General features: G+C 60.6%; 46 protein-coding genes and 1 tRNA gene (2 of these 47 only partly in view). 24 read left to right on the plus strand and 23 right to left on the minus strand.

Annotated elements, in window-relative coordinates:
- The 5 genes from D2V07_RS08940 to D2V07_RS08960 all read left to right on the plus strand — a co-directional run.
- On the plus strand, positions 1-1658 hold the final stretch of the coding sequence (locus D2V07_RS08940) for an amidohydrolase family protein (RefSeq protein ID WP_119586617.1). The gene continues 1696 nt to the left of window position 1, outside the view; only the last 1658 of its 3354 coding nucleotides appear in the window; its start codon lies beyond the left edge, outside the window; the stop codon is at positions 1656-1658.
- Between the two features lie 86 nt (positions 1659-1744).
- On the plus strand, positions 1745-2875 hold the full coding sequence (locus D2V07_RS08945; protein ID WP_119586618.1) for a L,D-transpeptidase family protein: 1131 nt from the start codon (positions 1745-1747) through the stop codon (positions 2873-2875).
- A gap of 143 nt (positions 2876-3018) precedes the next feature.
- Positions 3019-4176 carry a PepSY-associated TM helix domain-containing protein gene (locus tag D2V07_RS08950; RefSeq protein ID WP_119586619.1) on the plus strand — a complete coding sequence of 386 codons (1158 nt, stop codon included), beginning with the start codon at positions 3019-3021 and terminating at the stop codon, positions 4174-4176.
- Positions 4173-4388: a hypothetical protein gene (locus D2V07_RS08955; protein WP_119586620.1), complete on the plus strand. Its 216-nt coding sequence runs from the start codon at positions 4173-4175 to the stop codon at positions 4386-4388. The genes D2V07_RS08950 and D2V07_RS08955 overlap by 4 nt, the downstream gene beginning before the upstream one ends.
- Before the next feature lie 30 nt (positions 4389-4418).
- Complete coding sequence (locus tag D2V07_RS08960) at positions 4419-6527, plus strand: TonB-dependent receptor (protein WP_119586621.1); 2109 nt, start codon at positions 4419-4421, stop codon at positions 6525-6527.
- 80 nt (positions 6528-6607) lie between these two features.
- On the opposite strand, the gene D2V07_RS08965 is transcribed toward D2V07_RS08960, so the two are convergent.
- From D2V07_RS08965 to D2V07_RS08975, 3 genes are all read right to left on the minus strand, one after another.
- A complete protein-coding gene (locus tag D2V07_RS08965) occupies positions 6608-7360 on the minus strand; it encodes a sulfite exporter TauE/SafE family protein (protein ID WP_119586622.1) in 753 nt (250 codons plus the stop codon).
- 95 nt (positions 7361-7455) lie between these two features.
- Positions 7456-8532: an NADH:flavin oxidoreductase gene (locus D2V07_RS08970; protein ID WP_119586623.1), complete on the minus strand. Its 1077-nt coding sequence runs from the start codon at positions 8530-8532 to the stop codon at positions 7456-7458.
- Between the two features lie 39 nt (positions 8533-8571).
- Positions 8572-9546: a cyclase family protein gene (locus D2V07_RS08975; protein WP_119586624.1), complete on the minus strand. Its 975-nt coding sequence runs from the start codon at positions 9544-9546 to the stop codon at positions 8572-8574.
- Positions 9547-9672: 126 nt separating this feature from the next.
- On the opposite strand from D2V07_RS08975, the gene D2V07_RS08980 reads away from it, so the two are divergent.
- Both D2V07_RS08980 and D2V07_RS08985 read left to right on the plus strand, forming a co-directional pair.
- On the plus strand, positions 9673-10836 hold the full coding sequence (locus D2V07_RS08980) for a thiolase domain-containing protein (RefSeq protein ID WP_119586625.1): 1164 nt from the start codon (positions 9673-9675) through the stop codon (positions 10834-10836).
- Between the two features lie 6 nt (positions 10837-10842).
- Complete coding sequence (locus D2V07_RS08985) at positions 10843-11241, plus strand: Zn-ribbon domain-containing OB-fold protein (RefSeq protein WP_119586626.1); 399 nt, start codon at positions 10843-10845, stop codon at positions 11239-11241.
- Here D2V07_RS08985 and D2V07_RS08990 read toward each other — a convergent pair.
- Positions 11238-12086, minus strand: a complete 849-nt coding sequence (locus D2V07_RS08990; RefSeq protein WP_119586627.1) for a MaoC/PaaZ C-terminal domain-containing protein — start codon at positions 12084-12086, stop codon at positions 11238-11240. The two genes, D2V07_RS08985 and D2V07_RS08990, sit on opposite strands and share 4 nt — an antisense overlap.
- On the minus strand, positions 12077-13888 hold the full coding sequence (locus D2V07_RS08995) for an acyl-CoA dehydrogenase (RefSeq protein ID WP_158586789.1): 1812 nt from the start codon (positions 13886-13888) through the stop codon (positions 12077-12079). The genes D2V07_RS08990 and D2V07_RS08995 overlap by 10 nt, the downstream gene beginning before the upstream one ends.
- 96 nt (positions 13889-13984) lie before the next feature.
- Here D2V07_RS08995 and D2V07_RS09000 point away from each other — a divergent pair, with 96 nt between their 5' ends.
- Genes D2V07_RS09000 through D2V07_RS09010 form a run of 3 tightly spaced genes read left to right on the plus strand, consistent with a single transcriptional unit; the run spans position 13985 to position 18884 of the window.
- Entirely contained in the window at positions 13985-14887 is a 903-nt protein-coding gene (locus D2V07_RS09000; protein WP_199698758.1) for an SDR family NAD(P)-dependent oxidoreductase, read from the plus strand.
- 50 nt (positions 14888-14937) lie between these two features.
- On the plus strand, positions 14938-16512 hold the full coding sequence (locus tag D2V07_RS09005; protein ID WP_119586629.1) for a class I adenylate-forming enzyme family protein: 1575 nt from the start codon (positions 14938-14940) through the stop codon (positions 16510-16512).
- Positions 16512-18884, plus strand: a complete 2373-nt coding sequence (locus D2V07_RS09010; protein ID WP_119586630.1) for a membrane-bound PQQ-dependent dehydrogenase, glucose/quinate/shikimate family — start codon at positions 16512-16514, stop codon at positions 18882-18884. Before D2V07_RS09005 ends, D2V07_RS09010 begins: the two co-directional genes overlap by 1 nt.
- Here the strand turns inward: D2V07_RS09010 and D2V07_RS09015 are convergent.
- The gene (locus D2V07_RS09015) at positions 18848-19183 is read right to left on the minus strand and encodes an NIPSNAP family protein (protein WP_119586756.1); all 336 of its coding nucleotides are present in this window, start codon (positions 19181-19183) and stop codon (positions 18848-18850) included. The genes D2V07_RS09010 and D2V07_RS09015 overlap by 37 nt on opposite strands.
- Positions 19184-19251: 68 nt before the next feature.
- Between D2V07_RS09015 and D2V07_RS09020 the strand changes: the two genes are divergently transcribed.
- The 8 genes from D2V07_RS09020 to D2V07_RS09055 all read left to right on the plus strand — a co-directional run bounded on the left by D2V07_RS09020 (position 19252) and on the right by D2V07_RS09055 (position 28216).
- Positions 19252-20115: a DUF1805 domain-containing protein gene (locus D2V07_RS09020; RefSeq protein WP_119586631.1), complete on the plus strand. Its 864-nt coding sequence runs from the start codon at positions 19252-19254 to the stop codon at positions 20113-20115.
- Positions 20116-20133: 18 nt separating this feature from the next.
- Positions 20134-20520, plus strand: coding sequence for a cupin domain-containing protein (locus tag D2V07_RS09025; RefSeq protein ID WP_119586632.1), 387 nt, complete (start codon positions 20134-20136; stop codon positions 20518-20520).
- On the plus strand, positions 20517-22217 hold the full coding sequence (locus tag D2V07_RS09030; protein WP_119586633.1) for an FAD-dependent oxidoreductase: 1701 nt from the start codon (positions 20517-20519) through the stop codon (positions 22215-22217). The genes D2V07_RS09025 and D2V07_RS09030 overlap by 4 nt, the downstream gene beginning before the upstream one ends.
- A gap of 51 nt (positions 22218-22268) precedes the next feature.
- Positions 22269-22910, plus strand: coding sequence for a TetR/AcrR family transcriptional regulator (locus D2V07_RS09035; RefSeq protein WP_119586634.1), 642 nt, complete (start codon positions 22269-22271; stop codon positions 22908-22910).
- A 193-nt stretch (positions 22911-23103) separates the two neighbouring features.
- Positions 23104-25413: a TonB-dependent receptor gene (locus D2V07_RS09040; protein WP_158586790.1), complete on the plus strand. Its 2310-nt coding sequence runs from the start codon at positions 23104-23106 to the stop codon at positions 25411-25413.
- A 45-nt stretch (positions 25414-25458) separates the two neighbouring features.
- The gene (locus D2V07_RS09045; RefSeq protein WP_325049008.1) at positions 25459-26148 is read left to right on the plus strand and encodes a fumarylacetoacetate hydrolase family protein; all 690 of its coding nucleotides are present in this window, start codon (positions 25459-25461) and stop codon (positions 26146-26148) included.
- A 7-nt stretch (positions 26149-26155) separates the two neighbouring features.
- Complete coding sequence (locus D2V07_RS09050; protein WP_119586637.1) at positions 26156-27241, plus strand: NAD-dependent epimerase/dehydratase family protein; 1086 nt, start codon at positions 26156-26158, stop codon at positions 27239-27241.
- 111 nt (positions 27242-27352) lie between these two features.
- Positions 27353-28216 carry an alpha/beta fold hydrolase gene (locus tag D2V07_RS09055; protein ID WP_119586638.1) on the plus strand — a complete coding sequence of 288 codons (864 nt, stop codon included), beginning with the start codon at positions 27353-27355 and terminating at the stop codon, positions 28214-28216.
- A gap of 27 nt (positions 28217-28243) precedes the next feature.
- On the opposite strand, the gene D2V07_RS09060 is transcribed toward D2V07_RS09055, so the two are convergent.
- The 4 genes from D2V07_RS09060 to D2V07_RS09075 form a co-directional block, all read right to left on the minus strand.
- Positions 28244-29617, minus strand: coding sequence for an aminomethyl transferase family protein (locus D2V07_RS09060; protein ID WP_233548318.1), 1374 nt, complete (start codon positions 29615-29617; stop codon positions 28244-28246).
- A 68-nt stretch (positions 29618-29685) separates the two neighbouring features.
- A complete protein-coding gene (ligD, locus tag D2V07_RS09065; RefSeq protein ID WP_119586640.1) occupies positions 29686-32211 on the minus strand; it encodes a DNA ligase D in 2526 nt (841 codons plus the stop codon).
- A gap of 1 nt (position 32212) precedes the next feature.
- Positions 32213-33040, minus strand: coding sequence for a non-homologous end joining protein Ku (ku, locus tag D2V07_RS09070; RefSeq protein ID WP_119586641.1), 828 nt, complete (start codon positions 33038-33040; stop codon positions 32213-32215).
- 86 nt (positions 33041-33126) lie between these two features.
- Positions 33127-34134 carry a zinc-dependent alcohol dehydrogenase family protein gene (locus D2V07_RS09075; RefSeq protein WP_119586642.1) on the minus strand — a complete coding sequence of 336 codons (1008 nt, stop codon included), beginning with the start codon at positions 34132-34134 and terminating at the stop codon, positions 33127-33129.
- A gap of 205 nt (positions 34135-34339) precedes the next feature.
- On the opposite strand from D2V07_RS09075, the gene D2V07_RS09080 reads away from it, so the two are divergent.
- A complete protein-coding gene (locus D2V07_RS09080) occupies positions 34340-35206 on the plus strand; it encodes a dienelactone hydrolase family protein (RefSeq protein WP_119586643.1) in 867 nt (288 codons plus the stop codon).
- Between the two features lie 44 nt (positions 35207-35250).
- On the opposite strand, the gene D2V07_RS09085 is transcribed toward D2V07_RS09080, so the two are convergent.
- The gene (locus D2V07_RS09085; RefSeq protein ID WP_325049009.1) at positions 35251-36093 is read right to left on the minus strand and encodes an NAD(P)-dependent oxidoreductase; all 843 of its coding nucleotides are present in this window, start codon (positions 36091-36093) and stop codon (positions 35251-35253) included.
- 370 nt (positions 36094-36463) lie between these two features.
- Here D2V07_RS09085 and D2V07_RS09090 point away from each other — a divergent pair, with 370 nt between their 5' ends.
- A complete protein-coding gene (locus tag D2V07_RS09090) occupies positions 36464-38068 on the plus strand; it encodes an AMP-binding protein (RefSeq protein ID WP_119586757.1) in 1605 nt (534 codons plus the stop codon).
- 154 nt (positions 38069-38222) lie between these two features.
- On the opposite strand, the gene fsa is transcribed toward D2V07_RS09090, so the two are convergent.
- Both fsa and D2V07_RS09100 read right to left on the minus strand, forming a co-directional pair.
- Positions 38223-38876, minus strand: coding sequence for a fructose-6-phosphate aldolase (gene fsa, locus D2V07_RS09095; protein ID WP_119586645.1), 654 nt, complete (start codon positions 38874-38876; stop codon positions 38223-38225).
- 115 nt (positions 38877-38991) lie between these two features.
- Positions 38992-39939 carry a complex I NDUFA9 subunit family protein gene (locus D2V07_RS09100; RefSeq protein ID WP_119586646.1) on the minus strand — a complete coding sequence of 316 codons (948 nt, stop codon included), beginning with the start codon at positions 39937-39939 and terminating at the stop codon, positions 38992-38994.
- A 229-nt stretch (positions 39940-40168) separates the two neighbouring features.
- Between D2V07_RS09100 and D2V07_RS09105 the strand changes: the two genes are divergently transcribed.
- Positions 40169-40255: transfer RNA gene (locus D2V07_RS09105), tRNA-Leu, on the plus strand.
- A gap of 177 nt (positions 40256-40432) precedes the next feature.
- Positions 40433-41650 (plus strand): tyrosine-type recombinase/integrase, encoded by a 1218-nt coding sequence (locus tag D2V07_RS09110; protein ID WP_119586647.1) that lies wholly within the window; start codon positions 40433-40435, stop codon positions 41648-41650.
- On the opposite strand, the gene D2V07_RS09115 is transcribed toward D2V07_RS09110, so the two are convergent.
- The 3 genes from D2V07_RS09115 to D2V07_RS09125 form a co-directional block, all read right to left on the minus strand.
- Positions 41629-44778 (minus strand): sacsin N-terminal ATP-binding-like domain-containing protein, encoded by a 3150-nt coding sequence (locus D2V07_RS09115; protein ID WP_147366926.1) that lies wholly within the window; start codon positions 44776-44778, stop codon positions 41629-41631. The genes D2V07_RS09110 and D2V07_RS09115 overlap by 22 nt on opposite strands.
- Positions 44775-48380: a DEAD/DEAH box helicase gene (locus D2V07_RS09120; protein WP_199698759.1), complete on the minus strand. Its 3606-nt coding sequence runs from the start codon at positions 48378-48380 to the stop codon at positions 44775-44777. The genes D2V07_RS09115 and D2V07_RS09120 overlap by 4 nt, the downstream gene beginning before the upstream one ends.
- Positions 48381-48491: 111 nt before the next feature.
- A complete protein-coding gene (locus tag D2V07_RS09125) occupies positions 48492-48716 on the minus strand; it encodes a hypothetical protein (protein ID WP_119586759.1) in 225 nt (74 codons plus the stop codon).
- Positions 48717-48955: 239 nt separating this feature from the next.
- Between D2V07_RS09125 and D2V07_RS09130 the strand changes: the two genes are divergently transcribed.
- Positions 48956-49771 (plus strand): HNH endonuclease, encoded by an 816-nt coding sequence (locus D2V07_RS09130; RefSeq protein WP_119586649.1) that lies wholly within the window; start codon positions 48956-48958, stop codon positions 49769-49771.
- Positions 49772-49801: 30 nt separating this feature from the next.
- On the opposite strand, the gene D2V07_RS09135 is transcribed toward D2V07_RS09130, so the two are convergent.
- The 3 genes from D2V07_RS09135 to D2V07_RS09145 form a co-directional block, all read right to left on the minus strand.
- On the minus strand, positions 49802-50185 hold the full coding sequence (locus D2V07_RS09135; protein ID WP_119586650.1) for a DUF3768 domain-containing protein: 384 nt from the start codon (positions 50183-50185) through the stop codon (positions 49802-49804).
- Complete coding sequence (locus tag D2V07_RS09140) at positions 50182-50370, minus strand: hypothetical protein (RefSeq protein WP_119586651.1); 189 nt, start codon at positions 50368-50370, stop codon at positions 50182-50184. Before D2V07_RS09140 ends, D2V07_RS09135 begins: the two co-directional genes overlap by 4 nt.
- A 506-nt stretch (positions 50371-50876) precedes the next feature.
- Positions 50877-51134, minus strand: coding sequence for a hypothetical protein (locus D2V07_RS09145; RefSeq protein WP_147366927.1), 258 nt, complete (start codon positions 51132-51134; stop codon positions 50877-50879).
- Positions 51135-51301: 167 nt separating this feature from the next.
- Here D2V07_RS09145 and D2V07_RS09150 point away from each other — a divergent pair, with 167 nt between their 5' ends.
- Positions 51302-52540, plus strand: a complete 1239-nt coding sequence (locus D2V07_RS09150; RefSeq protein ID WP_119586653.1) for a reverse transcriptase domain-containing protein — start codon at positions 51302-51304, stop codon at positions 52538-52540.
- Between the two features lie 27 nt (positions 52541-52567).
- Here the strand turns inward: D2V07_RS09150 and D2V07_RS09155 are convergent, their stop codons facing one another.
- The 4 genes from D2V07_RS09155 to D2V07_RS09170 all read right to left on the minus strand — a co-directional run.
- Positions 52568-55030: a DEAD/DEAH box helicase family protein gene (locus D2V07_RS09155; RefSeq protein WP_233548319.1), complete on the minus strand. Its 2463-nt coding sequence runs from the start codon at positions 55028-55030 to the stop codon at positions 52568-52570.
- Between the two features lie 104 nt (positions 55031-55134).
- The gene (locus tag D2V07_RS09160) at positions 55135-56709 is read right to left on the minus strand and encodes an Eco57I restriction-modification methylase domain-containing protein (protein ID WP_119586655.1); all 1575 of its coding nucleotides are present in this window, start codon (positions 56707-56709) and stop codon (positions 55135-55137) included.
- Positions 56706-57356, minus strand: a complete 651-nt coding sequence (locus D2V07_RS09165; protein ID WP_119586656.1) for an N-6 DNA methylase — start codon at positions 57354-57356, stop codon at positions 56706-56708. The genes D2V07_RS09160 and D2V07_RS09165 overlap by 4 nt, the downstream gene beginning before the upstream one ends.
- 90 nt (positions 57357-57446) lie before the next feature.
- Positions 57447-57671 carry the 3' end of an ArdC family protein gene (locus D2V07_RS09170; protein WP_119586657.1) on the minus strand. 654 nt of this gene lie beyond the right edge of the window, so only the last 225 of its 879 coding nucleotides appear in the window; its start codon lies off the right edge, out of view — the gene reads right to left on this strand; it ends in the stop codon at positions 57447-57449.

Here is a 57671-nt window from a genome sequence, read left to right on the forward strand (position 1 = left end):
CCGAAGGCGGATCGCAGATGCTCGTATCCACCAACCTGGATGGCCTCGATGCGCGTACCCATGCCAAGGGCGAACTGGTGACGGGTTACGTGGTTGCGCCTTCCGGCAATTTCTTCGCCTTCACCGAGAATTACGATGCCTTTGTGATGCCGCTGATGCCGGGCGGCCAGGCGGTGACGATCTCTGCCAGTGCGAACAACCTGCCGGTTGTCGAGGTTTCGGATTCGGGCGCCGATTATGTGCACTGGTCGAATGACGGGGATCGGCTGCACTGGTCTCTCGGGCCGACGCTTTACACCGTTGAAACACCCACCCTGTTTCCTTCGACACCGCCAATGGAGGGTGAGGAGCGCGCCACTTTCACGCCGCCGCAAAGTGGAGTTTCCATGCTGCGAACGGTGCAGGCTGCCCGCCACGAAGGGCGCATGGCGATCACCGGGGCGCGCATCGTCACCATGGCTGGTTCAGACGGCGGCATCATCGAAAACGGCACAATCGTCGTCGACGGCGATGTGATTGCCGCTATCGGTCCGGCCGGTTCGACGCCAATCCCGGCGGGTACCCCGACTATCGATGCTGCAGGCCGCACGGTCATTCCCGGCTTCGTGGATGCCCATGCCCACGGTTCCTATTCCGCAGACGAACTGGTGCCGCAGGCGAACTGGAACATGATCCAGGCTCTCGCGCTCGGCACGACGACGCTCCACGATCCCTCGAGCGATACGCCCGTATTCGTCGCGGAGGACATGCAGCGAACAGGCATGATCCTTGCCCCACGCATCTTCTCGACCGGGCGGATCGTCTATGGTGCGCGCAATCCCTATGCCTACGCCCAGATCGATTCGCTTGAGGACGCACTCGATCACGTCAGGCGCCTGCGTGCGGAAGGCGCGCCGAGCATCAAGAATTACAACCAGCCCCGCCGCGACCAGCGACAGATGGTGGTGGAAGCAGCGCGCCGCGAGAACATGCTGGTGGTGGCCGAGGGAGGATCGCTTTTCGGCATGGACCTCAACTTGATCGCGGACGGCAACTCCACGCTGGAGCACAATATTCCGGTGATGCGAATGTACGAGGACGTGCTGCAGTTCTTCGCCCAATCGGATACCAGTTACACCCCCACCCTGGTGGTCGGTTACGGCGGCCTGGCGGGCGATCCGTACTGGCGGCAGGCGACAAACGTATTCGAGCAGCCATTGCTCATGGCGCATACGCCGCCGGCCCTGTTGCGCGCACAGACCGCACGCCGGATCACCGCACCGGAAAGCGACTTCATCGACGATGACGTTGCGCGCGAAGCCGCACGGCTGGCGGAGCGTGGGGTGTTGGTATCGATCGGCGCGCACGGCCAGCAGGCCGGCATCGCACCGCATTGGGAAATCTGGTCGTTCGTGCGCGGCGGCATGACGCCGTTGCAAGCGCTTCAAGCCGCGACGATTGTTCCCGCGCGCTCGCTTGGCATGGATCGCGAGATCGGTAGCCTGGAGCCGGGTAAGCTCGCCGACTTCGTCGTTCTTTCCGGTAACCCGCTCGAGAACATCCGCAATACGGAGCAGGTTGAGACCGTGGTGCTGGGCGGACGCGCTTACGACGCGGCCACGATGAACGAGATCGTTACCGGTGACGAACGGCGACCTCCTTACTGGTGGGATCAGTAAAGAGCGCATGCAGCCTGGCAAGGTCGGCTTGCGGCCCGTGACCCAACCATGTCGGAACGCCGTGAAGCGCCCGCCGTTCTTCGGGTATGAAAAACATTCTGCTCGCATCGATCGCTGCATCCGCCCTCTCGCTCGCGTCCTGCGGCAACTCTTCAACACCGGAAGGCGAGGGCGAAGTCGAGGCATCAGCCCAGAGCCATTCCGCGAGCGACCGTTCTGCCACCGACAGTTCGGATAGCGAGGACGAGTTCGCCGCCAATTTCACCGATCGGGAAGGCTATGACGACGAGGAATCCGCCAGCCAGGCGGAAGCCAGCCAGCAGGACGGTCAGTTCACCCTGACCCTGCCGGAAGCTGTCACTTCGTCGATGCTCGGTGATCGTTCGAAAAGGATGATCGCGGTTCAGGTGATGCTCGACAAGAGCCACCATTCGCCTGGCGTGATCGATGGAAGGGGCGGTGCCAACACCGAGCGAGCAATTGAATATTATCGCGAGGCGAACGGTCTGGCTGCCGGTACCGGGGTAGACAGCGAGTTGGTTGCTTCGTTGATCGACAACTACGGGGGTGACGTTTTCCGTACCTACACGATCACTGAAAAGGATGCCTCCCGCCAGTTCTACGACATCCCGGAAGGATTTCCCGAGATGGCTGAAATGGAGAAGCTGGGATACCGCGATGCCACGGAAATGCTGGCCGAGAAGTTCCACATGGATCAGGATTTCCTGACCGCACTCAATCCAGATGCCGATTTTTCAAAGGCCGGGACCAAGCTGGTCATCGTCAGCCACGGCGACAACACGCTCGATGCGGACATTGCCCGGATCGAGGTTCGTACGGGCGAGAACACTGTGGTCGGGCTTGATGAGTCGGGCAATGTCGTGGTCAGTTATCCCGCGACTATTGGCAGTTCGGATTTCCCCAGCCCCAGCGGACGAATGGAAGTCGCGGCGATCGCGCCGGCTCCGAATTATACCTTCGATCCGGACGACCAGCGTTGGGGGCCCGACAAGACTTTCATCCTCCCTCCCGGTCCCAACAATCCCGTTGGCGGCACTTGGATAGACTTGGGCAAGGACGGTTACGGTATCCACGGATCGCCCGATCCGCAGATGGTGGCCAAGCGGGCCAGTCACGGTTGCGTGCGTCTTACCAACTGGGATGCGGCGGCATTGGCCGAAGCCTTGACCACCGGAACGCCAGTCGAGTTTGTCTGACTGGAACCGGGCAGCCCGCCAAGCTCCTTTTTGCATTCAACGCTAATGCGAATGATTATCATTGACGATAAAGGTCGCTAACTCTAGGCGACGGCAACCGAGGGCGACTCGCGACTGCGATCGCCCTGCTGTCTGGAGTTCTCGTGAAGCGATCGACCATCAAGTCCTGGTTTCTAGTGCACAAGTGGAGCAGCCTCGTCTCGACGGCTTTCCTGCTCATGCTTTGTGTCACGGGCCTGCCGCTCATCTTCCATGACGAGATCGACGCGCTGGTAGGGGAAGATTACGAGGCGGCGCTGGCAGGGGCCCCCTCTGCCGACAGCGGGACGGCCCTCGACAACATGCTCGATGCCGCTCTTGCAGAGCGCCCCGGCGAGGTGCCGCTGTTTATGGCCTTCAGCCAGGATAGTCCCCTGCTGACGGTAACGACGGGCCCTGTGCCTGATGCGGACGGGGCTGACATGACGCTCCTCTTCCTCGACCGGGCGACGGGTGAAGTGATCGGTCCCGCTCCTTCGGGAGGGGTCATGGAATTCATTCTCCAGCTCCATACCGACCTGTTTCTCGGCTTGCCGGGCATGCTTTTCCTCGGGGTGATGGGCGGCCTGTTCGTGCTCGCTCTCGTCTCCGGGGTCGTCCTTTACGCCCCTTTCATGCGCCGCCTGCCTTTCGGCACACTGCGCACCAGACGCAGCCGCCGCGTAAAGACCCTCGACCAGCACAACCTTCTAGGGATTGTCGCCCTTGGCTGGATGCTGGTCGTCGGGGTGACCGGGGTTATCAATGCCTTTGCCGATCCCCTGGTGGACAACTGGCGCAATGGCGAACTGGCCGAAATGACCGCCCAGTATGCGGGCGATCCAGCAATCGATGCCGATGACTACGGCTCGCTGGACGCCGCCATGGCTTCCGCACAGGTAGCGCTTCCCGGACGGTCGCCGCAGTTCATCGGCTTTCCGGGCGGCGACTGGAGCACAGGTCAGCACTACGCGATCTTCTTCCAGGGCGACCGGCCGCTGACCCGGCATCTGCTGACCCCGGCGCTGGTCGACGCACGCAGCGGGGAATTGATCGACGCGCGTGCCATGCCCCCGCTCAATCAGGCACTGATGATGTCCAAACCCCTGCACTTCGGCGATTATGGCGGCCTGCCTCTCAAGCTGATCTGGGCGGTCCTTACCCTGGCGACGATCTGGGTGCTCTGGAGCGGACTGGTCCTCTGGCTTCGTCGCTCCCCTGCAAGGATCGAGAGGCGTATCGACGAAATCGCCTCGGGTGCCGCGAGGGGTATGCCGGCATGAGCACTGGCCGTTCCCGTACCGACAAGCCCGTAACCCGGCGCCAGCGCCAGAGCCTCTGGTATGTGTTCGCAATCCCAGCCTCGTTGCTTGCAGCCAGCATCGCCGGGCTCGTTCTCGGGCTCACCGGTGACGGGCTGCGCGACGCCTTTGCCTGGGGCCTGCTGTCCCTTCCCATCATCCTCGCTGCCAACGCCTTCGTGCGTCGCAGCTGATCACTCTTTCTTACATCTCAAGGATCGAACATGCGCCATACCCCGACATTCCTTCCGGCCTTTGTCATTGCTGCCGTATTGGCCAGTCCCGCGCTCGCCCAGGAAGACGATGACAATGCGATAATCGTCACAGCGCAGCGCAATAACGCCACGGAAGTGATAAACGGCGGCAATGCAGGCGTCCTTGGTGACAAGCCCGCCGAGGACCTGCCCTTTTCGATCCGCAGTTTCGACGAGAGCTTGATCTATAACCAGCAGCCGCTGACCATCGGCGATGTGCTGGACAACGATCCGACCGTTCGCACCACCTATGGCTTTGGCAATGCCGCCGAGCAGTTCGTCATCCGCGGCTTCGCGCTGTTCGGCGACGACGTCGGTGTGAACGGGCTCTATGGCATCGCCCCGCGCCAGCTGATCGCCCCCGAACTGTTCGAGGAAGTGCAGGTGCTGAACGGTGCATCGGCATTCCTTAACGGTGCGGCACCTGGCGGTTCGGGCCTTGGTGGTAGCGTGAATTTGCAACTGAAGCGCGCTGGCAATGACGACATGGCCCGCGCCACCGCGAATTTCGTGGGCGATGCGCATATCGGCGGCAGCTTCGATGTCTCGCGCCGCTTTGGGGCAGGCAACGAATTTGGCGTGCGCGTCAACGGCGCCTATCGCGATGGCGAGGTCTCGGTCGACCGCGAGGATCGCCGCACGCAGGTGCTGGGCGCAGCCTTCGATTATGACAGCGGCCCTCTGCGCGCCGCGCTGGACCTTGCCTATCAGGAGGTGCGCGTGGATTCGCTGCGGCCCAAGGTGACGCTTGCAGGTTTCATCCCCGTTGTGCCCGATAGCGATGCAAATTACGCGCAGGATTACACCTACACCGAACTGCGCGACATCTTCGGCACCCTGTCGCTGGAATACGACCTTGCATCCAATGTCATGCTTTACGCCAAGGCAGGCGCGCGCGATGGCGACGAAGAGGGGATTTACGGCGGCATCACCGTGACGGACGCCCTGACTGGCGATGGCACCAGCGGGTTCCATTCCTTCATTCCCTACGAGCAATCGAATGAAGAAGTAGAGGCCGGTATTCGGGCGGGGTTCGATCTGGGCTCCACGACACACGAGATCAACATCGGCGGCAACGCGATCTGGCAGGAAGACCGCACCGCCTATGATTTCTTCAATGCATTCGCCACCAATCTGTACGACCCTGTGCAGGTGTCCCCGCAGCCCACAGCTTTCGTGGGCGGCGATCTCGACGATCCGTTCCCCATCACGAAGCGCGAGCTGACCAGCCTCTTCCTGTCCGACACCATCGGGTTCGCCAACGACAGCATCCTGCTGACTGGCGGCGTGCGCTACCAGGAAATACAGGTCGACAGCTTCAGCTATTTCGGCGGCGCTCTTGCGACCAGCTACAACGAAGATCGCTGGACCCCTGCGGTGGGCCTTGTCGTGCAACCAACCGAGCGCTTGTCCTTCTACGCCAACTATATCGAGGCGCTGCAGCAGGGGCCGACCGCGCCCGTCGATGTCTCGCTGGGCAACTCCGGGGCAGTCCTCGCTCCCCGCGTATCCGAGCAATACGAAATCGGCGGCAAGCTGGCGCTTGGCCCTGTGTTCGCCTCTATCGCGGCCTACCGCATCGAGCGACCGGGTGAGGGCGTGACGACCGAGGGCGGCCAGCAGATCTTCGGCTATGTCGGCGAGGAACGCCACGAAGGCATTGAGCTGACTCTCAACGGCGAGGTGGCACCGGGCCTTCGCCTCATCACCGGGCTGTCTCTCAACGATGCGGACTTCGACACCGGCCTGGAAGTGATCGGGGTTCCCGACGTCACTTTCAACGCCAACGCGGAATGGGACCTGCCCTTCCTGCCCGGCGCGACATTCACGGGCCGTGTCACGCACACAGGAGAGCAGGCAGCGGATAGCGCCGGGGCGCTGATGCTGGATAGCTGGACCGTCGTGGACCTGGGCGCGCGCTACGTTTTCGCTGCGGGTGACAATCCCGTAACGCTGCGCCTTACGGTCGATAACATCTTCGACGAAGCCTACTGGGCATCGGCTTTCGATGTGTTCAACCCGGCTCTTCTCCAGGGCGCACCGCGAACGGTGAAAGCATCGGCATCGATTTCATTCTGAGGGAAATGGGGATCGGGAGATGGGGGGCTGAGGTGTGGTTAGCGGTGTTTCCGCACAGCGCCACACAGCGACGTTGCCGATCAAAATGCATCCCAGATCAGCTTCACTCCGACGAGGATCATGAGAATGTAGATCGTGACATAAAAGCGCTCTGCCGATACCCGGCGCACCAGTGCGACGCCGGCGAATGTCGAGAGGATCGCGACCGGCATCAGGACCAGCGTAGTCAGAAGGTTGGTCGCGGTAAACTGCCCCAAGGCGAGATAGGCGGGCATCTTGACCCAGTTCGTGATGGCGAAAAAGATCGCTGTCGTTCCCACGAATGTGTCTCGCGGCAGGCGGCGGGGCATCACCCACATCTGGTAAGGTGGCCCGCCCGCATGGGCGATCTGGCTGGTAAAGCCCGAGGCGAGGCCGAACAGGCTGCCAACCCATTCGGGCAGGTCCCTCGTGGTTGCCAGCCTTCCGCCTGTATCCAGCCAGAGGCGGTAGGCTCCGAATACAACGGACAATACGCCCACACAGCCCAGTACGACCTGTGTAGAGACAGTCGCAGCGAGCAAGTAGCCGAGAAATATCCCTACGACCGAACCGGGCAGCAGTACGCGCAGGAGATGATCGTCCCGATCGCGGCGGAACGCCCATACGCTGACCAGATCCTGCACGATCAGGATTGGTAACAGGATCGCCGCCGCTGCGATCGGCGGAGCGACAAGGGCCATCAGGGGAAGAGAGATCGCTCCCACACCAACGAAGCCACCTTTCGACAAGCCGAGCAATACGACCGCAAGGATTGTCACAACAAAGAAGCTGACAGACCAGTCAAGCGCCATAGGGCAAGTCTTCCCGGCAAGGTACGGGCCACCCCGTCGGCGGCAATTTGCAGGTTCGACGTAAGCCGGGATCGGCGAACAGGAACGCCGACCCCCTAGTCACGCACAAATTTAGGCCATCTGCGAAGGTAGTCGCGGAATACCTCGCTTACGCCCTCGTCCTTGAGATGGGCGGCGCTGACCGGAAGATCAGGTGAGCGGAATTCGGGGTCTTCGGCCACCCGCCGGGCAAAATCGTGGTTCAGGATGGCGGCACGACCGACAAATACGAAGTCAGCACCCCTGGCCATCGCCGTTTCGACTTCCTTCCGGTTGCGTATTTTCCCTGCGACACCCAGCGCCACCCGGTCGCGGGGGAGGCCGGCGAAGAGTTCCAGCAATCCCGTATCGCCGAAGCGTTCATCGTCGGGCTTCTTGAAAACATCCCACAGCGACATGTCGAGGTAATCGATTGTTTCTTCCGCCAACACCTTGGCCGCGAGATCACGGATTTCCCCAAGGTCCTGGCCGAAACGCTCGGGCGACAGGCGAAGGCCGATCTGGAAATCAGGGCGGCAAGCGGCACGGATGCCGTCGATCACTTCCAGCAAGAGCCGCGCCCGGTTTTCGGGTGTTCCACCATAACGGTCTGTTCGCTGGTTCATCGTGCGCGAGAGGAACTGGCTCAAGAGATATCCGTGAGCCCCGTGAACCTCCACACCATCAAACCCGGCCCGTTCGGCGCGGACCGCCGCCGCGATGAAACTGTCCCGGGCCGCTTCCACTTCTGCAAGTGTTAAAGCGCGGCTGCGTATCTCCGGGTCTTCGCTCGGCCCCAGCGGAATATCGACCAGGTCATCGGGTGAACGCAGGCCGGCATGATGCAACTGGACGGACGATACCGCGCCCTGTGCCTTTATGGCGTCAGCCAGCCGCGACAATCCGGCCATGTGCAGATCGTCGTCGAAAATGCCCAATTGGCCAGGGAAACCCTGTCCCTGACGCTCGACATGGGCGGCGGCTGTCATGACCAGCCCGAAACCCCCCTGGGCACGCATTGTCAGCCACCTGAATTCTTCTTCCGACAAACTGCCGTCAGGGTGGCTTTGGGTGTTTGTCATCGGGGCGAGGGCGATCCGGTTCGGCCACGCAGGACCGCGCATCAACCCAAGTCGATCTGAAATCCCAGTCATCCGCCGAATAGACCCTCGCTCATCGATTATGTGCAACCCTTACTTGATGACAACCGGATTGACCGGGGCCCCGGTTCCGCCGACCACCTTCAGCGGGGCGGCGGTATAAAGGAAATTCCACTGCCCGTCCTCGGCACAGTCGTCCGCCAAGGGATCGAGTTGGGCAATCTCGGTGAACGTCACCCCCAGGCCGCGCATCAGCGAGTGGTGCAGGGCAAAAGAGACGCCTGAGGAAGGATGGATCGCCAGTTCGTTGGCGATCGTGTCGGTTACGAGGTTGGGAATTTCCATCTCGTGGAACCATTCCACGAGCTCACGGCTGAAGTCGAGCCCGGGCTCTGCGTATTCGCCATAAAACTCTTCCTGGTCGCGCTTGTAGAAAGAGCCGATCCAGCCGGTGCGGATGATCAGGATGTCGCGCTTTTCGATGGTAACGCCCTGGGCCTCGGCGGCGGCCAGGATGTCTTCCAGCCCGAACGGCTCCGCCCGGTCGAGCCAGTCCTTCCCGCGCAGTCTTGCGATGTCCACCAGGACCGCGCGTCCGACTACGCCGCGCTCGGCAATCGGGAATACGCTGGCCTTCGCCATGCTGCCGATGGTGCTGCGTGCGTCGAAGCCGTTGTACAGCTTGTCATCGTGCCACACGTGGCCCAGCGCGTCGTACTGCGTCGATCCCTGCAAGTAGAGGATCATCATGTCATCGGAGTATTCGGTGCCGCCAGGTATCTCGGGCATCTTGCCGGAAAGAAAGTCGCCCTTGTCGAGCACGTTGTAACGCTGGGCCATTTTGCGTCCCGGCCAGATCGGATCGCCTTTCTCGTGCCCCATCGGGATCTGAAGCGTGAAGACCTTTCCAGACCTGACCGAGCCTACGCCGCGCATGACCTGGGACGGGTCAAGATAATTGAGAGAGCCTACTTCGTCGTCCGGCCCCCATTTGCCCCAGTTCATCGGCAGCCCGTCCAGCAAAGCCTTCGCGCTTGGATGGTCGGTACTATGGTCGTGTTCGCACATGCTCTTTCTCTCCGTCTTCCCAACGTTTCTTCGTAACCAAAGCGCGCGCCTTCAACAAACTTGACGCCCACTCATGACATTGCTTATACAAACGTACGTTCGAATAAGCAATCGTGGAGAACTGGGTTGAGTATCAGGGGCAAGGCGTATGTCGCGGGGATTGCGGAACATCCGGTGCGCAAGGCGACCGATCTTTCGATAATGCAGATCGTATCCGACCTCGTGACCTGGGCTCTCGACGATGCGGGTCTGGAACCGGAAATGGTGGACGGGTTCTTCTGCGATTCGGAAATGCCGGGCCTCGGCGTCCTTTCGGCGGCGGAGTATCTGGGCCTCAACAATCTTGTGCACATGGACAATACCGACCCGGGTGGATCGGCCTACCCGATGCACGTGTCCCACGCGGCGCAGGCCATTGCGACGGGCAAGTGCAAGGTGGCGGTAGCGGTGCTTGCCGGGCGCCCGCGCGCAGCCGGGAAGGGGGCCGATCCCGTACCCGACTTCGGCATCCCCGAACTGGCCTTCGAACACCCATATTCTTCCATGGTGCTCAACCAGTACGCGATGGTGGCCATGCGCCACATGCACGAATTCGGCCTCACCAGCGAACAACTGGCCTGGGTCAAGGTGGCCGCGTCCCATCATGCCCAGCATAACGAACATGCCATGCTGAGGGATCTGGTGACCGTGGAGGATGTAGTGAATTCGCCGATGATATCGGACCCGCTGCATCGGCTCGATTGCTGCGTCGTCAGCGATGGCGGCGGCGCTGTCGTAGTAGTCGCCCCTGAAATTGCGAAGACGCTGAAGCGCCCGCCAGTGGTCGTGCGCGGCGCGGGCGAAGCTGTGAAGCATCTCGACGGAGGTCGCGTCGATCTCACCTACAGCGCGGCCCGCAAATCCGGGCAGGTCGCGTTCGAGGAAGCGGGCGTGACCCCGGCGGACATCAAGTACGCATCGATCTACGACAGCTTCACCATCACCGTGGTGCAGCAGCTGGAGGATCTCGGCTTTTGCGAACCGGGGAAGGGCGGGGCCTTCGTGGCCGACGGCAACCTTATCGCCGGTGTCGGCAAGCTGCCGGTAAACACCGATGGGGGCGGGCTGTGCAGCAACCACCCGAACAACCGCGGTGGCATGACCAAGGTGCTGGAAGCCGTGCGGCAGTTGCGCGGCGAAGCCCATCCCAAGGTTCAGGTGCCGAACTGCGATCTTGCCGTGGCGCAGGCCATGGGTGGCTGGCTGGGAAGCCGGCACGCCAGCGGCACTCTTATACTCGAGCGGGAGTAAACCAGCATGACTACCGAACTACCCACGCTTCCCAATCCTGAAATCACGCCCAGCGTCGCCCATTTCTGGGAAGCCGCGGGGGAAGGAAAGCTGGATATCCGGCATTGCCGGTCCTGCAACGAACTGCATCACTATCCGCGCAGCTTTTGCCCGTTCTGCTACAGCGATGACCTCGACTGGCAGACTGTGTCAGGAAAAGGCACGGTCTACTCGTTCAGCGTGATGCGCCGTGCGCCCGTTCCGTTCGCAATCGCATACGTGACACTTGAGGAGGGGCCCACGATCCTGTCACACATCGTCAGGATCGATCTGGACGATATCGCGATCGGGCAAAAGGTGCAGGTCGCTTTCGCCGATACGCAGGATGACGGTCCCAAAGTGCCGGTATTCGAAGCTGCGTCCTAGCGCAGCTCCAGGCGTCCGTAGTCCAGCACGACGTCGCCTCTCTCGGCGATGGCGGTGCGGAAGGCGATCTGATCTTCGGCCAGTTTCCAGATGCTGGTTTCCAGCGTGTCGCCCATGAAAACAGGGGCGGTAAACCGTGCGGCTATGCTTGCCACCCGGCCTGGCTCATCGCCGCAAGCCTCGCCGATCACCTGCCGCAGCGCCATGCCATAGGTGCAAAGCCCGTGAAGAATTGGCCTGTCGAAGCCTGCGCGCGCGGCGAATTCGGGATCGACATGGAGCGGATTTTCATCGCCCGAAAGCCGGTAGATGTGGGCCTGGTTCAGCGGCACCATTACCCGTGCCACGCAATCCGGTTCGGTTTCCGGCAGCGCCGGTAGGGATAGTCCACCTTTAGACGGGCCCCCGAAGCCGCCGTCACCCCGGGCAAAAACGGTCGAGATAAGCGTGGCCAGCGGCAGGTCATGACCGTCCTCGAACAAGGTGGTCTCGACATAGAGGATCGCGCCTTTGTCCGGTCCCTTGTCCAGCGCCTCGATGATCCGGACTTCGGAACGGCCAGAAGCGCGAGGGGGGATCGGCCGGTGAAGGGTGATCCGTTGCTCCCCATGGACAATGCGTGTCACGTCGAGGCCTAGCTCGTCTATCCAACGGTCGTCCCAGGCGATGACTGTGGCCTGTGACGGCAGGACCTCGGGCTGGTCTCCCAGCAGGTAGGCAAGGTCCCTCTCGGAGCCATCTGCAGCGAGGGCGACTCCCAGGGCATAGAGCCGGGTGGCGGACAGGTCGTAGGAAAAGCGGCGGCCCGGAAGGTCGCCTGTCAGGGCTTTGGCGGTCAGAGGCATGCGGTATCCACCTCTTCCAGCAGGCGGTCTTCATCGCGTACGATATGCAGCCAATGGTCGACGCGACCCAGTTCGTAGCGGAAGAAATAGCGCATTGCCGCAAGTTTACCCCTGTAGAACTCCGCCGGATTGGAAGCGTCCGCGCCATCCAGCGCGCGTAGCGAAGCTCGGCCCTGGCGCAGCCACATCCAACCAACGCATATGTGCCCGAGCGCGTCCTGAAAGAAAGAGGCGTTTGCCGTTTGCTGCGACGGATCGCCGGAAAGGCCCTGGAGGACAGTCACGGTTTCATCGGCCATATCCAGCGACTGCGTCAGCGAAGCCGCGTGCGGTGCCAGTTGCTCGATCGCCGAACATTCCTCGATCTCTGCTACGATCTGAGCCTTCAGGGCCTGCCAGTAGGCACCCCCACGAGAGATCAGCTTGCGCGAAACGAGGTCGATAGCCTGGATGCCGTTGGTTCCTTCGTGGATCAGGTTCAAACGGTTGTCGCGATAGTATTGCTCGACCGGATAATCGATGGTGTAGCCGTAGCCGCCCAGAACCTGGATCGCCATCTTGTTCGCTTCCAGGCAGAATTCCGAAGGCCAGCTTTTCACGATGGGGGTCAGGATGGCGAGCAGGGCATTTGCCGTGTCGCGGTCTTCCTGACTCTTCGCCGTCTTCTCCTCGTCCACCAAGTAGGCAGCGTAGAGACACAGGGCCAGCGCGCCTTCGGTATAGGCCTTCTGCACGAGCAGCATCCTGCGCACGTCCGCATGCTCGCTGATGGGGATGGGCGAAGCTTCGGGATCCTTTCCGTCGACGGGGCGACCCTGCTTGCGCTCCTTGGCGTAGGCCAGGCTGTATAGGTATCCGGCATGGCCCAGCATGGTTGCCCCCGCGCCGACTGAAATGCGCGCCTCGTTCATCATCAGGAACATGGGGGCGAGGCCGCGATGTTCTTCCCCGACGAGATAGCCGATGCAATCGCCGTCCTCACCAAAGTTCAGGACGGTGTTGGTTGCGGCGCGATAGCCCATCTTGTGGTTCAGACCCACGCGGGCGATGTTGTTGCTCTCGCCCACGGATGCGTCCTCGTTCACGCGGAACTTCGGCACGACGAACAGCGAGATGCCCTTGGTGCCGGGCAGCGCGCCCTCGATGCGGGCAAGGACGAGGTGGATGATGTTTTCGCTGAGATCATGGTCTCCGCCTGAGATCCACATCTTGGTGCCGACAATACGATAGGTACCGTCATCGTTGGGGATCGCCTTGGTGCGAAGATCCGTCAGGCTGGATCCAGCCTCGGGCTCCGAAAGGCACATGGTGGCGAGGAAACGCCCTGCCAGCAGCGGCGCCATGAACAGCCGCTTCTGCTCTTCCGTTCCGTGTTCGCGCAGCACGTTGGCGGCCGAGACCGTCAGGAAATAGTAAATAGTTGCCCCGATGTTGCTGGCCTGGAACATCGAATAGCAACTTTGCAGCAGGCTCCACGGCATCTGCATGCCGCCTTCGTCCAGCGGCAGGTGGGCGGACATGAAACCGGCTTCCACGAAAGCATCGATGGCCTGGCCGATCTCCGGTATCAGCTTGACTTTGTCATCTTCCACCACTGGTTCATTGAGGTCCGACTTGCGGTACCCGGGAAGAAAGCTGTCGAGGGCCAGGGTTTCGGCCAGTTCAAGCGTGGCGCGCACGGTATCGCGGTCATACTCGGCAAATTGCTCCCGCTCGGCCAGTTCGAGGATATTCAAGACATCGAACAGCTGGAATTCCATTTCGGGTCGGCTGATCGGTGAGACCGAAGAATCGGCGGCCATTTCCACTCCTTCACAAAAGCAAATCGCGCAGTTGACAAGCGCGCCGAAAAACGTGTTATACAAACATACGTTCGTATGCAAGTAGAGGAGTGCCGAGTGGCCATATCGTTTGAAAATCGCGTTGCGCTGGTAACCGGTGCGGGAACCGGGCTCGGACGTTCCCATGCCCTGATGCTGGCGGGGCGAGGGGCGCAGGTCGTAGTCAACGATCCGGCTACAGACGCCGATGGCAATTCCGCCGCGCAAGCGGTGGTGGACGAGATCGTGTCTGCCGGCGGGCGTGCGATTGCCAACACGGGCAGCGTTGCAAGCAAGGAAGCGGCGCAGGAAATGGTGGACCTTGCCGTTTCCGAATTCGGCAAGATCGATATCCTGATCAACAACGCCGGCATCCTTCGCGATCGCAGCTTTGCGAAAAGCGACATGGATGATTTCGACCTGGTGATTGCCGTGCACCTGCTCGGCTCCGCCTATTGCAGCCGCGCTGCATTCCCGGTGATGAAAGAGAACAATTTCGGCCGCATCGTGATGACAACGTCCAACAGCGGACTTTACGGGAATTTTGGCCAGGCGAACTATTCGGCAGCGAAGGCCGGCCTGATCGGGCTGATGAACACGCTGGCGATCGAGGGCGCGAAGAACAACATCCTCGTCAATTCACTCGCGCCGATGGCCGCTACTGCGATGACGGAAGGGGGGATGCCGCAGGAACTGCTCGACCGGTTCCATCCCGAATACGCTTCGGCAGGCGCGCTTATGCTGGCGAGCGAGGAGTTCACCGAGACCGGGGTGATCCTGTCTGCTGCGGCGGGCCATTATGCGCGCGTCAGGGTAACGTCATCGCCCGGCTTCCAGTTCGCGGCGGATAGCGTCAGCCCGGACGAGGTGCTGGCAAAATGGGCGGACATTTCGGATGCATCGGGAACGATGGAATTCGCCAGTGCTGCCGAAGAAGTCGCCTATGTTGCTAAGCGGACCGTTCCCGGCGCTGCGCAATAGCGGGTATTGAAGCGGCCCCGGGCCGTGTTGTTGCAACGGAGAGGTTGCTGATGACTGCGAGAGAAATGCGACACGAACTGCTTTTTCAAGAGCGCATGGTGCGTTGCTTTGCCGACCGGCAGCAGAACCTGTGGTCGATGTTCGCAGATTCGGCGCAGCGCGATCCGGATGCACCCGCTCTTTTCTGGGATCGGGATGGCTCCCTCTCCTATAGCGAGCTTCAGGCGAAGGCTCTGCAGGTTGCGGGCGCACTGCTGGATGCCGGCATCGCGCCGGGTGACCGGCTGGCCACATGGATGGCGAACCGGCCGGAGTACCCCATCTTCTTCCTCGCCTGCTGGCGCGTGGGGGCAACCCTTGTGCCGCTCGACACCCGGCTGAGCGAGGCGGAGGGCAGGTTCATCCTCGAACATTCCGGCGCGCGGTTCCTCCTTGGCGAGAGCGAGCTGGCGGAAAAGTATCCGTCACCCGGCGCGCTGGCGGACCTGCGGCACGTGGTAATGGCGGAAGATCTGGAGAATTGGTCGAAGGGCAACCATGGCGACCTTCCCGATGTGCCGGGCGACGAAGAGGATCTCGCCGCTATCATCTACACCAGTGGTACGACCGGTCAGCCCAAGGGCGTCATGCTCGCTCACGTCAACCTGCTGCATTCTATCAGGCATTTCGAACTCGCATGGGGTCTTCCCAGAGGCAGCAAGACCCTGATCGCGATACCTGGCTGCAACGTGACCGGGCTTGTTACCGAATTCCTTACGTTCTTCTCGCTCGGTGGCTCGGTCGTGATGATACCGCCCTTCAGGGCTGCGACCTTTATCGAGGAGGCCGCCCGGCACCGCATCGACCATGCCTTCATGGTACCCGCGCAGTACAAGCTTTGCCTGATGAACGAAGCGTTCGAGAAGCACGATCTCAGTTCCTGGAAACTGGGTTCCTTCGGCGGTGCACCGATGCCGCTGGCCTTCATCCGGGAACTGCAGGCGAGGCTGCCCAGCCTGAAGCTGTCGAACGGCTATGGCGCGACGGAGACCGGTTCTCCGGCAGCATTGCTCAGCCCTGAACTGACCGAAAAGCACCCCGATGCAATCGGGAAGCCGGTGCCATGCGCCGATGTCGTGGTGATCGGCGAGGATGGGAAGGAGGTCCCTTGCGGAGAGGCGGGTGAGCTCTGGATCGCAGGGCCGATGGTCGCGCGCGGGTACTGGCGCAACCCAGAGACCACGAAGGAAGCCTTCATCGGCCGCTACTGGAAGTCCGGCGATATCGTCTCGATAGACGAGCACGACATTATCCGCCTGCACGACCGCAAGAAGGACGTGGTGAACCGCGGCGGCTACAAGATATACAGTTCGGAAGTCGAGGCGGTGCTGGTGCAGCACCCCGACGTGGCCGAGGCTGCCGTGGTCGGCAAACCGAACGATGTGCTTGGGGAAACGGCGCACGCTTTCATATGCCTGAAGCCCGGTGCGCCGGTTCCGCAGGATCCCGGCACCTTGGCACTGGACGAACTGGCGGATTACAAGCGACCTGAAAGCTGGACCATCGGACACGATCCTCTGCCTCGCAATTCGAACGGCAAGATCCTGAAAAAAGAACTTCGCGACCTGCTGCTGGGGCAGGGGTGATGGGCTGGTTCACGAAGGAATGGGCGGGCCGCAGCCGCCTTGCCATTGTCGCGGGCGTTGCATTCGGGGTCGTGCTGCTGGCGGCCGGATTGCTCATGGCGCCGTTCGCCTGGCAACTGGCGGCTCTGGGTGGTTCGATCTATTACATCCTGCTGGCGCTAGTCCTGCTGGCCGGCGGCATTCTTTATGCCACTGGCAGAAGGGCGGGGCCCTTGCTGCTTCTCGCGGCAGTGGTGCTGACGGTGCCGTGGGCGCTTTGGGAAGCGGGGTGGAATTTCTGGCCGCTGTTCGCCCGCCTGTTCGCATTGCTGGCCCTGCTGGCGGCTGGCGGCCTTGTCGCTTTCGGGTTCGCGGGGCGCGGAATCGCGATGGTCACCTTTGCCCTCGGACTGGTCGGTGCGCTGGCTTTTGCGGTGGGAATGTTCTCGCCAAAAGGCGTCATCGAAGGCGATAACGGCATGCAACTGGTCGCCAATGCCGATGGGCCGAACGACTGGCGCAGCTACGGCCAGGATACTTCCGGGTCGCGCTTTTCGGGCGCCAGCGACATTACCCCGCTCAACGTTGCAGACCTGGACGTTGCGTGGACCTATCGCACCGGGGACAACGGTATCGACGAGCTGCTTTCGGAAGATCAGAACACCCCGTTGCAGGTAGGCGGGGTGCTGTACGGCTGCACGCGCAACAACCGGGTCTTCGCGCTGGATGCGGAAACCGGCGAGGAAATCTGGAATTTCGATCCGGCGGTCACGCCGCCGCCGCTCTGGAGGCGCTGCCGCAGTCTGGGTTATCATGAAACCGCGCAAGTCAGTGAAACTGGCGAAGACGCGCAATGCGCTCGCCGCATCCTGCTTGCCACCATCGACAACCGCCTGATCGCGCTCGATGCCCGGACAGGCGAAGTCTGTACGAGTTTCGGCGAGGCGGGCGAGGTTGATCTGGCTCACCAGATGGGGCCGCTGAAAGCGGGCTACCTTATCCCTTCGTCCGGACCGTTCATTGCCGGGGATGTGGCCCTGATCGGTGCCTGGGTGTTCGACAACCAGGAAGTGGACCAGCCGTCGGGCGTCGTGCGCGCATACGATGTGGAGACCGGGGCGCTGGCATGGGCCTGGGATATGGGCGCGCCCGACCGGATCGGAGCGCCTGACGAGGGGGAGATCTACACGCTGGGCACGCCCAACATGTGGTCTGTGCCAAGCTACGATCCCGAACTCGGGTTGGTCTACCTGCCGATGGGCAACCAGACTCCGGATTTCTGGGGCGCCAATCGCACTTCTTACGCGGAAAAATATTCCGCGGCCGTCGTGGCGCTCGACGTGTCCGACGGCCGTCCGCAGTGGGAGTTCCGGACAGTGCTGCATGACGTGTGGGACTACGATGTCCCCGCGCAGCCGGTGCTGGTGGACCTTCCCGTGCCGGGCGGCGAGGTCGTGCCCGCGCTGGTGCAGGTGACCAAGGTGGGCGATATCTATGTGCTCGATCGCCGGACGGGAGAACCCATCACGCAGGTCGATTACCTGCCCGCTCCGCAAGGCGCGGTGGAGGGAGAAACTCTGTCACCGGTGCAGCCGCGCTCTGTCGGCATGCCGACGATCGGCAACGATGACCTGGCAGAGCGCGACATGTGGGGCGTGACGCCGCTCGACCAGCTCGCCTGCCGACTGGATTTCCGCCGGTCCCGTTACGAGGGTCTCTTCACGCCTGTAACTGACGAGCAATGGACGTTGCAGTTTCCCGGTTATTATGGCGGCATGAACTGGGGCAGTGCCTCAGTAAACACGGCCAACAACTATCTTATCGTCAACGACATCCGCCTGGGCATCAAGCTGCGCCTCGTGCCGCGTGACGAGGTGGACGAGGTCGTGCCCCGGCAGGGGGACCACGATGGCATCGGCCCGCAGATCGGAACGCCTTATGCCATCGACCGGCACTCATTCCTCTCCCCGCTGCAGATTCCGTGTCAGGAACCGCCCTTCGGCACCCTGACCGCCATCGACCTGGAGAGCCGGGAAATTGCCTGGCAACGCCCCATGGGCACCGTCAGGGATACCGGCCCGTTCGGCATCCCGACCGGGCTCGACATTCCTATCGGCATGCCGACCATCGGCGGCAGCGTGACGACGGCATCGGGCCTGGTTTTCTTTGCCGGCACGCAGGACAATTACCTGCGCGCGCTGGACGTCACGAACGGTGAAGAATTGTGGAAGGCGCGCCTGCCGGTCGGCTCGCAGGCCACCCCGATGACCTACAGGACGCAAGGCGGCCGGCAATTCGTGGTGATCTCCGCAGGCGGCGCTCGCCGGTCGGAGAACAAGGGCGACTACCTGATTGCCTATGCCCTGCCGGAAGGGGACAGCGGGGGCGAATAGGCGGTGGGCACCAGCAGGCGATTTTCCATGGTCGCGATCATCGGCCGGATAATGTCGAGGCATGCGACCCATTCCGGCGCGCGGGCAAGTTCCTGCCGCCGCCGCTGTCGCTCCTCGAACGAATCGTACCCCCACAGGTGGACGAGAGAGTGCAACTGGCCGACCTCAACCGTGAAGCCGCCGACCAGATTGCCGAGGATCCTGCGCTGCACGGGCAGACCGATCCGTTCGTACGGCTCGAGGTAGTCCGCAAGGGTGAACTTAGTCGACAGGGTGTAGGTGCGTTCTTCGAGGATCATCTGCATCTCCGGAATTGACGTTCGTCCGTTTTTATACGAACATACGTTTATATAAAGAGGAGTTTCAGATGACCAAGCAGGTAAGCGACGATGATCTTGCGCCCTATGTCCTGGAGACGGTCGAGGGCCGCGGCAGGATCGTCGTTGGCAACTCGCTCACATCCTTTGACCACGGCGATTGGCAGAACGATGTCCTGCTGGGCGCATCGTTTGCCGGAGAGCCGACGGGTGCCATCCCGCTGCGGCGCGGGGCGCGCGGCTGGATCGCGCACGAAGGCGGGCCGGGAAAGGACGCGGCCGGCAGTTCCGGCCTTCCGCTTTCGGACCGGTTCGGCGTGCCCGCTGCTGCTATCGCCACCATGGAAGCGCGCCTGTCGGACGGCGATTCGCTGCTGACCGGCACGGTTGCCCGCGCCAACGACGCGGCGCTGGCAATCGGGGTAACTCCCGGAATGACCGGGAAGGACGCGGCGCGGGTCATGCTGGAAAAAGGTCCCGACCAGGAACCGTGCGACCTGGGTGACCTCGTCAACGAAGACACCACCATCGTCCACACGGGCGACAACGGCGGCCGGATCTTTGCGTGCTGGTCGTTCTCGCGGGTGGAGAACACCACTCCTGATGACGTGTTCTGTGTTGCATCGCACGGCGCGCGGCTGATGGCGCTTTACGCGCTGCGGATCAAACCCAAGGGGCTGATCTGCAACGATGCAGGGTTCGGGCTCGACAACCTAGGAATCGAGGGCCTGCCGATGCTCGATGACGACGGCATAGCCGCGGCCACTGTCTCGACCGACAGCGCGCGTATCGGCGACCCCATGAGCACGTACCAGGACGGCGTGATTTCGGCAGTGAACGAGACGGCCAAGGGTCTTGGTGTCAGTGTCGGCATGGCAGCGAGCGACGCGGCCATGACGATGCTCGAAGCCTGAAACGAGGAGAGCACAGATATGGGACAGGATTACGGAGACGGCCTCGGGCCGCTGGATTCCCGCTACATCGATGTCGATTCGCTCGACTGGAAACCCACCCCGACCGAGGGGATCGACATGAAGGTCCTGATGTCGATGCCCGACACGGGCCTGCTGACCGCGCTTTTTCGCTGGCAGCCAGGTACCGTGCTGCCGCTTCACGAGCATGTCGAGGTCGAGCAGACCTATGTGCTCCAGGGCAGTATCGTCGATGACGAAGGAGAGGTTAAGGAAGGCGATTTCGTCTGGCGCCCCAAGGGCAACCGCCACCTCGCCCGCTCTCCGAACGGGGCCCTGGTGATCAGTTTCTTCCTCAAGCCGAACCGCTTCATCGGCGGGGATTTCGACGGCCAGGAACTCAAATGAGCGAGAGCCCGGTGGCGGGGATGTACGACGTAGTTGTTGCGGGATCGGGAGCCGGCGGGCTGGCCGCAGCCGTAACCGCTGCCCGCGCCGGTCTCGATGTTCTGGTCCTGGAAAAGGCAGACGTGGTGGGCGGAACCACCGCGCGTTCGGGCGGTGTCCTGTGGCTGCCGGGGAACCACCTGACGAAGGGCGACGATCCCGACACGGACCGCGCCCAGGCGCGCGAATACATTCGCGAATTGGCCGGGAACGGCTTTGACGCGGACCGGGTCGATGCCTTTCTGAACAATGCAGCCGACATGGCCCGTTTTTTCGAGGATGAGACCGAGGTTGCCTTCGCCCCGCAGCCGCAATTTCCCGACTATCATCCCGAAGTCGCCGGAGCATCCGAGGGTGGCCGGTCCGTGGTGGCCGCACCTTATGACGGCCGCGAACTGGGCGGTGAGCTCAAGCGGCTGCGTCCGCCGCTGCGCGAGATCACCTTTGTCGGCATGATGTTCAACGCCAGCCAGGAAGTGCAGCATTTCTTCCGCGCCACGCGATCCCTGAAAAGTGCGATCTATGTGGCAAAACGCCTGATGATCCACGGCTGGGAGCTTGCCCGCCATGGCCGAGCGATGCGTCTTACCAACGGCAATGCCCTGGCCGCGCGCCTGTTTGCAAGCGCCCTGCGCAACGGTGTCGAGGTGCGAACCGGCTGCGGGATATCCACTTTGATGATCCGCGAGGGCGAGGTTCGCGGCGTGGTGACCGAGGACGGCGAAACGATCGAGGCCCGGCGCGGCGTCGTGCTGGCGACCGGGGGCTTCCCCCGCGATCTTGCACGCCAGATGAAGCTGTTCCCGCACGTCCACGGATCCCACCGCCATTCATCGCCCGCTCCGGAAACCAACACCGGCGGCGGCCTTTGCGCGGCAGAAGAAGCCGGCGCCAGCGTCGAGACGCGCGTGGTCCAGCCGGCTGCCTGGATCCCCGTATCGCTGGTGCCCGACAAGAACGGACCTCCGGGCGTGTTTCCCCATCTCGTCGACCGGTACAAGCCCGGCCTTATCGCGGTGACGCCCGATGGCAGGCGGTTCGTCAACGAGGCGGATTCGTACCACGTGTTCGGCCAGGCCATGCTGCGCGAGTGCGAGAAGGATGGTGAAGTCTATGCATGGCTGCTTGCCGATAGCAGGGCCCTCAATCGCTATGGCCTTGGCATGGCCAAACCATTCCCGGTCCCGCACGGCCACCATCTTCGCTCCGGCTACCTGAAGAAAGCCGCCGGGCTGGAGGGACTGTCCCGCGAAATCGGCTGCGATCCGGACGTGCTGACCAACACGATCTACGAATACAATCTGGGCGCAAGGAACGGCGAGGATCGCCAGTTCGGGAAAGGCAGTACGCCGTACAACCGTTATCTGGGCGATTCCGGCCATTCCCCCAATCCGTGCGTCGCGCCGTTCGCGGATGCGCCGTTCTATGCAGTCAGGCTCGTCATGGGCGATCTTGGCACCTTTGCCGGCCTTCGCGCCGATGCGCACGCGCGCGTGCTGGGTGCCGACGGATCGCCGATCAGGGGCCTTTATGCAGCAGGCAACGATCTGGCGAGCGTGATGGGCGGGGCATACCCGGCAGGTGGCATCACGCTTGGCCCTGCCATGACCTTTGGCTATATTGCGGCGCATCACATGGCTGCGGAAGATAGTTCATAGTTCGCTCGCCTTTAATGCAAGCAACCTGACGGGCAAGGACGGGACGAGGTTATGACGGTAGCCAGGAAAAAGAAGACCCAGATATTCAAGAGCGCGGAAGGGTCGACCCGCGAGCGGGGGCGCGAGACGCGGCGCCTGTTGCGCGATGCCGCGGTCGAGCTGTTTGCGAAGCACGGTTTCCAGAATGTCAGCCTGCGCATGCTGGCGCAGCATGTCGGCATCCAGCCGGGGTCGATCTACAACCATATCTCCAACAAGCAGGATTTCCTCTACCTGCTGCTGCGCGCGGTGATGGAAGACCTGCAACATGCGGTCTACGGCTCGCTCGACAGCGATGCCTCGGCGGTCGAACAGTTCCGCGCGTTCGTGCGCACGCACGTGGTGTTCCATGCGTCGAACACCGAAGCTGTGTTCATCGGCAACATGGAACTGCGCAACCTGGAAGAGGAACAGCTGGCGGAGATAATCGACATGCGACGCGCCTATGAACTGAAGTTCCAGGCGCTGATCGCGGCTGCCGCGAAAGAGGCCGGGGCCGACATCGCGAGTCCCAGCTTCGTGGCGCGGGCAATCCTCACCATGCTCAATGGCGTGGCCGGCTGGTTTTCCACCAAAGGCCAGCTTTCTGCAGAGCAGGTGGCCGAACAATACGTTGATCTGACGGATAAAATGGTCGGCATTTCCGCCCGCTAACGCCCCTCGCACAATTTTTATACGAACGCTTGGAAGCCTATTGAACATCTGTTGTCTTACGCGTATAGACTAACGACCGTTCATATATAAACGGGTATTGGGATGGAGCCTTAAGGGGAAGTTTGCCATGAGCAAAACCGGCACGACAGCGACGCGTTTTCTAGCTGCAGTTTCAACAATTCCGATCCTGGCGATGTCTACCGGCGCCCTTGCGCAGGAGAACGCCGAGACCGATCAGGCTGCGCAAGACAACGGCGGCATCAACCAGATCGTCGTTTCGGCCCAGCGCCGCGAGGAAAGCCTGAACGAGGTGCCGATTTCGGTCGCCGCGTTCGGCAGCGAGCAGCTTGACGCACGCGGTATCGACAACGTGGCCGACCTGGCGCGCGTGGTGCCCGGCTTCCAGGCGGCGGAATCGGGTCTGAATACGCCGATCTACACCCTGCGCGGCATTGGCTTCAATGAAAGCAGCCTTTCGGCTACCAGCACCGTCAGCGTCTATGTGGACGAGGTCGGCCTGCCGTTCCCGGCCATGACCGTCGGCGCGGCGCTCGATCTGCAGCGGGTGGAAGTCGTGAAGGGGCCGCAGGGCACTCTATACGGCCAGAACACCACCGGCGGCGCGATCAACTACATTTCCAACCGCCCGACGGACTATCTCGAAGGCGGATTCCAGCTTGGCTATGGCCGATTCAACGCTGTCGAGGCCGAGGGGTACCTCAGCGGGCCGATCAGCTCGACCCTGAGTGCGCGCATTGCCGGGCGTGTCCAGACCGCAGAAGGTTGGCAGCAGAGCCAGCTGCGCCCCGGCGACACCGCCGGACAGATCAACCGGCAGAGCGGCCGCCTGTCGCTCGATTGGGAGCCCACTCCGACCGTTACCGCGCAGTTCACCCTGAGCGGCTGGCTTGATCGCAGCGATACGCAGGTGCCGCAGATTCGTCAGGCGGACCCGGTCTTCCCCGAAGCGATCAATCCCGACCTCGCCGCCTATCCCATCGCTCCGGAAGGTGACATTCGCGCTGCGGACTGGGACGAAGGATCGGACTTCGCCCGCGACAACTGGTTCTGGCAGGGATCGGCGCGCTTCGACGTCGACTTGAGCGATACGCTGACCCTGACCTCGATCACCGCCTACGCCGAATTCGAGGATGATTCCTTCAACGAATACGATGGCACGCCGGTAGAGGTCTTCGACTTCTCCACCTTCGGACAGATCGACTCCTTCCAGCAGGAACTGCGCCTGTCGGGCGAAGCGGGCGAGTTTGCGAACTGGGTCGTCGGCGGCAACTATTCGCGCAGCAACGTCTATGCCGAACAGACCTACAACACCGGCCAGACCAGCGCCAATCGCATCTCGGGCGTGCTATCGGCGGAAAACTTCACCGACCAGCGCCTGGAATCGATCGCCGCTTTCGCATCGGTCGATTGGTATCTTACCGACCAACTGACGCTGACCACGGGTGCCCGTTACACCGATTTCACCGTCGATTTCGAAGGGTGCAGCGGCGACACCGGCGACAATACGCTGAGCCCGATCATCCAGTTCGTCAGCGGCTTGCTGCGCGAGGGAGCCGGGCTCGATCCGCTTCCCGCCTCGCAGTTCCAGCCCGGCCTCCTTTCGAACGGCAACTGCACCACCTTCATCGACCCCGAAGGCGATCCGAACCTGCTGGCGACGCCGGGGCTGTCGGTTAACACGTTGGCGGAGGACAACATTTCGTGGCGCGTCGCGCTGGACTTCCAGCCGAACGACGACTTGCTGCTCTACGTGTCAGCCAGCCAGGGCTACAAGAACGGCAGCTTCCCGAACGTGGCGGCAACCGGCTTCCGCCAGTACGAGGCGACGACGCAGGAGAAGCTGCTTGCCTACGAAGCCGGTGTTAAGGCCACGCTCGGCTCGTCGGTCCAGGCCAATGCTGCGGTCTTCTACTACGACTATACCGACAAACAGCTGCGCGGCACATTTCTCGACGAAGTTTTCGGCCCGCTCAGCCTGCTGATCAACATTCCCAAGTCGCACGTGTTCGGCGTGGAATTCGATACCACTGTAGAGCCGACCGACGGCCTGCGTCTGACAGGTGCTGTTTCCATCCTCGACACGCGGATCGACGAATACGTCGGCCTGAATGTCGACGGGGTGGAAACCGACTACGAAGGCGGCGAACTGAGCTTTGCGCCCGCGTTCTCGCTCGACCTTGATAGCCAGTACGACTGGGACGTTTCCAGCAACCTGCAGGCCTTCGTCGGCGCGAGCTTCAGCTACCGTTCCACCGCCTCGGCCGTGTTCGGCGAAGATCCGCGTCTCGACCTGCCTTCCTACGAACTGGTCGGAGCGCGCCTGGGCGTCGGCAGCGATGCCGAAGGCTGGCGGGTCACGCTCTGGGGCGAAAATCTGACCAACAGCTATTACTTCAACAACGTCCTGCCGCAGTTCGATGCGATCAAGGCCTATGTCGGTCGCCCGCGTACCTATGGTGTTCGGGTCAGCTATGACTTCTAAGGACCTGTATGGACGACGCATGGCGGAGGTATTGGCATGGCATTGATGTTCGAACCGACAATCGCGACAGTCCCGGTCGAGGGATCGGCTGACGCGATGCCGGTGCGACGTATCTTTTGCGTGGGTCGCAATTATGCGGCCCACGCTATCGAGATGGGTCAGGATCCCAAGGCCGATCCGCCGTTCTTCTTCACCAAGCCCGCCGATGCGGTGGTGATGTCGGGCACCACGATCCCCTATCCTCCGATGACGAAGAACTTCCACTACGAGGCTGAACTGGTGGTGGCGATCGGGCAGGAGGCGACCTCCATCGATCCCGCCAGCGTCGAGGATGTGATCCTAGGTTTTGCGGCAGGGATCGATCTGACGCGGCGTGACCTGCAGTTGGAGGCTCGCGACAAGGGCCGCCCGTGGGACTTCGGCAAGGGGTTCGACGCGTCTGCCCCCATTTCGCCCATTCGGCCTAGGAGCCATTTCGACAGCGTGCCAGAGGCGGGTTCCATAGCCCTGACAGTGAACGGAGAGACGCGGCAATCGGCCGACCTTTCCGACATGATCTGGGGCGTGCGCGACATTGTCTCCATCATTTCCGGCTACGTGACGCTTCGCCCGGGAGACCTGATCTTCACGGGGACGCCGGAGAATGTCGGCCCGCTTTCGCCGGGCGACGATGTAAAATGCACAGTAGAGGGTGTCGGCTCGGTCGAGGTATCGATCGCAGCCGCCGAGAGGTAGGACGTTCATGACACGCAAGATCGCAATCATCGGAGGCTCGGGCCTTATCGGGCAGTCATGCCTCGCCTATTTCGGCGCGCAGAGCGACTGCGAGGTCGTGGCGATTTCGCGGCGCTCCCCGTTCCACCTGCACGGTGCCACCTTCGTTTCCACCGACTTGCGGGATACGGAATCGGTCGCAAACGCAGCGCAGGCACTGAAGGGCACGACCCATGTCATCTACGCCGCGCTGTACGAAGCGCCGAGCCTGGTTTCCGGCTGGTCCGACGAAGACCAGGCCCGCATCAACGACGAGATGCTGCGCAACCTGATGACCATCGGTATCGCGGATCACGATGCCCTGAAGCACGTCACCCTGATGCAGGGAACGAAGGCTTACGGCGTCCATATTCGCCCGATGACCCTGCCTGCGCGCGAGAACCGTTCCGAATACATCGACGGCCCCAATTTCTACTGGGACCAGCAAGCCTATATTTCCGACCTCGCGGAGAAGGAGGGGTGGGCCTACACGATCCTTCGCCCCCAGTTCGTGTTCGGTCACTCGCTCGGCGCGCCAATGAACATGATCCCGGCGCTTGGTGTGTACGCGGCAATCCTGCGCGAGCGGGGAGAACCGTTGTACTATCCGGGCGGACCGATGGGTATCCTGGAAGCCGTCGATGCCGATCTGATCGCACAGGCCATCGACTGGTCTCACGGCGCGGAGACCGCGAAGAACGAGATCTTCAACATTACCAACGGCGACATTTTCCTGTGGAAGAATATCTGGGATTCCCTGGCTGAGGCCCTGCACATCGAACCTGGCGGCGATAGGCCGATGGAACTGGCCGCTGAAATGCCGAAATGCTCCGACGAGTGGGACGCGATACGCTCGAAATACGATCTGGTCTCACCGCCGATTGACAAGTTCGTGGGCAGTTCGTTCCAGTATGCCGACTTCGCGCTGGGCTACGGACGCACCGAACCCTGGGCCGATTCCATCGTCTCGACAGTGAAACTGCGCAAGGCGGGTTTCTCCGGCGCCATCGATACAGAAGACATGTTCGCCAAATGGTTCGAACGGCTTCGGCAGGACCGGCTATTGCCCGAATAGATCGGGTGCTTTTGCGTCGGACATGGGTCTGGGTGCAGAACGCAGTTTATTCCGCCTGCCAACCAGAACGGTTGACCCGGCCGGTTTGGCTGGCAAGAGAACCCGAGGCACATGTCGGCAAGATCGAAATTCTTCTCCTCGGGGGAACTGCGGTTGCACTACCGCGAACACGGCTCCGAAAATGCAGAGGCTCTCGTCCTTCTGCACGGCGGGATGGACCATTGCCGAAACTGGGACTTCATCGCGCCTGTGCTGGCCCGCCGGTGGAAGGTCATCTGCCCCGACCTGCGTGGACACGGCGACAGCAATGCCGATCCATCGGGGATATACGAGATCGACCGCTATGTGCTGGACCTTGCGAGGCTTGTCGACCACGCCGGACTGTCGAAGGTGCGTCTTGTCGGGCACTCTCTAGGCGGCAACATAGCCATCAGGTACGCTTCTGCGTTCCCCGAACGGGTCGAACGGCTGGTCGCTATCGAAGGGCTGGGTCCCGCCCCTGACAAGCTGGAAGAGCGTGAAAGAGTGCCGCCCGGCAGACGGCTGCGCGAGTGGATCGACGAGAGGCAGGCGATCGAGCGGCGCGTCCCTCGCGACTACGCGAGTGTGGAAGAGGCCACGGCGCGCATGTCTGCGCAGTTTCCCTCGTTCGCACCTGAACTGGTCCGCCACCTGACCATCCACGGGTTGCGACTATCTGCGCCCGGCATGTGGCGCTGGAAATTCGACAATCGCGTGAGGGGGGAGGGGCCTTTCGAACTCGGCAAGGCTGAACGCGAGGCCCTTTGGGCGGCGATCGAGTGCCCGACATTCCTGATATACGGCGCCGAGAGCTGGGCCTCGGATCCCGCAAAAGACGGACGCGCAGCCCATTTTCGGGATGCGATGGTGGTCATGCACGAAGGGGCGGGCCACTGGGTCCACCATGACCGCTGCGAGCCTTTCCTCGCCGACCTGCTCACCCAACTGGACTAACGCCCCGCGGCGAGGGCTCTGTCAGGACTAGGACGCGCGCCAGCCTTTTATGTGGGCGCTCTGGCTTACCGGGGAGAAGGGCGCAGGCGATACGATTGCTCTCGCGCCGATCTGCTTGTGCGGCTCCGTCGTGGGCTTGTTCGTACCGCCGTTCTCCTCGCCCCAGATCACTTGCAGTTCGGCACCCATCGGAACTTGCGGACCAACAGTGGCGAGCGAGAGCGCCTTCTTCTCGTTCCAGCTGTAGCCGGTAAACAGCGACAGGCCGACCAGGCAGCCATCGGCATCCACCACCCTGTCGTAGCTTGCCGTGGCGTAGCTTGCATCCGGCAGATCGAAGAATTTGTACTGCTCGCCCTCGGGTTCGAACATGGAGCCGACGATTGTCTTCACGTCATCGGCATACCATTCCAGCGTCACCTTATTGCGCAGCTTGTCCTTGTCCTCGGCACTTTCTTTCAGCGCATCCGCGCCATGAAAATCGTGGTCGAATTCCACCAGTGGGCCGTATCCCAGCTCCCAGGGGGTGAGGTAATAGTCCTCGATCTGGTCGCCCACGAAGGAACCACCGATCGAACATGTCGCTTCGTAGCTGTCGGCATCCAGCCACTTGCGATAGTCCCTGATCTGTTCACCGCTGTAGATTGCGGGGAGCGGACCGGATAACCGGCCGCTTTCGAGGTTTGCCGAAGGCAATGCTCGGCTGCCCACGGGCGTCAGGCCGAATTCTTCGCCGGCCTGCAGGATTGTATCGCGAATGTAGTCATGGTCTTCGTACGGTCCCCAGATCTCGATCCCGGGCGAACCGATGGTGGCAAGACCCATCGATTGCACGGTTTTCGTGCCAACCTGCATGGTCGACAGTCTGAACCGCTCGATCCTGTCCGGCGAAGGCCCGCCTAACTTCTGGATCACCTTTACCGCGTGCGGCCCCACCATCCGGAACCGCCAGGAACCGTGCTGCCGTGGAACGCCGGTTATCTCGGCGTCGTATCCGAACTTCTGCGCCTGATAGGTCAGCCAGTTGGCAGCCGGAGCGCGACCGACGTAGAGAAATTCTTCGTCTGCCAGGGGGTGGACGATGCCATCTCCGATGACATGGCCATAAAGCGTGGCGGAAACATAGTGGATCGCCCGGTTCACCGTCAGTGTGCCCGGTGAATTGACCATCGTTTCGGTCAGCAGCTTGAGGGCATCGGGGCCTTCGATGCGAAGTTCCACCAACTGCTGCGAAAGGTCCAGCAGCGCGGCACCGTGGCGCATGGCCCACTGCTCGTCACGCCAGTTGGAAATTTCCGGCACGGTCGCGCCATGCGCTTTGGCACCGGTCTGGTTGTTGCGCAGCAGACCGACGATGTCGAAATCGGCCTCTGCCAGCATCTGTTCCAGATTGTCGGCCATTGTCATTCTCCTGCGTCATCGTCGAAAGGGCAGCCATGTCTACGAAACATGGGGTCGGCCAGCGGTTCTCAGACCTGCGGCAGCGGCTGCGCTGCAAATCCCCAGCCATCCAGCGACTTGCTGGTGCTGCGATCGATCAGTCGCTTGGCATCATCGATCGAAAATTCCTGCGCGCCGTTCATGCCCTTAAGTTCGTTCCACGCGATGGGTGCTGCGACAGGAGCGCCGCTGCGAGCGCGTGCCGAATAGGGGAGCACGGCAGTGCTGCCGCGTTGGTTGCGCAGCCAGTCGATAAATATCTTACCCTTGCGCTTCGCCTTGCTCATCGTCGCGGTGAAACGGTCGGGTTCGGCAATGCTCAACGCTTCGGCAAAGCGCCGGGCGAAATCCTTGTGCGCCTCCCAGTCATGGCCGGTGGAGAGCGGCACAACGACATGCACGCCCTTGCCGCCCGATAGCATGGCAAAGCTGACAAGGCCGAGATCGGACAGGCGATCGCGGATATCGCGCGCGGCCTGCTTTACGTCTCCGAAGTCCAGCCCCTCGTCGGGGTCGAGGTCGAAGATCATCCGGTCGGGCTTTTCCACGTCATCGCTGCGCGCGCCCCAGCCGTGGAACTCTATCGTGCCCATCTGCACGCATTGCAGCAATCCGCGCTCGTCTTCGATGTAGAGATAGTCCTCGGTCCCGCCGTCCTTCTCGCGGATCGGCACATGCAACACCGCGTCGCCGAAGCCGCCGCTGTCGTGCTTCTGGAAGAAACATTTCTTCGCCCGGCCCTGCGGGCAGCGTACGAGGCTGACCGGGCGGCGCGCGGCGAAGGGCAACATGATCGGCGCGATGGCATCGTAATAGTCGGCAAGCGCACCCTTGGTCTGCCCGCTGTCCGGAAAGATCACCCGGTCGCGGCTGGATATTGTCACGGCTGCCACGGGTGCCGGCGTCGCGGATGGCTGTTCGGGGGTCACCTGCTGGGCATCCTTGTCACCGCGCAATCCCAGGAAGCTGCCGTGGCGAATGTTTCCGTCGGCGGTGAATTCGGCAAAGCCGACCTCGGCCACGAGCTTTGGCGTCACCCAGGTAACCCCGCGGGCGCTGGCCTTGTCAACTTCGGCTGGCGGGGTCTTGCGCTCCAGCCGCTTCAGCTTGGCGGCGAGCTCGTCCAGGTCATCTGCCGAATAGCCCGTGCCGACGTTGCCCTTGTAGACCAGGTCGTCGCCTTCGTACTGGGCCATCAGCAGCGAGGCGAAGGGACGGCCCTTGGCGCTCGATTTCTTCCACCCGATCACGACAAATTCCTGTCGGCGGGTGCACTTCACTTTCACCCACCGCTTGGCGCGTGATCCGGAATAGCGCCCGTCCACCGTCTTGGAGATAATGCCCTCCTGTCCGGCGTCGCACATCGTGCGAAACAGCTTCTCGCCAGCGCCGATGACGTGGTTGGCGACAAATACCGGAGGCTCGGCGGCGCGCAGAAGCGCCTCTAGCCGTTCCTTGCGTTCGATGTTGGTGAGATCCGCCAGGTCCTCTCCCCCCAGTTCGAGCAGGTCGAAGGCATGGAACTGCAACGCATCCCCGCGCCCCTGACTGCCATGACCGCGCTTGAGTACGCCCTGCAGGGTGGAGAAATCCGGGTTGCCCTTGGTGTCCACCGCCACGATCTCTCCATCGATCAGGCAGCTCGGCAGCGCGAGACCGGCTATCGTTTCCACCAGCGGACCGAACTTGTCGGTCCAGTCCTTGCCGCTTCGGGTGTAGACGCGAACGTCCTCGCCCCTTGCGGCAACAAGTGCGCGGTAGCCGTCGAACTTGATCTCGTGCATCCAGCCGTTGCCGGAGGGTACATCGTCCACCAGCGTGGCGAGTTGCGGTTTGCGAAACTTCGGCAGCGGCGCATCCTTGCGGGCGCGCGACTTCGCTTTCTTGCGGGTGTGGGAACCGGCCTTTTCCATCTGCTCGAGGAAGGCATCGTCGTCCTTTCCCTCAAGCGAGAACTCGCCCTGCTTGTCGGCAGCGATTTCCGCCATGGAGCGGCCTGTCGCCACGCTGGTCAGCGCACGCTCAACCAATACGTCTCCGTCCTGCGCGTGGTCGTCCTGCAACTTGCGCAGCAGCCAGTTCTCCCGCTTTTCTCCCGGCTTTTTCTTCAGCCTTATCAACAGCCACTCGCCCTTCATGCGCTCGCCGTGAAGGCAGAAATGCAGGTGGCCCTTGTCGATATCGCTGGCGCTCTTGCCCTTGATCGGCTCCCACGTTCCGCGATCCCACAGCATCACCGTGCCGCCACCATATTCGCCTTTCGGGATGGTGCCTTCAAAAGTGTTGTAGGACAGCGGATGATCCTCGGTCCGCACGGCCAGCCGTTTCACATCCGGGTCGGGGGAGGGGCCCTTGGTGACGGCCCAACTTTTCATCACCCCGTCCATCTCCAGCCGCAGGTCCCAGTGCAGGCGGGTGGCGTCGTGCTTCTGCACGATAAAGGCGTTACCGCTCTCGCTGCTTTCCTGCTTGCCGGAGGGTTCGGGCGTGGCCCCGAAATCGCGCTTGGCATTGTATTCGGCCAGGGGATCGGCGGACTTTGTCTTGCGCGCCATATCAGGCCGATTTCTTGCGCTTCGAAGGTGACTTGCCCCCCTTGCCGTCGACCGATTTCTTCAGGGCTGCCATCAGGTCGATAACGTTGGAACCGCCGCTTTCGGGCTCGTCCACATCCTCGATGATCTTCTTGCCGCCTTTCGCCTTGCGCTTTTTCTCGATCAGGCCGCGCAGGGCATCGGCATAGCGGTCCTCGAACTCGCTGGCGTCGAAAGGCGCGCTTTTCTGTTCGATCAACGTTGTGGCGAGGTCGAGCAGTTCCTTCTTTGGTTTCGTTTCCTCGATATCGTCGAAGAATGACTGGCCTTCGCGCACCTCGTCGCCATAGCGCAGGGTTTCCAGCAACAGGCCCTTGCCGCAGGGTTTGATCGCGACCAGCTTCTCGCTGCCGCGCATGGCCAATTGGCCAAGAGCCACCTTCTTCGCCTTTCGCAGCGCCTCGCGCAGCACGATGAAGGCTTCCTCAGCCAGCTCGTCCTTGGGCGCGACGTAATAGGGTTTCTCGAAGTAGAGCGGGTCGATCTCGTGCGCGTCCACGAACTGCACCAGTTCCAGCGTGCGCTTGCTCTCCAGCTTGACCGCGTCGATCTCCTCGTCATCGAGCAGCACGTATTCGCCCTTGGAAATCTCGTAGCCCTTGATGATCTCGTCCCGGTCGACCGGGCCAAGGCCGGGCACGACCTTTTCATAGGAAATGCGCTTGCCGCTGGGTTCGTGAATCTGGTTGAAGCTGATCTTCGCGGAGGACTTGGTGGCGGTGTAGATCTCGACCGGGATTGACACCAGCGCGAGCCTGATCTGACCTTGCCAATATGCGCGTGCTGCCATGGCGGACTCCTTTCGTCGCTGGAGTCAGCGTTTGGCGGGCGCAATGGTTTCACAGGCAGCGCTTCGCGCTGTCCGAAGCCGGGTCGCTAGGTGAGCGCAATCACCGTCTTGCCGAAACTTTCCGGCCCGCGGGCAAAGGCGTAGGCTTGGTCTGCTTCCTCGAATGCAAAGGTCTTGCCGACGGGAAAGGTCAGGTGGTGGCGGTCGACAAAGGTGTTGAGGTCGCTGGCCATGCGCGAAGAGCCCACGAATATGCCGCGAATGGAGGAGCCGGTGAACATCAGCCCGCGCGGCTGCGGGGGTGGGCCGTCGGCCAGCACGCCGATCAGCGCGATCTCCGCCAGCGGCGCGCAGGCTTTCATGCTCTGCTCCAGCGTGCCGGATCCGCCCACTTCCACGATCTTGTTCGCGCCGCCGAAATTGTCGCGCACGTGTTCGCCCCAGTCGGGCACCGCCTTGTAGTTGATGGTGTGATCGGCCCCCAGCGCCTTCACCTGTTCCAGTTTCTCGTCCGAAGAACTGGTGGCGATCACTTCCGCGCCCGCTGCCTTGGCCAGCTTGAGCGCGATCAGCGAAACACCCCCGGTGCCCAGCACCAGTACCTTGTCCCCTGCCTTGAGCGGGTGGCCGCCCTCGAACAGGGCGTTCCATGCGGTGACGCCGGCACAGGGCAGGCAGGCGGCCTGCTGCACGTCCAGACTGCGGGCAATGGGAACGACGCCGTGCTCGTCCAGCACGACTTTCTCCGCCAGCATACCCGGCGCCTTGCCATCGCCCAGCGCGGGGACCAGCTTTGGCGGACCGTTATGCCAGCCCTGGAAGAACGTGGATTGCACCTCGTCCCCCACGCGCACTGATTTGACGCCTTCCCCCAGCGCCACGACCTTGCCCGCGCCGTCGGACAGGGGGATCGAGGGCTGCGTGATCGCGCCGCCCAGGTACCTGCCCGATGCCACCATGAAATCGCGGTAGTTCAATGACCATGCGGCAGGCGCGATCAGAATCTGTCCGGGGCCTGGTTCGGGATCCGGAAGCTCCTTCATATAGAGCTTGTCGAAACCGTCGGCACCTTCCGGCAGCAACCATGCACGCATATCACATTCTCCCCTGACCGGCTTCCTGCTCACGGGATCGCCGCGCGTCAACCGCCCTGTTGGCAAGGCGGGCCTGCTTCTTCGCCGCAGCGCGAATACGCCGGGCACCCGCTGCTTCGGCACTACGGCACTCTGAAGGGGTTTGCAGCGCCGTGAGCCCTGCTATCCTTTGCGGGCGACGGGAACAGTGAAGAGGAAAGCCTTTATGTGCACGCAAGACCAGGTCACCAGAATGGGTCCGATCAGCCGCCGCCAGTTCGGCGCGATGGCAGGGGCAGGGGCGGTCGCCGCCTGCGCACCGATGGAAGGCGGCACAGGGGCGGGCGGCACACTGGTGGAGAACACCGTCACTTTCGCCGCGCCCGGTGGCACCTTCGACGGCGTGTTCATCCATCCGGCCAGCGGATCGCATCCCGCGGTGATCCTGTGGCCCGACATTGCAGGGCTGCGTCCGGCCAAGGTGCAGATGGGCCGGCGACTTGCCGAGAGAGGCTATGCCGTCCTTGTCGCCAATCCGTATTATCGCAGCGTTTCCGGCCAGCAGTTCGAGGATTTCGACGACTGGCGCAACAACGACGGCTGGAACAAGGTCACGCCATGGCGGGAGAAGAACACCCCCGCAGCCGTGCAGGAAACCGCGCGCGCCGTGGTCGCCTGGCTGGACGCACAGGAGGCGGTCGATTCGACCCGCGGCATCGGCAACCAGGGTTATTGCATGACCGGCAGCTGGACGATCTACACCGCGGCCGCCGTACCGGGACGGGTGAAGGCGGCGGGCAGTTTCCACGGCGGCGGACTGACGGGGGACGGCGCGATGGCGCCGGTGAACCTGCTGGACGACATGGCTGCAGATGCGCAGGCGCTGATAGCTATTGCCCGCGACGACGATGCCGAGAATCCCGATGCGAAGACACAGCTCCGCGCGGCTGCCATGCAGGCTGCTGCCGAGATAGAGGTGGAAGTCTACGATGGCGACCACGGCTGGACCGTGCTCGACAGTCCCGCCTACGCCCAGGCAGAGGCCGAGCGGGCCTGGGGCGAGCTGCTGGAAATGTATTCCGAAACCCTGTGATGGCCGCCACCCGATCGGCGGGGGAAGGGCAGGCAGTCCTGCCCCTATTCCCCTCCGAATTCCGGCGTAGCGCGAATTTTCTTCAGCTTGGCGGAAAGCGTTTCGGGCGGATCGGTCATCTCGAGCCCGCCCAGCTGTTCGTGCCAGGCGACGGTCTGGTCGCTCATCGCGGCAGAGGTCCCCATGGCGCGCAACATTTCCGCAGCCTCGATCATTTCCGCAGCGCGACGTCCGCCGTGCTTCAGCATGCGGTTGAGATTGTAGTCGGCGCGCTCGGCCCATTCTACCGGCTTTTCGCTGGCGTCGAGCGAGGCAAGAACCTCGTCGAGAACGCCGGCCTGGCTGGAGGCGAGCACCATCTCGGCGGTGAGGGCCTCGATACCCTTCACCATGATGGAACGGCACAGTTTGATGGCGCTGGCACGGCCTACGGTGCTGCCCACCGATCGCACGTCGGTAAAGCCGAGCGCGGTCAGTGTTTCGACCGCTTCATCGGCCTTGTTACCCGATACCAGCATCGGCACCGACAACCCCTCGTCCACAGGGGCCATGATGGCCACGTCGACGAAGCGGACATTCACCGCCTCGACTGCCTCGGCGGCCATGGCCTTGGTCTGCGGAGCGACCGAGTTCATGTCCAGCCACATCGCTTCCTGCGGCAGGTAGGGCGCATATTCGCGGGCCGCATCCAGCGCCTGGTCGGCAGTGACGAGCGAGAGGATCACATCGGCGGTGGCCAGCACCTCTCCGCAGTCCTCTCCCAGCGCCACGCCCAGTCCGGGCATTATCGCGCGCCGCTCGGCCAGGATGTCCCAGCCTTTCACGCCTTGCCATTGCACGTTGCGCGCAAAGGTTTCTCCGACTTCTCCGAAGCCGATCAGTGCCACATTTGGCAGTTTCCTATCCGAATCTTTCGCTGACATCGCTTTCGACGCGGCCTCCTGAAAATGTGAATGTTGCATTCGAGTTTGCAGCGCGCGGTCGCGCTGTCCGTCGACAGGCGAGTTACGGGTTCACACGGTTTTGACAACCGTCTGGATAGAGAAATGTTCATCCAGCCCGCAAAGATCTCTCCCGCGAGCGCCCTGCGGGTCGCCCTTTGCAATGCGGGATGCTGCCGGTCTGTTCCTGCTTGGCGCCTGCCGCGAAGCCGAACGAAGATTTGTCGCGCAAGCACTTGGTCGCGAAACCGAACCGGCTATAGTGTCCCGCAGAAAGGCTGGCGAACTCCAACGACCGGCCATGATGGAGAGATTGATGACCGATAACGGGCGCCGCCTAGACAGGGCGCTGTGCGACTGGTTCGCAGACGACGAAATCCTCGACACGACCATCGGGGGCCTGTTGCGCGACCAGGCGGCAGCCATTCCCGGGCAGGACGCGTTGCTGGAAGGCCTGCCGGACGGCACGGTTGGCCGCCGCTGGACCTACGCCCAATTGCTGGCCGATGCCGAACGGATGGCCAAGGGCTTCGCCGCCCGCTTCCAGCCGGGCGAACGCGTGGCGGTCTGGGCCCCCAATGTCCCCGAATGGGTGCTGGTCGAATATGCGGCCGCCTTGGCCGGCCTGACCGTAGTGACGGTGAACCCCGCTTACCAGAAGCGCGAGCTTGCCTATGTGCTGGGCCAGAGCACCTCGGCGGCATTGTTCCTGATCAGCGAATTTCGCGGCAACCCGATGGCCAAAATCGCCGCCGAAGTGGCTGAGGACCTGCCCGCCCTGCGCGAAATTATCGACATGCAGGACGTGGCCGCACTGTTCACCGATCCTTCCGGTACGCTGCCCGAAGTGGGCACGAGCGATGCAGCGCAAATCCAGTATACCAGCGGTACCACGGGCTTCCCCAAGGGGGTGGTCCTGTCTCACCGCAACCTCACGAACAACGCGCGCCTGTTCGTCGAGGTGGGCGATTTGCCCAAGGGTCTCGGGGCACTGGGGCTGACGCCGCTGTTCCACACCATGGGCTGCTCGATGGGTGTGCTGGGCGCGCTGCAATCGGGCGGTGCCTATTGCCCGCTACTCGCCTTCGATCCAGGTGCGGCGCTGGACCTGGTCGAGGCGGAAAAGCTCAGCTGGACGATCTGCGTGCCCACCATGGCGGTGGCAATGGTGGCTGCACAAAAGCAAAAGAAGCGCGACCTGTCCTCGCTCCAGCGCATCGGCATGGGCGGGGCAATGGTCGCCCCCGAACTTGCCCGCAACGTGCGCGACGTGCTGGGGGCCGATACGCTTGTCGCCTATGGCCAGACCGAGAGCAGCCCGCTCATCACCACCGGCAGGCCGGGTGACGATTTCGACAAGGTCATCACCACCATCGGCCAGCCTGCGCTGGGCTGCGAGGTGGGCATCTTCAATCCCGATACGAACGAGGTTGTCGGCTGCGACGAGGTCGGGGAAATTCGGTGCCGTTCCGCATCCACCATGCTCGGCTACAACGACGATCCCGAGGCCACTGCCGCCGCTATCGATGGCGAAGGCTGGCTGCATACCGGCGATCTCGGCACGATGGACGATCAGGGTTATGTGAAGATAACCGGCCGGGTGAAGGAAATGATCATTCGCGGCGGGGAAAACCTGTTCCCGGCGGAGATCGAAAACGTGCTTCTGGAACACCCCGATGTGGCCGAATGCGCCGTTGTTGGTGTGCCGGACGATGTCCTGGGGGAAGCCGTTGCGGCGTTCGTGCGGATGGAAGGCGACAAAACCATGGATGCCGATGCCCTGCGCGCCCATTGCCGCTCGCTCATCAGTCCGCAGAAGTGCCCTGCGCACTGGACGCAGGTTTCCGAATGGCCGCTGACCGGATCGGGCAAGATACGCAAGTTCAAGCTGCGCGATGAATGGGTGGCCGCGAACGGGTAGGCTTTCTCGCTGCCGCCCGTGCAAAGCGGAATTGCTCTGGCCAGCGCCGCGTTTTGCAGCGCTGGTTAGAGCAATCGCGGGAGCCGCTGGGACGGTGCGTCACTGAGCGCGGAATGGTGCGGATGAATTCCGCAACCAGCCGCCGGGTTTCAGCTTACAGGATGCTCTGGCCCGTGGTTTCCCAGTCCTTCAGGAAGCCTTCGATGCCCTTGTCCGTAAGCACATGCTTGAACAGGGCCATGATGACCTTGGGCGGGGCGGTCATCACGTCCGCACCGATTCGCGCGCTTTCCAGCACGTGGACCACGTGACGCACGCTGGCGACGAGGATCTGGGTGCCGAAATCGTAATTGTCGTAGATCAGACGGATATCGGCGATCAGGTCCATGCCGTCGGTACCGTTATCGTCGTGCCGTCCGACGAACGGCGAGACGAAAGTCGCGCCGGCCTTCGCTGCCAGCAGGGCCTGGTTGGCGGAGAAGCACAGGGTCACGTTGACCATGGTGCCATCGTCGGTCAGCGCCTTGCACGTTTTCAGCCCATCGACCGTCAGCGGAACCTTGATACACACATTGTCCGCGATCTTGCGCAGGACTTCGGCCTCTTTCATCATCGTTTCGTGATCGAGTGCGACAACCTCGGCGCTGACCGGCCCATCGGTGATCCCGCAAATCTCCCTGGTGACTTCCATGAAGTCCCGGCCCGACTTGGCAATGAGCGAGGGGTTGGTGGTGACCCCGTCCAGCAGGCCGGTGGCGGCAAGCTCACGGATGTCGTCGAGATCGGCGGTGTCAGCGAAGAATTTCATGGTCGAAGTATTCCAGTGCGGTGTGGCGAATCGGTGTGGGCACCATAGGCACGGCGACGCCGGTCACGCCACCTGAGCGGACAAGATTTCCTCGGTCGCCCGCCGGCGGCGGCGATCAGTCTGCGGAGTTCTTTGCGGTAAACCGGCCATGCTTGCGATAGCGCACCATCCACCGGTCGAGGAACAGCGACAGCGGCTTGGCGCTGATACCCAGCTTGGCAAGGCCGGGCGTGCCCTTGCTGGCAACGCTTCCCTCCTGCAGCATCGCCAGCTGGTCCGCATTGATCGGGGTCAGCGGCACCGCGGCGAACATCTTTGCCAGAGAAGAAGGCATGGAGAAGAACGTGCGGTCACGTCCCTGGCCGTCGGCGATCATCTCGTGAATTTGCATCATGGAAAGCTTTTCGGGACCTGCGGCCTCGTACGTCTTGCCGCCATGGGTGCCGGGGTCTTCCAGCGCTGCGGCAACCGCGGCCGCCACGTCATCGACCCAGACGACCTGGAATTCGCTGTCCGCACCGAACACCGGCATGACCGGCATCATCGCCACGAGGTCGGCGAACATCGGCACCAGGCCATCCTCTTCGCCGAAGACGACCGATGGGCGGATGACGGTCGCTTTCGGGAAAGCCTCCAGCACCTGGCGCTCGCCGTCGCCCTTGGTCCGGTAATACCCGGTCTCCGCTTGCGGGTCGGCGCCGATGGCAGAAATGTACACGAAGCTCTTCGCACCGGTTTCGGCTGCGAAGCGGGCGGCATCGCCGGCGCTATCTGCCTGCAGGGTCTGCTGGTTGCCTTCGAAAGTGCCGATCAGATAGACAACCGCGTCCGAACCCCTGACGCATGCCTCGATGCTATGCGCGTCCATCGCGTTGCAGCGGGCGAACTGCAACTGGCCAAGGTTGGCGAGCGGTTTCAGCTTGAACGCCTTTTCGGGTTCCCGCGCGGCAATACGCACCCGCGCGCCGCGTTCCAGCAGGTCTTGTGCAACATGGCTGCCGATGAACCCGTTGCCGCCGATAAGGGTGACGAGCTTGCCGTCAAGCGAAGAGGTGCGTGCCATGGTGCGGTGCGTTTCCTTTGCGCAAGGAGGGTGAATCCGAAACTGGCAGCCCCTTAGCCGGAAAGCGGCGATCCCTTCAATGGCCTGCAACAGCGAGCCCGGCGCTGTAAAGACCACGAAGATCGGTTTTTTCAGCCGATGCGCAACGACTCGTTGACACTATCCCCGCCGTGTCCTAGTGGCGCGCCCCTACCTTGCAGGCGGACACAGACGACCGGCCTGCTCCGGTGCCCAGATGGCGGAATTGGTAGACGCACCGTCTTCAGGTGGCGGCGCTCGCAAGGGCGTGGAGGTTCGAGTCCTCTTCTGGGCACCATTTGTTCTCATCAGAACGTTCCAAAACATTGCAGAAATGGCGGAATTCTGCCATTCTTGACCTCAAGCGCAGAAAGCGAGGTCTTGTTTTGTTCCGCTTTGTTCCAACGTCTCTGGGGGCCTCGGCTGGGGGCTCCAGCTCAAAAGGCCCCAAATCGCACGAAAGTGAGGCCCCCAAATGAGCCTCAATGTGCAGGAAATCAAAGGCTTCCGGGCTGCCGACAAGTCGTACAAGAAATACGACTCGCGGGGGCTGCTGCTTCTGGTGAAGCCGAACGGCTCCAAGCTCTGGTATTTCAAGTACCGCTTTGGCGGGAAGGAAAAGAAGCTACCCATCGGAGCATTCCCTGAGATCAGCTTGTCGCAAGCGCGCCAGCTTCGCGACCGGGCGCGGCTCAAGGTTTCGGATGGCATCGATCCGATGCTGGAGCGAAAGCGCAAGAAGGCCAGGATCAAGCTTGGTGCCGAGAACACATTCGAGGTCATCGCCAACAAGTACATCGACGAGAAGATGGTCCCCGAAGGCAAGGCGGAGGCCACGCTGCGCAAGGCGCGCTGGTTCCTTGACCTGCTCAAGCCCGCAATCGGCAACATGCCAATCAACGACGTCGATCCGCAGTTGATGCTGGCGGCGCTCAAGAAACTCGAAGCCAAAGGCAATCTCGAAACCGCGAAGAAATGCCGATCCTTCGCAAGCCGCGTATTCAGGTACGGCGCTGCTCTTGGTCAGTGCCAAACCGATCCGACATCGATACTACAGGGCGCACTGGTCACGCCCAAAGCACGACACTACGCTGCGATCCTTGAACCCGAGAAGTTGGGCGGGCTCCTTCGCGCCATCGATGATTTCGAATGCTACCCGGCCACCAAATTCGCGTTGAAGATCGCGCCGCACGTCTTTGTGCGCCCCGGAGAGCTTCGCCACGGCGAATGGAACGAGATCGATTGGAACAAGGCCACTTGGACAATTCCCGAAGGCAGGATGAAGGCCCGCCGCATACATGTGGTGCCGCTGTCACGGCAGGTGTTGGAGCTGTTTCGGGAGCTGAAGCCGATTACCGGCGGCAAGGGCTACATCTTCCCAGCGTTCCATACGCGACAGCGCCCAATGAGCGAGAACACCATCAACGCGGCATTTCGGCGTATGGGGTTCACCAAAGACGAGGTGACGGCGCATGGGCTGCGCTCGACTGCCTCAACAATGCTCAACGAAAGCGGCCTCTGGCATCCCGACGCCATCGAACGTGCTCTGGCCCACGGCGACAGCAACGCTATTCGCGGTGTCTATAATCGCGGAAATTACTGGGATGAGCGCGTAAAGATGGCTCAGTGGTGGAGCGACCACCTCGATGCACTTCGGCAAGGTTGCACGCTTCAGGTCTCACCATCGGTTTGAGTAATGTCCGTACTGCTACGGCGATCAACCTCTATGACCTTCTTCAAATCGGCCAGATGGGTCTTTGTGAAATAGATCGTTTCGTCATTTTGCGCCAAGATTACCTCAAGCTCTTCGCTATCCAGATCGCAAAAGAGATCGAGCAACATATCATCAGTGCCATTCGCGAATCTGAATTTCGCTGCATCAGTTGGGCATAGCGCCAGATAATTCTGATGATAGCGCTTTTGCAGCGAAGGCAGGAACTCGACCCGCTCGAAATATGCGCTGCCGTCGTCAAGTCGGAAGGGCATGCGACGTTTGCAAACCTGGCAGAACAGCTCGCCGTCATTGGTATATTGCTGCCGCAGATATTGCCCCGCTTCGTCTTTCACATCTTCACGGCCAACCGACACACTTCGCGTACGCATTTCGGTTTTGCGCTCGGGGGCCGTCGCAGCGATCTCACCCACCTTTTCTGCACGTCGCTCGGGATTGCGTGGCTCGCTTACGGGCAAGTCGGACCGCGTCTTCAGACTTTGCCATTCGTCCAGAAGACGCTCTCGATCTTCCGCGGGCACTTCTGCGAACTTCTCAAGCCACTCTATGTCTTCAGGCTTCTCGAAACCAAGCTCGGCAGCCGCAGAAATTTTACGGCTTTTCTTCTCGGCGGCAACTGCTGCTTCAAGCCTAGCCTGCTCGTTCTTTGCCTCGACCGCCTTGCCGAACTCAATTCTCTTGAGCCAAGACAATCCAGGATCGAATACAAAGCCTTCAGGCAGCAACTCAGCTCTAGCCTCGTTAGGCTTCACAAAACCGCCGTCCATTTGCGGGACCCATGCAGAATTACGTAGTTGGCAGACCAGTTGGGAATCTGCATCGTAATAGCCGTTCGTGTAGTTCCATTGAAAGCGTGCCTTAAGCCAGGACGGATGGGGCCCCTGGTCATTAAGTGAATTCCAGATTAGCCGGGCGATCCGGATAGATTTGGCTGCAACCAGATGGTCGAATTTTTCAATTACATAGTCCTCATTTCTGCCTGTCGAAGTCCAACGTTGACCGGGAGCCGATCGCAAGTAGTTCCACTTGGGATTGCTCTGGCACCTTGCCTTCGAGACCTTTATTGTCGTGACCGCCCCGAGCGCTTTGGCAAGCTCAACAACCTTAGGCGTGTCGATCGGCAGGCTTTCATAAAGGGCTGCGAGCGGCGTTGCGTCGCCTCTCTTGCCGATGATCTCGTAATATTTCTCTAGGCCGGTATCCAAGAATGGGAGATCTAGGATAATGTCGGTTGGCTTATGCCACTTGCCGTCTGACCCCAGGAAAATCTTGAAGCTCTTGATCTGGTTCTTCAACGAAGCGTCTGCGTCAATCAGCTTGATGAAGCGCCTCAGGTGAGCAACATACTCCTTCTGCTTGAGCCTGTGGTCATCGCTCACATATTCCTTCTCAAGGAGCGATTTGACCAGTTCTCGCTCACCGATTTCCCTGACCCCGACTTCTTCCAGAAATTTGCGCGCAAACTTCTGCTGGACCTTGCTCTTGCCGGATTCATAAACGGCAGGATCAACGCACGCGACGATGTGCGTATATCGACGTTCTTCATCAGGGAAATAAGATTTCACACCTGTGGTTAGCGCCCCGTCTGATAGCCTGACGAGACGCGCATCCCGAAGTTGATAGAGATCGTCGGCGGACTCTGGCTCGCGAGCAAGTAGCGCATAGAATTGCTGAAGCCATTCAACCGGTTTTCCAGAGAACCACGCCATGAAGTCTGCGTCCGGATCGCCCCATTCCTCGTCGGCCTGATCGGAGACGTGTTCGAGAAACTCGGAAACATCCCATTCGCCAATGGCGAGGCCGTTCATGAAGCGTTCGACGTTCGTGCCCTGCAGGGCGCGATTGGCTGCCCAGCATGGCGGCACTTCATCGTACTCGATCAGAAATTCCAGATCGTCGGCCTTGAGCAAATCTTTCAGGGACGCCTTTGCCTGCAATAGTTTCCTGGCAGGAGCGTGGTCCTTCGCGTGGGTGGGCATCAGCGGCTCACCGTTGAACGCAGCGATCAGCGCTATCCTGATTTGCTCGTAGCGCTTGCCGAGAACATCCTGCGGATTTGGCAGGACGCCGAGAAATTCCGGGGTGAGAAGGCCAAGATCGCGAATGCCATGCATCGCGTTGGCGGCAAGGACAGCCAACTGCGCAAAGAGAGGTTCATTCGCCGCTGTGCTCTTGATACTTGCGCGGCTCAGCTCGGGAACGAAGGGCGCATGCAAATGGAAGCGCAGGCCGGAAGTCTCTTTTTCAGCGGGGAAGAAGACAGCAACCTGCCCCGCAACCGGAACGATCTTGAACTGCTCGGCTAATGCCTTGCGGCCATCAAACCCCTTGCCCTCAGTCAAGCCTTCGAGCGCAAATGCAACTGCAAGCTGATGCCTTTCTAGACCTTCGACCGGCGCATTGAATCGAAGGAAGTGCGAACTTGCGGTCTTTGCGCCGTCAGTCTCCTTGAGAACTTCAACATGTTCACTGGAATGCTCGACGCGAAGTATCGAGCCTGTCTCGTGTTGGTTAATCTTCCAATTGATTGCGTTGATGCTGGACAGGAAGAGCAAGGTAGTTTCTGCCAGCTCGCGAAGTCCGTTCGCGACCTCCGCGAACGCTTCTGACTTGTCCTTCTTCGGATTGTTGAAGGGCAACCAGAACCGCGTGATAGAGCGGTCAAGGTCGGGCCGCGCAATGGGCTCCGGCATGACAAGCCGCGAAATGCGGAAGGCGAAATCTCCGGATGTTATCTCCGGCGCAACTGAGTAGACAAAAACCGACTTGAAGCCGACGCCGAACTTGCCGATCTGGTCGGTCGCTTTGTTCTTCGTGCTGTTGTGAATGCCGGTGATCGCACGAACGTCTGCTTCCGAAAACAGCCGCTTCCCGTCATGCTCGAAAATGCAACCGTCCTCACTCAACGTGAACGTGACCTCGGTCGCCTCTACATCTTCCGCATTCTGGAGAAGCTCGAAAACAAAATGGGCCTGGTCGGGGTAAAAATCCTCGAAAATATCTAGATTTATGTCACCCTCATTGGCATCCAGCCCCTCAAGGAATTTCCTTCGCTGACCGGCGAGCTTTTCCAGAAAGTGGGACATCATGCGACCTCACGCACGCGGATCGTACCGAACATGACAGGCGCAGCTCTGACATCGCCGGTCGATCCGGCCTGTTTGAGCTCGGCGAAACGGCGTTCGAAGTCGGCATTGGCGCGCGCCATCTCACCCTGTTTCATGACGCGAATTTTTTCGTTGGTCGCCTTGGCGAGCTGGTCTTCCAGGGTCTTTACTCTTGCGCGGTGACTTACCGACAGACTTTGAATGCGATGGTCTGCAAGCTGCTGATTGGCCGCGATATGGTCGGCCTGTGCCGCCACCCACTTTGCATGATGGCGCTGGTCGAGATCGTCAAAGGCGAACGCGTACTCAGGAGTTCTGTCCGATAGCTCGCTAGCGCTCGGGAGGGCGTTCATCAGCCCTTTTTCGAGTTCGGCATTATCGGCAACGACAACAAGCTGCTCGTCCGGCCTTATGCCATGCATGGCCCATCTATAGAGCGCGAAGCGATGTTCTCCGGCTGGCAGGTCCGCCGCGACTTCAAGACGGCAATGGAGGGGTTCGGTTACTTCAAGCCATCTGGCCGCCTGACGGACAAGCGGATGAAGAACAGACAAATGGACAGCAGTCGGGTTATCGGACGCAGCCTTTTGATCGAACGTAACTGGTAGGTTCGGCGCGCCCCCTTTGAGCCATTTCTCCCAATGGCGAGAAACAGGATCGACGCTCCGCTTCAGTTTCCTGAAGTCTTCGAGCAAGGTGTTGCGGGCTGCTTGGCTTAGGCGCAGGTTCTTGAGCGGTTTGTCGCCCTGAATATAGTCGGAGCTCTCACCGAGCTTCGTCGCCAGATAGGTGGCGACGCACCTCTGGACCGCATATGGCGATAGCCATGTACTTTCGGCAGCCTCGATTTCGTCTTGCCATGACTGGCTGGGGACATTGAGGCCAAAAAGCTCTGCCTCTTTGGACTCAAGTTCCTGCTCTTCCCTGATCTTGCGGATGCCGTTATCCGAAAGCTGCTGGAGCCGCGCGGCACGCTCTTCTTCGGAAAGGACAAAATTTTCCGCGATGTCGTGGATTTCCTGCGTGATCTCTCCGAGGATTTCCTCGCTGCCGCCAACCGCATGTTCAAAGACACCAATGCGCATAAGGCATCGCTGGTAGATGTCGGCATCGACCGTTCCAGGCGTGACGAGATTGACGATGCTGATTGTTTCGCTTTCCTGCCCGTAGCGGTCGATACGGCCTATCCGCTGTTCCACACGCATGGGATTCCATGGCAGATCATAATTCACGAGATAATCGCAGAATTGAAAGTCGAGACCTTCGCATCCAACTTCGGATGAAAGAAGGATGTCGATGGCATCTGGATCGTCTTTGGGAAGCGAGAAGCGCTTGCGAAGGGAGGCGCGCTCCTCATCGTGAATGTCGCCATGGATAACTCCGAAACGCAGGCCCGCTGCCTCGGTGTGCCTCGCTAGGTACGAAAGCGTGTGCCTAAAGGTGCTGAAGACGAGCGCTTTGTTATTCAAGAGAGCGGACTTCTCTTTCAGCGTTTTGATAAATGCCTCGATCTTCCTGTCTTCAGGATCGAGATTCTGCGCCATCCTGATCAGCTCCTCGATTTCGGCCCTGATGCCATCGAGAAAGCTCATGTCCATTTCATCGTCGCGATCGGTGGTTTCGATCAGTTCCAACTGATCGAGTTTCCGGTCGAGCATGTCAGAGAGGAACGGTGCAAGTCCGTAGAGGCAGCTTGCAGCTTGACGCCGTATGGTCGTCATCATGAATTTGACGTTTTGTTGCCCGTGGCAACGCGCGAGAATACGCGCAATGACGCTCAGCAACCCATCATGTAGTGCGCGCTGATCTTCGGTAAACTCGACGGTGAGCGTGACCGGTTTCCTTGTTGTGAATTCGCCAATATCACGGCGGCGGGTACGGTTTATGACCGAACTGAAGGTGTAGAGCTCTTCAAGCTGCCTGGTCAGGGCGACGCGATCGGCATCGCCCAAATCCGCTTCCTGGAGCTGGTCAAAGGCGGCTTGAAAACTCGGCATCTCGGAAAGGAAGAGCGATCCCCAGTCGGTCCTTGCCGCTGCTTCGAGCTGCTCGATGGCGCTGCCTTGCCAGCCATCACCCTTCTCGCGGCAGAGCCGTATCGACTCGTTAATGAACCTGTTGGGCGCGGCCATCTGCTCGAAGCTGGCATGGTCAATCACCAGATCGGGACGCAGCACATTCAGCAACGTGAAAAGGTCGTCACTGCCGAGCTGCACCGGAGTGGCCGTCATAAGAATGACGGCCCGCGCATTGTCGCAAAAATATCGGACACCTTGATGCAGGAAGGTATCCGAGTTCCGAATGTGGTGCGCCTCATCGACGATCACGAGATCGAAAGCTGGAGCCGGATCAAGTGAAAGCAGCCCCTTATCCTTGCGTGACTTCTTGCCCGCCGGTCCGAAAATCAGGTCGGAATCGAATAGCGAGAATGGAAGGATCGCCTTTTCGTATTGCTCCGGCCACTCGCCCTCCAGGTCCGTTTCATGCAAACAGTGGCGCAGAAGCGGGCCGTCTAGGGGTGAAAAATTCTCGTCGAAGCGCTTCATTTCGGCTTGCCATTTTCTCTCGGCGACAAGCGCCTTCGGGCAGATGACGAGAATGGAGCTGATGTCCATCCTTGCCCGAAGCTCTTTGATTATCAGACCGGCCTCGATGGTCTTACCGACACCGACTTCGTCGGCAATGAGCAAGCGCGGCCTGTCCGAGCGGATCAGCTTCAAGACAGGACGATACTGGTAGGGCACAAAATTTACGCGGCCTGACCGCAGGGAAAACAGGTTTGCGGTAGAGGGAGATAAAAGCTGCAATGCTGTCATATGCGCATGCAGCTCTTCGGTGGTAACCAGATCGGCCTCTGATCCGCCCTCATCCAAGGCTTGAAGCTGGCTCTCGTAGAATGTGGCCTTCACGCCATCCTGAAAAACACGGTAACGGACCTCCGCGCCGCCGAGTAATACTTCGAGGATCGGGAGCCGCGCTGTAGTATCGGATCGTAATGTGACCAGATCGCCCGCTTCAAAAAGATGCGCTTTGCACGCTGGTTCAGCTTCGGCGTCGGGTTTCAATTCCTCCGCTGGGTCTTCCTGCGCCGGTTTGGTTTGCCCTTCGGTCATTGCGCCGAGTGCTGAACCCTTAAGTGTTTCAACGGCTTCTATTGATTGAGGACCGGCCCCGATAAGCCGAAGCAATCGCCCCAACGTGTCAGCATCCCTATATACTTCGGCAGGAGGCGTATCTTCAGCTGATAGATGAGCCCACTTATTTCTTATTGTTTGAAGCTCTTTGATCCAATTCCGCCCTTCACGCGGAAGAGCGAACCGATCTGATAGCTCGAACCAGTTCTGATCGAAAATGCGCAGCAGTGCAGCGAGATCGAACTGTTGCAGGGAAGCTTGTCGCCTTTCGCTAGCAATACGTTGCTGATGGAAACTTAGCTTATTAATTACATGGCTTTGCCACCAGCCATCAGAACAAGAAGGGAGCTTCAGCTCGAGAAATTTCGCCAGTTCGCCGGTAGCGAGGCCTAGTTCTTTGTGCATGCGGTCGAGCACCCCCTTCAGCGCGAGCGTAGTTTCCCAAGTCATTATGGCCAAGCTCAAATGCTGGTTCTTTTGCCAATTTCGGCAATACGCTCAGTAGGATGTTCAGCCATTGTTTTCTGCGGATCTGAGTGTGATGCCTTCGAGGGCCGGGCGCTAAGCGCCCGGCTCCTTCTTCTCGTCGTCCAGCGGCGTGCGCAGGACGATCCGGCCATTGATGGGCACCAGTTCCAGTTGAAGCGAAAGGCCTTTGCGGTCGCGATGGAACCACGCGGCTCCGATGCGGGTCCAGAATCCCTTGTCGCCCTTGTTGGCGACATGCCAGGCGAGGAAGTCCGGTGGATTGGTTTCCTGCGAGGGTGCGGTATTGCTGCGTGCCATGATGATTTCCTTTCGTGTCTGGTGGCTCGTTGCACCAAACGGGAAGGCCGCACGGCCAAGGTAAGGATTCATGTCCAACACGGGTGAGCGGAGCGAACCGGCGCGGGCCGGGCATTGAAGGCTGACCGCGTGTGGCCAGTGAGGGTGCTCAATAACGAAACCCCCTGATCGAAAGGCATGCAAACTCATGGCAAACCGTCACACTTGCGCGCTGGATCACTCTCGCCCAAACCTTCGCCATGGCAATCGAGGGCAGTTCACGGAAACGCTGGAGCGAAGAGGAGACGGTGCTCGCGCTCTATCTCTACTTCCAGCTGCCGTTCGGCAAGCTGCACTCGGGCAACCCAGAAATCCAGGAGCTCGCCGCTGCGCTCGGGCGCACAAACAGCTCGGTCGCGATGAAGCTTTGCAATTTCGCCAGCCTTGATCCAAAGATTACCGACAGCGGACGCAAAGGGCTGGACGGTGCATCCAAGCTGGATCGCGCCACCTATTCCGAATTCGGGCAGGACTGGACCGGTCTCGTCTCGCGGGCGGAAGACTTGTGGACTGCCCAGGTCGGCCAGTTCGAGCCACCTCCCCCGCCGTCACGACTGAATGAGAAGCGAAGCGAATTCCGGTTCGAGCCCTATCAAGGCGAGTCCACCACACAGGCACTCGTGAATCAGCGCGTTGGGCAGGATTTCTTCCGCCGCGCGGTGCTCGCCAATTACGAAGAGACTTGCTGCATGACCGGCATCGCCGATCCGCGCCTACTCACCGCAAGCCATATCAAGCCATGGGGCAAGGACAGCGACAACCGGCACAACCCCGCCAATGGCCTACTGCTTTCTGCGACACTCGACCGCGCCTTCGACCGCGGGCTCATCACGGTAGATCGCCAACGGCGCATACGCGTCTCGCGGCAATTGCGCGAAAGCCAGAGCCGCGAGACGCGCGACTATTTCCGGCAATTCGAAAACGCGACATTGCGTTCGGCAATCCGGTTCGATCCCGAACCGGCGTTTCTCGACTGGCACAACGAACACTGTTTCGTCGATCAACGCGCCGCCTGACGTGTCAGGCGGCGCGCGGACTGCTTACCTTCAATACTCGTTGGCGAGCATGATGGTCAGCACCCGCTGGGTAACGGCAGGATTGGCCGGGTCTAAACTGCCGAACCGCAATTCGCGGTCGTAGGCGTCGATCTTCCAGAACACTTTTTCGACAGGACGCGCGGGTCGCATCGTCGTCCAGCGACCTTCGCCATCCTGATAGATCGCCCCGAAATCGCGTTCTCCGTAGGGATCGTTGTCCGGCGTGAAAGCGTCGAAGGTTTCGACCAGTTCGCGCACCCGCGACTGATCTTCAACAGGCAAGGCCCGGAAGCCGTCGGTTGCAACTGCAACGCAGGCCAAGCCCATCGCCTGTCGCGCCCGGTCATTGAGCTGGGCAATCTGCTCGCTTCGGGAAAGAGTGCCAGCAGTCATTGCAGCGCCCTCCCGCCACGCTCACAAATATCGACCAGCTCGCCGAAATCTTCCCGCTCGCCCAGCTCCTCTGCAAGCCGACGCACTGTCCCGAACGGCAAGCCATTCTCGTTCGCCAGCATCCGCAACCAGTCCTCGCGGCACTCGGCTCCGCAAGCGCGGTAGTTCAAGATCGGGTCACCCATTTTCTGCCCTCCTTCGGCTGAAAGCCGCATCCGACACGCGGCATGCGGCCTGCCTTCCGGCGAGGATGGGAGGGGGAGGGAAAACCGGAATCGATGCCCTGGCGCGGGCCAGCGGGCACAGCCCGCCACACGGGGGCGTCTATTTCTGGTTTCGGGAACGAGAGGGCAAAGCCCTTGGTGTTTCCGCCAGGGATCGCCCGTCGATCCAGCAAGAATGGCACCCTTGCAACGGCGCGAAGCAGACGGAGGTCCTGCGCGCGCGATCAGTGCGCCAGCGGGCGTCTGGCAATGAGAGAGGCAAGAGTGCCTGCGGGTTAGCTTAAAAATGCCGCGCCCTCAGGAGTGCTGAAAGCGCGGGACAGAGCGCGTCCATCAGGAATTCCCGCTCAGCTTCGAACTGCTCCTGATCGTCACCCGGATGGGATGAAACCGCCACGCGGGTTCAGTCGAGCGCAGCGAGATAGAGCGGGTCGCCCGGGAGGGCAGTATCACCACACAGAAGTTTGCTACTGAATCGAGAGTCGAACCGCTTTGAGAACGAATTTCAGAAACGGATACGGAGTCAAAACAGCAACGAAATCCTCACGAAGAAAGTTGATGACACGTCCTTGAATGTTGCCAATCCGTTCCCATATCACCTGAGCCCTTGGAATTGGCCAAAGGGTGCGGTCGTTTACACTGTCAACCTGCAAGAGCGATATGATTACGGCGATGCCGTGGATCAGCCACTCTGCGAGTTGCAGCGGCGAGACTTCGATCTTCAACAATCGGACCTCCTCGACCATACAATACCACCTAGCGTTAACAGGCTCGCGTGGTTGCATTTGCGAGAAGGCAACCACGGATGGTGGCGTGCCTCTGGGGGGTCTAGCGGCGCCAGCCGGGTTCAGAGCCAGAACTATCCCCCAGAGACTGCTAGAAATGAGGGGGGATGGCAAAGCCGACTTGGTTCAAGCCGCGCAGGTATCGGCACTTCGATGTGCCTATAGGGAGTGAGTGGGCAACCACACTCACGCCGGAGCAGGTTGTCGCCCACCCGTGGTCCCCGCTGCTGCATTGGATCAAAGAAACACCGCGCTATCGACCGCTGGACGGCAAGACAGTGGTCAAGGAGCGTGACATCATGCACGCCTCGCACCGCGATGCATGCATCCTATCCAAGTACTCGCACGAGCTAACCGGCAGGTTGGATGCGTGGTATGCGGCAAACGGGCTGCATGAGGCGGTCATAGCCTACCGCTCCCTCAGAAAATCCAACTACCATTTCGCCGCCACCGCACAGACCTATGTGCGCGACCACGATTCGGTCGAGGCCATGTGCTTCGACGTGACCGGCTTCTTCGACAATATCGACCACAACCGGCTGAAGCAGCGGCTCAAGTGGCTGCTCGCCGTCGATGAACTCCCCGATGATTGGCACCGGGTGCTGCGTTCCGTCACCCGGTATAGCCATGTCAGCAAGGCGGATTTGAAGGCCCATCCCGTATTTGGGTTGCGGCTGAAACAGCGCGGCGCTGATCGCCCAATAGCGACGGTCAAGGAATTGAAGGCGGCGGGTATCCCGATCCAGACAAACGGCACGGGAATAGGCGTCCCGCAAGGTACGCCCATCAGCGCCAGTCTATCCAACCTTTACATGGCCGATTTTGACCTGACGATGAAGGCGCTGGCAGATAAGCATGGCGCGCTCTATCAGCGATATTCCGACGATATTCTTATCATTTGCGCCCCTGAACACGCCGATCAGCTAGGCGCTGCCGTGGCCGACGCGCTCACCAACGAAGCTTTGCAACTTCAGAATGACAAGACCATTCGCCAACGCTTCACTGGGGATGAGCGGGACAACTTCCAGTATCTCGGTTTCCAACTTGGCCTGGGCCCGGCTTTGGTCCGGCCCGGCTCCCTTTCAAGGCAGTGGCGCTCCGCAAAAAGAGCCATTCGCCGCTCTGAACGAAAGGCCGAAAGATTGGCGAAGGCCGGTCAGAAAGACAAAATCTACACCAGCAAGTTGCGCGGGCGATTGACCCATGTAGGGCTTCGCAACTTCTTGGCCTATGCTGATCGTTCTTCCGATGAACTCCAAAGCGAATCCATCAACCGACAGGTGAAGGCACTGCGGAAATTCGCCTTGCGCGGGTTGGCTCGGGTAAAAGCCATCAAGAATAGCTAGGCGCGGCTCGTCGGTTCCCATTTCCGACTAAGCGTCAGATTCCTTCGCGACCACAGTGTCATACAAACCGTAGTGCGTCAGTCCTTCGTGGCTCTCGATGCCGGTATAGCGCAATGACGCATCCTCATAGCGGCGGAACGCGAAAACCGCTTCGTTCATACGCTCGGTGTTGAATACGCGAAGGCGAACAAGCAGATGGAAATCCGCCACCGTCAGGCCAGTGACAGCGTGGAACAGGTCCGGTTCCAGCTTGGTAATCACGTCCTGTAGCTTGTTTTCCCGGAAATCGGTCAGGTACATGAAGGCCGGGATGCGCGTGGCAAACTTTATCAGCTTTTCCTGAACCAGCTTGCGCTTGGTCTTGAACTCCTTTTCCTCGGCGGTCAGTTCCTTCTTCTCTTTCGGGGTTAGCTCCCCATCATTGGCTTTAGCCTTGTCCTTGATTTCCTTAATCTTCTCGCTCTTGTTGATGATCGTCTCGATGATGTTGTCACCCAGTGCGCGCCAACCTTCGATCCGCTCAACAGCGGCCATTGCTTCGGGGTTTTCGAGAACGCGCCGCAACGTGTCGTTGTCCACGTTAACCAGCATGGCCGATTCCCATTTGCGGGCCAGCAGCGTCGCAGACGTTCCCGCCATCGCAATATCAAGGATGCCGCCTGCGTCGATCTGCATCATCTTCGCGCCGTCATAGGCCAGTACGGGCAGGAAAGAGACAAGCTCCTTCACGGCGTTTTCCGGGTTCGCTTCTCCAGGCGAAAGGCCGATGCCATATTCCGACAACTGCCGCAGCGCCCTAGTCGGGGCAAAATCAAACACGAAGCAGACAGGCTTGATGATTTCTTCCTCGTTCGGATTGTCGCCATTGGGATTCTTGATCGACCAGGGCGACTGCACTCGGAATGCCGCCTGAAAATACGTCTCCGGCGATTGAAGATTGCGAAGCATCAGGATTGAGGACCATTGCTTGACCGTCACCCCGGTGGTCAGCTTGCCACAGGAAAGCGTGATGGTCTTGGTATCGAACCCGCTGCCAACCTTGTCCCGAACGGGCGGCAAGGCATCAAGGCCGATGCCTGCCGACGCCCCTGCCGCCACGATCACCTGATAATCGTGCCAGAAGGTGTTGTGCTTCTCTTCCAGCAAGTTCGCCATCGCATGGCAGGCGGCGACATTGGGCAGGAACCAGAAGCTGTGCTGCAAATGAGGCAGCAGCCTTGTGTCGGAATAGGGCCATGGCGGAACAACGCCGGTCTTGATGCTGTCGAATGATCGCGGTGCATCGGGCGAGTTGCGAATGACGTTGAGCCATTTCTGCACCTCGTCCTTGTGCTTGAACTGCGCGAGAACGCCCGTGCCATTCGCAGCGAAGAACTCATTGAGGTCAAATTCATCCAGCTCGCCGCCGCTGGCAATGTGGGTGATCTCCGGCGGCATCTGGTAAGTCAGCAGACGCATTTGCGGCAATGCGCCATAGGGATTGCGATGCGCCGGATGCTGTGCGGCAAATTCCTCTTTGGCGCGCTGCTCGTCCGTATAAGTCCAGTTGAATATCTGCTCTTCGATGAACTCGCCCGTGGCCAGCGCCTTGAAGGGTGTGCCGGAGAGGTAGAGATAAGCCCGCGTCGTGATCGGTAGAAATTCGGTTTCGCTTTCCGACATGACGCCAAGGTCTTCGTTCACATCGTCCAGACCATCTGCGTACTCCAGCTTGGCTTCCTTCTTAGCCTCGCCTGCATCCTCGCCCTCGAAAAGCTCCTTAGCCGTCTCGCGCCATGCGCCGAAATGATATTCGTCGAACACGACCAAATCCCAGTTGATCGTGTGGAGCCATTCGTTGCGGGCTTTGATATTACCGGCCTTGTCACGCCCCAGCAGGTCTTGGAACGAGCCAAAATAGACCACCGGCTTATCATCGTCGATCTGGCTGGGATCGCGCCCGGAATTGCGGGAGAGATACTGCCACCCGTCGAAATCGACATGAGATTCAAGGTCAGTCTGCCAGGCATCCTCAACAGCAGGCTTGAAGGTCAGAACCAGAACCCGCTTCGCGCCAAGTTTCTTGGCAAGCTGATAGCTGGTGAAGGTCTTGCCGAAACGCATCTTGGCATTCCACAGAAAGCGGGGAACGGCATTGGCATCCTGCTGCCAGCGCGAATGGTAATAGGCGTAGGTCTGCTCGACCGCTTCCAACTGCTCCTTGCGCGGCGGAAAGTCCTCGTGGTGCGTGCCGGTGAATTGCTGCCCGCTGCGCAGTTCGGCCAGCACGGTTTTCACATCGGCCAGTGAACATCGCATCCATTCGAGCTGCGGATTGGCAAAGCCCTTGCGCCTGAGCGCATCACGCACAGCATGATCGGTGATAATGCCCCCGTCATCACGCTCCGCGCATTCGTCCAGCTCGATGGTGTAGTTGGTGATCGCAGCGGTCTTGAGCTGCTCGGCAATCCGCTGCTTAACATCGCGCGTGGTCTGCCCAACCTTGAGCATCCCAGCGTGAGCATCGTCCGCAATCGCGTAAGCGTAAATGCGCGGGCGAGCTACGGGCTTTGGGGTGAGAATTTCATCAACTGAAGGCTTTTTCAGAGATAGATTCATGCGCCAATTTCCATCGGCCTGATGACTGTTTCGACGTATTCGATCTCGGCTTCGGTAAGACCATACTTTTCGTAGAGCGCAGCATCAGTCCATTCGCGGTCCCAGCATTGTTGTGGAACCCACGAATACATCGGACGGAACGCATCCTGTGTAATCTTCCTCAAAGAAACGAGAAGCCGAAAGAACTTCGTCGAGTAGTAGCTCAAAATGCTTTTCGCCTCCTCCTCCGAGTCACAGAAGAAAAACAGGTAAGAGCCTGTGCATACGGATGGTGGTCCAGCAACAATAGGCTTGCCAAGAACCATTGCGGGGATCGCCCCACGTTCGCCGTAGGCTTTCGGGACCAGAATCTTCCAATTATCAATTAAATGCGCATTCTTTTCAATCGACCCGCGGGCCATGTATCCGACGCTTCGGTTCCCCTTATCGGTATAATAGATCGAGATATCGCCTGCCTTCGTATCTTTACTAAAGTCCCTAAAGTTCGACTCCATCTTAAATGGTTCACGATTGGTCAGTATATCGGATATTGAAGGTTCACCGCGAGAAATAACCTTGTCGAGTATTCCTACTGCCACATGATCTCTAATGAAAATATCGTAAGCACCTAATTCGCGCTTCACTGTAGGCATCTGAGTTTCGCCTTGAAACAAAGTGTATTCACAAGGCCCCTCATACTTCTGATCGTAGAGGAAATACTGAACGCCTCCTTCAAAATCCACACCGGGGAATGCTGTGGACATTTTTGTATAGTCAATAAGATGTCGAATATGTCCACCATTGAGCATCTTCGATCGAAAATCGTCCATTCCACGCCCGCCCGCTAGCCAACGAGATGGAATGACCATGCTGACAAAACGTGCATCCAGATTGAGAGCTTGCTCGACGAAGAGATGATAGATGGAAGAATCGCTCGAACCGCCAGCACCGCCAGTCATTTGGTAGGGGGGATTTCCAATAATGACGTCAAATTGCATGTCGGCTCCGAACAGCTCGCCGATGCGAGCCTTTATGTCGCTAGTGTGGATGAAGGCGTAGGCGTGGTTCTCTAGCTCCGGCTCGCGGTCAAAGAGCGCGCGCGGAGCACCACAAAATGAACACTTGGCACCATCCCAATCGTGCTCGGTCCGTTCGAACCAGACATTGCCATCGTCATTGGCAAATCCCGTTGCAACGGAATGCTCCCCGGTCGCATGCTTGGAGCAATAGAGGCTTCGGCGCGCCAGCAGGCTGGTAAGCCGGGTGATGCCGATCCCGAAAACCTGCTGCGTCAGGATATGGTCAACGCGGGTCTGCAAATCCGGGATTTCGGTTTCCAAGCCAGCGATCAACCGCTTGGCGATCTCCCGCAGAAAGACGCCGGATTTCGTGAACGGGTCCAGAAACCTGACCGAACTGTCCGCCCAGATGTTTGCGCCCTCGTTGTCCGCCGCCCATGCCTCTGCCAGCGTATCCAGCATCCGGTTGGCGAACTCCGGTGGCGTAAACACCTCGTCGTTTGACAGGTTGGCGATGCAGGTCAGCACATCGGGGTTGCGCCCGCGCAGCGCAAAGCTGGCCTGTTCAATCATGCGCTCGTCCCCGTTCCATTATTCGCCGCCGCAAGATCGCGCACGCTCATCGGCGGATATGTCTGTGAAGGCGTGAATATCTCGTGCTTGCCCAATGACGAAAACAGGGAGTCTTCGGCGCTGAAACTCGCCATGCCAGTCAGGACATCAAGCCGGAAATCGCGGCGTTGGAATTTCCCTTTGCCCAGATAACCCCATTCGACCACGCGGATCGGCGCGTCATCAATAGCGCGCATCGTCATGGCATCGCCATGCACGAGATTGAGCGAAAGAACGTGAGAGGCGGCACGATAAAGATCGTCATCCGTATCCAGCGCCAGATAGTCCGCAAAAACCTCCAGCATATTGGCGCGACATTCCGCGATATTGTCGGCCAGCAACTCGATGCCATAGCAGCACATCAGGCCCAGCAGCGCATGATGACGCTTCTCGAAGTCCGACTTGCCAAATTTCAATTCCACGGCGGCCAGCTTGCGTTGCAGGATCGGCACGAGGAAATTGCCGCTGCCACAGGCGGGTTCAAGAAAGCGGGAATCGATCCGCTCCGTCTCACCCTTCACGAGATCGAGCATCTTCTCGACCAGCCAGGGCGGTGTGAATACCTCCCCATGATCGGCAACGCGCTGCTTAGACTTGATTAGGGTCATGATAATACTTCGAAATGATGTTCGCAGCCGGTCTGCCGTTTCTGCAAGACGATAGACCGTACTACAAATTCTCTCAACGTATTGCTCGACCTAATCCGAGCTCAGGAATTCAGCAGCCTTTGCCGCCGCGCTCGCGGCGGTGAAAATCGCCCGGTTGTCGGCCTTGAGCACCTTCAGCCAGCTCGCGAGGTAGCTGGCGTGATCCGGGCGCGGGCTGGTGGAAAGACCAAGGTCGCCGCAGAGGAAGGCTGAACCAAGCTCGGCAACCAGCTCTTCCATGGCATACGCATCGTCACCGAACCGCTTGCCGAAGGT

This window comes from Aurantiacibacter zhengii, from assembly GCF_003584125.1.
Classification (GTDB): domain Bacteria; phylum Pseudomonadota; class Alphaproteobacteria; order Sphingomonadales; family Sphingomonadaceae; genus Alteraurantiacibacter; species Alteraurantiacibacter zhengii.

Coding starts and splice junctions, on each gene's coding strand:
- D2V07_RS08945 (WP_119586618.1), top strand. CDS start 1,745: ATGAAAAACATTCTGCTCGCATCGATCGCTGCATCCGCCCTCTCGCTC.
- D2V07_RS08955 (WP_119586620.1), top strand. CDS start 4,173: ATGAGCACTGGCCGTTCCCGTACCGACAAGCCCGTAACCCGGCGCCAG.
- D2V07_RS08960 (WP_119586621.1), top strand. CDS start 4,419: ATGCGCCATACCCCGACATTCCTTCCGGCCTTTGTCATTGCTGCCGTA.
- D2V07_RS08965 (WP_119586622.1), bottom strand. CDS start 7,360: ATGGCGCTTGACTGGTCTGTCAGCTTCTTTGTTGTGACAATCCTTGCG.
- D2V07_RS08970 (WP_119586623.1), bottom strand. CDS start 8,532: ATGACTGGGATTTCAGATCGACTTGGGTTGATGCGCGGTCCTGCGTGG.
- D2V07_RS08975 (WP_119586624.1), bottom strand. CDS start 9,546: ATGTGCGAACACGACCATAGTACCGACCATCCAAGCGCGAAGGCTTTG.
- D2V07_RS08985 (WP_119586626.1), top strand. CDS start 10,843: ATGACTACCGAACTACCCACGCTTCCCAATCCTGAAATCACGCCCAGC.
- D2V07_RS08990 (WP_119586627.1), bottom strand. CDS start 12,086: ATGCCTCTGACCGCCAAAGCCCTGACAGGCGACCTTCCGGGCCGCCGC.
- D2V07_RS08995 (WP_158586789.1), bottom strand. CDS start 13,888: ATGGCCGCCGATTCTTCGGTCTCACCGATCAGCCGACCCGAAATGGAA.
- D2V07_RS09005 (WP_119586629.1), top strand. CDS start 14,938: ATGACTGCGAGAGAAATGCGACACGAACTGCTTTTTCAAGAGCGCATG.
- D2V07_RS09010 (WP_119586630.1), top strand. CDS start 16,512: ATGGGCTGGTTCACGAAGGAATGGGCGGGCCGCAGCCGCCTTGCCATT.
- D2V07_RS09015 (WP_119586756.1), bottom strand. CDS start 19,183: ATGATCCTCGAAGAACGCACCTACACCCTGTCGACTAAGTTCACCCTT.
- D2V07_RS09020 (WP_119586631.1), top strand. CDS start 19,252: ATGACCAAGCAGGTAAGCGACGATGATCTTGCGCCCTATGTCCTGGAG.
- D2V07_RS09025 (WP_119586632.1), top strand. CDS start 20,134: ATGGGACAGGATTACGGAGACGGCCTCGGGCCGCTGGATTCCCGCTAC.
- D2V07_RS09030 (WP_119586633.1), top strand. CDS start 20,517: ATGAGCGAGAGCCCGGTGGCGGGGATGTACGACGTAGTTGTTGCGGGA.
- D2V07_RS09035 (WP_119586634.1), top strand. CDS start 22,269: ATGACGGTAGCCAGGAAAAAGAAGACCCAGATATTCAAGAGCGCGGAA.
- D2V07_RS09040 (WP_158586790.1), top strand. CDS start 23,104: ATGTCTACCGGCGCCCTTGCGCAGGAGAACGCCGAGACCGATCAGGCT.
- D2V07_RS09045 (WP_325049008.1), top strand. CDS start 25,459: ATGTTCGAACCGACAATCGCGACAGTCCCGGTCGAGGGATCGGCTGAC.
- D2V07_RS09050 (WP_119586637.1), top strand. CDS start 26,156: ATGACACGCAAGATCGCAATCATCGGAGGCTCGGGCCTTATCGGGCAG.
- D2V07_RS09055 (WP_119586638.1), top strand. CDS start 27,353: ATGTCGGCAAGATCGAAATTCTTCTCCTCGGGGGAACTGCGGTTGCAC.
- D2V07_RS09060 (WP_233548318.1), bottom strand. CDS start 29,617: ATGGCCGACAATCTGGAACAGATGCTGGCAGAGGCCGATTTCGACATC.
- ligD (WP_119586640.1), bottom strand. CDS start 32,211: ATGGCGCGCAAGACAAAGTCCGCCGATCCCCTGGCCGAATACAATGCC.
- ku (WP_119586641.1), bottom strand. CDS start 33,040: ATGGCAGCACGCGCATATTGGCAAGGTCAGATCAGGCTCGCGCTGGTG.
- D2V07_RS09075 (WP_119586642.1), bottom strand. CDS start 34,134: ATGCGTGCATGGTTGCTGCCGGAAGGTGCCGACGGTTTCGACAAGCTC.
- D2V07_RS09080 (WP_119586643.1), top strand. CDS start 34,340: ATGTGCACGCAAGACCAGGTCACCAGAATGGGTCCGATCAGCCGCCGC.
- D2V07_RS09090 (WP_119586757.1), top strand. CDS start 36,464: ATGACCGATAACGGGCGCCGCCTAGACAGGGCGCTGTGCGACTGGTTC.
- fsa (WP_119586645.1), bottom strand. CDS start 38,876: ATGAAATTCTTCGCTGACACCGCCGATCTCGACGACATCCGTGAGCTT.
- D2V07_RS09100 (WP_119586646.1), bottom strand. CDS start 39,939: ATGGCACGCACCTCTTCGCTTGACGGCAAGCTCGTCACCCTTATCGGC.
- D2V07_RS09110 (WP_119586647.1), top strand. CDS start 40,433: ATGAGCCTCAATGTGCAGGAAATCAAAGGCTTCCGGGCTGCCGACAAG.
- D2V07_RS09115 (WP_147366926.1), bottom strand. CDS start 44,778: ATGATGTCCCACTTTCTGGAAAAGCTCGCCGGTCAGCGAAGGAAATTC.
- D2V07_RS09120 (WP_199698759.1), bottom strand. CDS start 48,380: ATGACTTGGGAAACTACGCTCGCGCTGAAGGGGGTGCTCGACCGCATG.
- D2V07_RS09125 (WP_119586759.1), bottom strand. CDS start 48,716: ATGGCACGCAGCAATACCGCACCCTCGCAGGAAACCAATCCACCGGAC.
- D2V07_RS09130 (WP_119586649.1), top strand. CDS start 48,956: ATGGCAATCGAGGGCAGTTCACGGAAACGCTGGAGCGAAGAGGAGACG.
- D2V07_RS09135 (WP_119586650.1), bottom strand. CDS start 50,185: ATGACTGCTGGCACTCTTTCCCGAAGCGAGCAGATTGCCCAGCTCAAT.
- D2V07_RS09140 (WP_119586651.1), bottom strand. CDS start 50,370: ATGGGTGACCCGATCTTGAACTACCGCGCTTGCGGAGCCGAGTGCCGC.
- D2V07_RS09150 (WP_119586653.1), top strand. CDS start 51,302: ATGGCAAAGCCGACTTGGTTCAAGCCGCGCAGGTATCGGCACTTCGAT.
- D2V07_RS09155 (WP_233548319.1), bottom strand. CDS start 55,030: ATGCTCAAGGTTGGGCAGACCACGCGCGATGTTAAGCAGCGGATTGCC.
- D2V07_RS09160 (WP_119586655.1), bottom strand. CDS start 56,709: ATGATTGAACAGGCCAGCTTTGCGCTGCGCGGGCGCAACCCCGATGTG.
- D2V07_RS09165 (WP_119586656.1), bottom strand. CDS start 57,356: ATGACCCTAATCAAGTCTAAGCAGCGCGTTGCCGATCATGGGGAGGTA.